Here is a 53,988-nt window from a genome sequence, read left to right on the forward strand (position 1 = left end):
GTCCATCCTGCTCTGGTTTAGATCCCAGATTGTGCATTTTCACATTTTCCCGTCCTACTCAGGGAACCAAACGCGCGGCCATGCGTTTGGTTCCCAAGAAAATGTATGAGGGAGTTAAAGAATGAGCAATGACGCCAGCGCCAATCCTTCCGATCTTGTCGCTTTGCATTTGCCCAGCCTGCGCCGCTATGCACGGGCACTGACGGGCAATCAAACCAGCGGTGATCAATATGCACTGGCCGCTTTGGAAACAGTTTTGACGGAACCTGCACTGATCGCAGCCGCAAGTGATGCCAAGGTCGCGTTGTTCAACGTGTTTCATATGGTCTGGGCCAGTTCTGGCGCACCCGTGGGTCAGGCAGACACCCGGCTGTCTGCGGCAGCGCAGGCGCATATGGCCGATCTGACCCCGAACAGCCGCGAGGCCCTGCTGCTGCATTTCATCGAAGGCTTCGGCTTGGATGAAATCGCTGCAATCATGCAGGTTGACCAAGAAGAAGCGCAGGGGCTGATCGCACTTGCGCTGCGCGAGATGACCGGCACTGTCAGCGGTCGGGTGATGGTGATCGAAGATGAAGCCATCATCGCGATGGATATCATCGGTATCGTCGAGGCGATGGGCCACCAGATCACCGGCGTGGCCCGCACCCGCAAAGAGGCGGTAGAGCTCGCCAAGGCCGATATGCCCGATCTGATCCTCGCCGATATCCATCTGGCCGATGCCTCTTCCGGCATTGATGCGGTGAACGACATTCTGGGTGGCTTTGATCAGCTTCCGGTGATCTTCATCACCGCCTTCCCCGAACGCCTGCTGACCGGCGAGCGGCCAGAACCCGCCTTCCTGATCAACAAACCCTATACCGAAGAACAAGTGCGCTCTGCGGTCAGTCAGGCGATGTTCTTCGCCTCGACCGAAACTCTGATGGTGAAAGAAAACGCCTGATCTTAAAACCTGATCGCAAAGGCCGCCGCGCAGCAGCGTGGCGGCCTTTTGCTTGGCGTCGGCTTAGCTGATCGGCCCCAACAGCACATTGCGGTTCATCTTGAACGACCGCCCCTCGACCAGCACGCCATAGCCAAGCCCTGCGGCCCAAGCCAGCAGCGGCTCGTTGTTCTTGTGATCGACCTCAAGGAAAATCGGTGGGCGCGAGGCTGCGATGGTTTGCTCAAAGCCGCGCAGCACCTCCAGCTCCATGCCCTCGACATCGACCTTCAGAAAATCAATCCGCGCACCGCCCAGCAGCGCATCGCCCGAGGCCATGCTGATCTGTCCTTCCTCCGACGCCACCAGCCGCGTCGCGCCGAGGTTCTTCTCACGCGCCTCAAGGCTCATCGACGGCGCATCGCTGCGGTCCGACAGCCCGTAGCCCAGCGTCGACAGGTTCACCCGATCCAACACCCCGTTCAGGATCATGTTCGACAGGAACAACTCATACGCCACCGGGTTCGGCTCGAACGGGATGCTGACCGAGGCCCCCAGCAGCTTCAGCGCATAGATCGAATGGTTGCCAATGTTCGCCCCCGCATCGCAAAACACCCCGCCGCGCGGGAAATGCTGCGCGATCAGCTTCAACTCCTCCGGTTCATAAAACCGCCCTTTGGCATGGCGGGCCTGAATGCGGTCCTTGCGATCCGCCACGGTGAAGAAAATCGGCACGCCATCATACATCGCCCGTGTCACTCTGGTGCGGCGCGGGTTGGTAAAGATATCCGGGCTTGCGATCATCGCCAAAGCCGTCGCAGTCAGATGAGCGGGCGGGCGGGTCATGTCCATGCGGGTATCCATTCGGCTTTTGGCGGCTTCTGTTTTGGCCAGCATCACCCGCAGCGGCCCGGGGGTCAACGGCCCGCAACGCTGTGGCAGATTTGCTGTTCCCTTTCCCAGCCCTTTGCCCTATAGGCCAACGGTACATGCGTGTGAGCCCGCTCTAGGCAGAATCATCCCTTCACCACTGAGGGGGCCTTGGGGCTTTTGCGCGACAAAATTTAGTTGACCCCAAGGATACCATACCAATGGCAAACACTGCCCAGTCCAAAAAGCGCGCACGCCAAGCCGATGCCCGTCAAGACATCAACAAAGCCCGCCGCTCGCGCATTCGCACCTTCCTGCGCAAAGTTGAAGAAGCTCTGGCTTCCGGCAACCAAGACGCCGCCGCTCTGGCGCTGAAAAACGCACAGCCTGAACTGGCGCGTGGCGTTTCCAAAGGTGTCATGCACAAAAACACCGTGTCGCGCAAAATCTCGCGTCTGGCCTCGCGCGTCAAAGCTCTGGCAACCCCTGCAGCCTAAGACGCTCGGCTGCCAAGCCAAGCTGACCTTACGTCACGATAGGGCGCGCGCCGAAAGGCCGCGCCCTATCGCATTTCCGCACAGAAACCCCACCACAGAATCGGTCATCAGCGCTGTCCTGATTTTCAAAAACGCAAGCAACTTGCCGATTCCGACAGCAGATTTTTGAGGCTTTCGGCCCGCAGCGTTGCCGATTTGCACGAGCCGGGGGATTCGCGAAAGCAAACTCCTGTCAAGCAACAAGATCGGTTGCAGCGCCCCGCAGCGGCTTGCTAACTTGCCCAAGCGATTCACGTCGTCTGGGGGACACAACGCCGACAAAACCGGAAAATCAGGGGCGCCGCTGCCAAGCCATGCCCGCAATAATCTGATATTATCCTTTGTCGTCAGAGTGTTATAATGTTTGCGCCAATCTTTGGCCAACAGAGACATCACATACCGTCACCGGGTCTGCCGGCTGCGGTCGTCACAGTTTTGTCCCCGCCACCGGGCCGGGACACTCAAGCAGGTCTGGTGGTTTCACCGGTCTGATCAGAGTGTTTTTCCGGTGGAAACAGTCGTGCTGAACCGCGTGGGAACGTGGGACAACTAGAAAGCGCCATCGGGTCTCCGAAAGGCGCTTGGGGAAGACGAGACAATGACGCACGAGGCTTGGGGCAAGGTACGCGAGACGCTGGCAAAGCGGATCGGCAAAAACAATTTTACCAGTTGGATCGAGCCTTTGCGCTGGGCAGGTCTGGCCGATGGCGTCGCACGTTTTGAAGTGCCGACGACGTTTTTCGGCGACTGGGTATCGCGCAACTATTCCGACCATATCCTTGGCTTGCTGAACGCCGAAGGCCATGCCGCAGGCCGCACCGAGTTTTTCGTGCCGGTTCAGGCGCAGGCAGCCAACGCGCCTGCAGCCCCGCTCGCCGTCGATAAACCCGCCCGCGCAGGCAAGCCAAGCCGCGCGCGCTCGGATGAAGACCTGCCAGGGGCGACCCTGGACACCCGCTTTACCTTCGACAGCTTTGTCGTCGGCAAGCCCAACGAACTCGCCCATGCCGCCGCCCGCCGTGTCGCCGAAGGTGGCCCGGTCACCTTCAATCCGCTCTTCCTTTATGGCGGCGTCGGCTTGGGTAAAACCCACCTGATGCACGCCATTGCGCATGAATTGCAGTCCCGCCAGCCACACCTGCGCGTGCTGTATCTCTCGGCCGAGCAATTCATGTACCGCTTCGTGCAGGCCCTGCGCGACAAGCAGATCATGGATTTCAAAGAGCTGTTCCGCTCGGTTGACGTGCTGATGGTCGATGATGTGCAATTCATCGCGGGCAAGGATTCAACACAGGAAGAATTCTTCCACACCTTCAACGCGCTGATTGATCAAAACAAACAGATCGTGATTTCGGCAGACCGCGCGCCGGGCGAGATTAAAGATCTGGAAGACCGCATCAAATCCCGCCTGCAATGCGGCTTGGTGGTCGATCTGCACCCCACCGATTACGAACTCCGCTTGGGCATCCTGCAACAGAAGGCCGAGTATTACCGCCAACAATACAAAGGCTTGGCGATCTCAACCGGGGTGCTGGAATTCCTCGCGCACCGCATCACCACCAACGTCCGCGTGCTGGAAGGTGCCCTCACCCGCCTGTTCGCCTTCGCCTCACTGGTAGGCCGCGAAATCACGCTGGAATTGGCGCAAGATTGCCTCGCCGACATCCTGCGCGCCTCGGATCGCAAGCTGACCATCGAAGAGATCCAGCGCAAGGTCGCCGAGCATTACAACATCCGCCTGTCGGATATGATCGGCCCGAAACGCCTGCGCAACATCGCCCGGCCGCGCCAGGTCGCGATGTATTTCGCCAAGCAACTGACCTCGCGCAGCCTACCCGAAATTGGTCGCCGTTTTGGGGGCCGCGATCACACCACGATCATGCATGGCGTGCGCAAAATCGAAGAGCTGATGACCACCGATTCGCAGCTTTCCGACGATCTGCAACTGTTGCGGCGTCAGTTGCAGGCTTAAGGCGGTCCCGGCGGGCTTGACGGCCTGCGGAATCGCCCTCAAAGTCCCGAAAATGCTTGTGAACCGGCCAAAACCGGATAGTTTCGACGTCCCTGCATGGGGGCGCCACCAAGGGGAACGACATGAAGATCAGCATCGAACGCGCAACGCTTCTGAAGGCGCTGGCGCAGGCTCAATCGGTGGTGGAACGCCGCAACACGATTCCGATCCTCGCCAACGTGCTGATCGAGGCCGAGGGTGACACGGTATCCTTCCGCGCCACCGATCTGGATATCGAAGTGGTCGACCGCGCCCCTGCGATGGTGGAACGCGCCGGGGCCACCACGGTTTCCGCCGTCATGCTGCATGAGATCATCCGCAAGCTGCCCGATGGCGCTTTGGTGGCTTTGACCGAAGATGCCACCACCGGCCGCCTGACCATTGCCGCAGGCCGATCTACATTCAGCCTTGCCACCCTGCCGCGCGAAGATTTCCCGGTGATGGCAACGTCCGAGTATTCCTCGAACTTCGCCGCCCCTGCCCCGGTGCTGCGCCGCCTGTTCGACAAGGCGAAGTTTGCGATCTCGACCGAGGAAACCCGCTACTACCTGAACGGCGTCTACATGCATGTCTCGACCGGCGATGTCGGTGCCGTGCTGCGCTGCGTGGCGACCGACGGCCACCGTCTGGCCCGCATCGACGCGCCCTTGCCGGAAGGTGCGCAGGGCATGCCCGGCGTGATCGTGCCGCGCAAGACCGTGAACGAATTGAAGAAACTGCTGGACGACGATTCCGCAGTCATCGCGGTGTCGGTGTCAGAAACCAAAGTCCGCTTTGCGACGCCCCTGATCACCCTGACCTCCAAAGTCATCGACGGCACCTTCCCCGACTACACCCGCGTCATCCCCACCGGCAACACCCGCCGCTTGGAAGTCGACGCCACCGAATTCGCCAAAGCCGTCGACCGCGTGGCCACCGTGTCCTCCGAACGCTCGCGTGCGGTGAAACTCAGCCTCGACGAAGACCGCCTGATCCTCTCGGTCAACGCCCCGGATTCCGGCGCTGCCGAAGAAGAACTCGCCGTGGCCTATGCCGATGAACGGCTGGAAATTGGCTTCAACGCCAAATACCTGCTGGAAATCGCGTCGCAGGTAGACCGTGAAAACGCGGTGTTCCTGTTCAACTCCTCGGGCGATCCGACCCTGATGCGTGAGGGCAATGACATGTCGGCGGTCTATGTCGTCATGCCGATGCGGGTTTAACACGCGCTAGGGGGCTAGCCCCCAAACCCCCAGGATATTTCCGCCAAGATGAAAGGGATCAGCGTGAGCGGGCTTGCCATCACCGCGCTCAGCCTCTCGCATTTCCGCAGCCACAAAGCCGCGCGGCTGGCCTTTGATGGCCGCCCGGTGGCGATTGTCGGCCCGAATGGCGCGGGCAAGACCAATATCCTTGAAGCGGTCTCGCTGCTCTCCCCCGGTCGCGGTTTGCGACGGGCAGGTGCCGATGAAATCGCCCGCAAGCCCGAAGCCTTGGGTTGGAAAGTCACCGCCGATCTGCGCGGCTTTGGGGCTGATCATCAGGTGGAAACCTGGGCCGAAAGCGGCGACACGCGCTCTGTCCGCATCGACGGCAAAGCCACCACCCAATCCGCCTTGGGCCGCATCGCCCGCGTGCTCTGGCTGGTGCCCGCGATGGATCGGCTGTGGATTGAGGCTGCCGAGGGTCGCCGTCGCTTCCTTGACCGCATGACGCTGTCTTTCGCCCCCGACCATGCCGAAGCGGTGCTGGCCTATGAAAAAGCCATGCGCGACCGCAACCGTTTGCTGAAGGATCAGATCACCGATCCGCATTGGTATGGCGCTTTGGAGTCGCAAATGGCCAGCGCTGGCGCGCAGATCACCGCCAACCGCCAAGCCGCCCTGACCCGCCTGCGCCAAGCCCAGCAGGATGCCGAAACCGCCTTCCCCCGCGCCGATCTGACCCTGACGGGCGAGGATGCGGATGATCTCACCACAACCCTGTCGGAAAACCGTCGCCGCGATATGGCCGCTGGTCGCACGCTGGTAGGCCCACACCGCGCCGATATGTCTGCTGTTTACGCCGCCAAAGCCGTGCCCGCCGAGCAATGCTCCACCGGCGAGCAAAAGGCGCTGCTGATCAGCCTGATCCTCGCCAATGCCCGCGCGCTGGCTGCCGATCTGGGGGCAGCCCCCATCCTGCTGCTCGACGAGGTTGCGGCCCATCTCGACACCAACCGCCGTGCAGCACTTTACGACGAACTCTGCGCCTTGGGGGCGCAAGCCCTGATGACCGGCACCGAAGCCGCTTTGTTCGACAGCCTTGGTGCGCGGGCACAAAGCTTCACCATCACCGACCAAGACGGCGCGTCGCAGGTCAGCCCATGATCGAAATCACTCCTGAGGCCGCCCTCACCGCCACGGATGAGACCCAAATCGCCACCCTGCTGGCCCGTTGCTTCGACACCCCCTTCAGCAACCGCAGCTACTACCGCCAACGCCCGCATCTGCGGCTGATCCATCGCCAGCACGGCCAGATCATTGGCCATATCGGCCTGCTGTTGCACGGGATCCGGCTTGGCGGCACCCTGACCGAAATTGCGGGGCTGGTCGAAGTCGCCACTCACCCCGCCCATCGCGGCCAAGCCATCGCCAGCACTCTGCTGCGCGCCGCAATCACGCAAGCCCATGCCACCCAAGCCGAGTACCTGCTGCTGTTTGGCGAGGCAGCCCTTTACGCGGGCCACGGTTTCACCCGCCATACCAACATCTTGACCTACCTCGACATCACCGAAACCCGCACCCGCGATATCCTGACCGAACCCGCCCAAACCCTGATGGTGTTACCCCTGCGCGGCCAAATCTGGCCCACCAGCGCACCGCTGGACATGCTCGGCCCGCTCTTTTAAGCATCACGCAAAGAGAGGTTCCAAATGACGGTCAGCCTGTACGAGTTGATGCTTTACGCGGGCGGCATGGCGCTGCTGTGGGTTGTTCCCGGCCCGGTCTGGGTGGCACTGACTGCCCGCGCTTTGTCGGGCGGCTTTGCCAGCGCCTGGCCCCTCGCCATTGGTGTCGCCTTGGGCGATCTGATCTGGCCTATGGCGGCGATCTTTGGGCTGATCTGGATTCAATCAATCTACGGTGATTTCCTATTGCTGCTGCGCTGGGTCGCGGCAGCGGTCTTCATCGTCATGGGGATTTTGCTGATCCGCAAGCCCGCCGTGGCCCCCACGGCAGACGGCCGCATGACCAAGCCGGGGATGTGGGCGGGCTTTGCCGTGGGCCTCGCGGCGGTGATCGGCAACCCAAAAGCGATCCTGTTTTACATGGGCTGGTTGCCGGGCTTCTTTGATCTTTCCCGCGTCAAAGCCCCTGACATCGCCGCGATTCTGGCGATTTCAGCGCTAGTGCCGATGCTGGGCAACCTTGGCCTTGCGCTGTTTCTCGACCGCGCCCGCCGCCTGCTGTCCAGCCCGGAAAGCATCCGCAAACTCAACCTCGTCTCGGGCATTTTGCTGATCGGCGTCGGCCTGGTGATTGCAGCGTCAAACCGCTAAATCTTGTGCCCAAGGCGTGACATCCCCCCCCCGAGCCGCTATAAGTCGGGCACAATTTAAGGGGTGAAAACCACATGGCCGAAGAGCCGAAAAAGCCGGAATCCTACGGGGCCGATTCTATCAAAGTTCTCAAAGGCTTAGAAGCTGTTCGCAAGCGTCCGGGCATGTATATCGGCGACACCGACGATGGCTCGGGTCTGCACCATATGGTGTATGAAGTCGTCGACAACGGCATTGATGAAGCTTTGGCCGGACATGCCACTGCGGTGACGGTAAAAATCCACGCCGACAACTCGGTTTCGGTGCGCGATAACGGCCGCGGCATCCCGGTGGACATGCACAAGGAAGAGGGCGTTTCGGCGGCCGAGGTCATCATGACCCAGCTGCACGCTGGCGGCAAATTCAACAACACTGACGACAGCGGCAACGCCTACAAAGTCTCGGGCGGCTTGCATGGCGTTGGCGTTTCGGTGGTAAACGCGCTGTCGGAATGGCTGGAACTGACCGTCTGGCGCAACGACATCGAATACCGCGCCCGCTTTGAGCATGGCGAATGCGTGGTGCATGTCTACGAAGTAGGCCCCGCGCCGGGGATGCGCGGCACCGAAGTGCGCTTCCTCGCTGCCGCCAAAACCAACATCCCGGACGGCACGTTCTCGAACCTCGATTACAGCTTCAAAACGCTGGAACATCGGTTGCGCGAACTGGCCTTCCTGAACTCGGGCGTGCGCATCATCATCGAAGATGACCGCCCCGCCGAGCCTTTGCACACCGAACTTTACTATGACGGCGGCGTGAAGGAATTCGTCAAATACATCGACAGATCGAAGACCTCGATCATGTCCGAGCCGATCTACATGATTGGTGAGCGCAATGGCATCGTGGTCGAAGTCGCGATGTGGTGGAACGACAGCTACAATGAAATGGTGCTGCCCTTCACCAACAACATCCCGCAGCGCGATGGCGGCACGCATCTGGCGGGCTTCCGTGGGGCGCTGACCCGCACAATCAACGCCTATGCGCAATCCTCGGGTATCGCCAAGCGTGAGAAGATTGATTTCACCGGCGACGATGCCCGCGAGGGCCTGACCTGTGTGTTGTCGGTGAAAGTGCCGGATCCGAAATTCTCCAGCCAGACCAAAGACAAGCTGGTCTCGTCCGAGGTGCGCCCTGCGGTTGAAAACATGGTCAACGAAAAGCTGGCCGAGTGGTTTGAAGAAAACCCGCAGAACGCCAAGATCATCGTGGGCAAGATCATCGAGGCCGCGATGGCGCGTGAGGCGGTGCGCAAGGCCCGCGAACTCACTCGCCGCAAGACCGCGCTCGATGTGTCAAACCTGCCCGGCAAACTTGCTGATTGTCAGGAAAAAGACGCCTCCAAGGCCGAGATTTTCCTCGTCGAGGGCGATTCGGCTGGTGGTTCCGCGAAACAGGGCCGCTCACGCGCCAATCAGGCCGTGCTGCCTTTGCGCGGCAAGATCCTGAACGTCGAACGCGCGCGCTTTGACCGCATGCTCGGCTCTCAGGAAATCGGTACGCTGATCACCGCACTCGGCACCGGCATTGGCCGGGATGAGTTTGATATCAAGAAGTTGCGCTACCACAAGGTCGTCATCATGACCGACGCCGATGTTGATGGCGCGCATATCCGCACCTTGCTGCTGACCTTCTTCTTCCGGCAAATGCCGCAGCTGATCGAGGGCGGCTTTCTCTACATCGCGCAACCGCCGCTGTATAAAGTCGCGCGCGGCAAGTCCGAGGTCTATCTGAAAGATCAGGCCGCGCTTGAAGATTATCTGGTGGAAATGGGCATCGAAGGCGCGGTGCTGCGCCTGACCGATGGCTCTGAAATCGCGGGCAACGATCTGGCACGGGTCGTGGAAGGCGCGCGCCAGTTCCGCCGCATTCTGGATGCCTTCCCCACCCACTACCCGCGCGGCATTCTGGAACAGGCCGCTTTGGCCGGGGCGTTTGATCCGGCCAATCTTGGCGGCGATCTGCAAGGCGTGGCCGATATTGTCGCGAAGCGCCTGAACATGATCGCGCTGGAATATGAAAAAGGCTGGACCGGCCGCATCACCCAAGACCACGGCATTCGCCTGTCCCGTGTGCTGCGCGGCGTTGAAGAGCTGCGCACGCTCGACGGCGCGGTGCTCCGCTCGGGTGAGGCCCGCCGTCTCGCCGCGATCTCGCGCGACACCCGCGATCACTTCCGCGATCCGGCCCGTCTGACCCGCAAAGACCGCGAACAACTGGTGCATGGCCCGATTGATCTGCTGAAATCGGTGCTGGCCGAGGGCGAAAAAGGCCTTACGCTGCAACGCTATAAGGGCTTGGGCGAGATGAACCCGGAACAGCTGTGGGAAACCACTCTGGACCCAGAGGCTCGCACCCTGCTGCAAGTCAAGGTCGATGATCTGGCCGAAGCCGATGACATCTTCACCAAACTTATGGGCGATGTCGTGGAACCCCGGCGTGAATTCATTCAGGCCAACGCACTGAACGTCGAACATCTCGACGCCTGACCAAAATCGGCTGCCGTGTCGCAAAGACGCGGCAGCCGTCCCGTGTGGCTTACACACTCCATCCGCTCAATCGCGGCCTTCATCCTTGATCGCCAGCAGATTGCCGCAAGCCTTGCAATGCACCGCGTCTCGATCGTGGCGGCTAAACCCGCAATGGGTGCACGTGTAATCCACTTTCGCAGGCCGCAACACCACTTGCACCAACCGCAAGAACAGCGACACGCCAAAGATCATGATCGCAATCGAGATCAACTTGCCGAATGGCCCCACCAGCGTCACATCGCCAAAGCCGGTGGTCGTCAGGGTCGCGATGGTGAAATAGGCCGCATCCACATAGTTCTGGATCCCTGGGTTGATGCCGCGCTGAGTTTCAAACACCAATGCCGTGGTAAAGAAGATAAAGCAGGTCAGATTGATCGCGGCCTTAATCGTGCTTTCACGGTCGCGGAAGAACTGAACATCGTTGCGCAACTGCTTCAAGATCTGATGCGATTGCAACAGCCGCAGCATCCGCACAACCCGCATGAAGGCCAGCCCCTCGCCGGTCAGCGGCATGATCAGCGAGATCACCACAAGCACGTCAATCACATTGAAAAAGCGCAACATCTCGCGCAATGGGCGCTTGCTCAGCCACAGCCGCGCGACAAGATCTGCCAAAATGATCACGCCAAACAGCGCATCGACCAGTTTGACATACAGCCCATAATCGAAAAACGACGAGGCAATCAGAAACACAATCGTGGTCAGATCGAAGGCCAGCAACATATAGCGAAACCGTATCGCCACCACTGAACGCCCAAAGTAAAGCTCTCTCAGTCGCGCTCTTGCCCGTATCTCGGTCATTGCCCCCGGTGCTGCCTCTCCAAATCGTGCTGCCCCTGCAAACCGTGCTGCCTGTCCAAAATGGTGACCCCGGCGTGATTCGAACACGCGGCCTACGGTTTAGGAAACCGTCGCTCTATCCGGCTGAGCTACGGAGTCACGCGACCCTACATGCGAAAAATCCTGCGCAGATGCAACAGGATTGGCACAGGTAAAGGGAGGGGAATTAAGGGGGAGTGACTTTTGGCCCACCACTCCCCCTCGGGTCCGTCGCGTCTGGGTTGAGAGCTTGCAGGACGCGCCGAATATCGTCGGCACGAATGCCGTTACCGCTAACATATCGCAGCCATGATCACAGAACAAGCATTTTCTTGCGCGCATCCCCCGCCCAAAGACCGCTTCACCCAAGAATAGGAACGGGGGCTTGGACATATGCGGAATTGGCGATAACAAGGTAGAAACCATTTCACAGGCCATTCCCTTGAGCAAACCCCCGATCACCGAACCGCGCCGCACCCTGACCCTTCGCGATGTGTCCGAGGCCTCAGGCGTCAGCGAAATGACGGTCAGCCGGGTGCTGCGCAATCGCGGCGATGTGTCGGACAGCACGCGCGAACGCGTGTTAGAAGCCGCTCGCCGTCTGGGCTATGTGCCGAACAAGATCGCAGGCGCCTTGGCCAGCCAGCGCGTCAATCTGGTCGCGGTGATCATCCCCTCGCTGTCGAACATGGTGTTCCCCGAAGTGATGACGGGCATTTCCGATATATTGGACGATACCGGCCTGCAACCCGTTGTTGGCGTTACCAATTATTCGCCAGACCGCGAAGAATCCGTGCTGTATGAGATGCTGTCATGGCGTCCCTCGGGCGTGATCATCGCAGGGCTAGAGCATACCGAAGCCGCGCAAGCCATGCTGGCGCAAGCCGGGATTCCGATTGTCGAAATCATGGATATCGATGGCAATCCGGTCGATTCAGCCGTCGGCATCTCGCACCGCCGCGCGGGTCGTCAGATGGCCGAGGCGATCATCGCCGCAGGCTATCGCAACATCGCCTTCCTTGGCACGATGATGCCCTACGATCACCGCGCCCGCAAACGGCTGGAAGGTTTTGAAGAGGCGCTCGCCAAGGCTGGCCTAAGCCTCGTGGACCGAGAGTTTTACTCCGGCGGCTCGGCCCTGCTGAAAGGTCGTGAGATGACCGAAGCCGTGCTGACCCGCAGCCCACAGGTCGATTTTCTGTATTATTCCAATGACATGATCGGCGCGGGTGGCTTGCTCTACTGCCTGCACAAAGGCATCGACGTGCCGGGGCAGGTCGGTCTGGCAGGCTTTAACGGTGTCGAATTGCTCGACGGCCTGCCGATCAAACTGGCGACTATGGACGCCTGCCGCTTGGAAATCGGCCGCGTCGCCGCCGAAATCATCTCAGGCAAACACTCCTCTGGCACCATCGGCGGCGAGGTGATCGAGCTGTTCCCCACCCTGCAAAAAGGCGACACGATTCGGGGGTAGGGCGCGATGTGAGCAAATCGCGACAGAGGGTCGCGCCCGACCTCGGGATGGCGCGCCAAGGCTGGTTCTAGGCGCTTTATGCCTCAACAACTCCCACCGAATTTCTGCTGGCACCGTTGCAAACGCGCCCTCCCAGCGGGAGGTCGGGCGCGGCCCGGCGGGCTTCGCCCTTGATTCCGGGCACAGAAGAGGCAAGCGGACGACCAGATTAGGTTTGCAACTAGTAGCTACCCTGAAAGAGAGCCTGTATGCGGACCTTAATGGGTACAGCCTGTTATCCTTTAGATACAGGCTAAGCCTTTTTGGCCGCCTCATCGGAAATCCGCTTCACAGCACCGAGCGCTTGAATAACGAAAGCCGCGCGCTGGTCCTTGTGTCTCGACATATCCATCGCCGCCCATATCAAACCGATAGAGATGACCGTATGTTGTTTTAGCTGCAATTCCAGAGCTTCAGCACTCATGGAGCGCGTCCCATGTTTGCCAGCATAAATAGCTCGGTTCCGGAACTCGGCTCGATCATTGATCGCTTCAACCATCCTTCTGTCGTCCGGAAAATTTGATAGGAACGCGTCGAGGGCTCGGTCTGGGGCTGTATCCTCACCGTCAGGATTATAGGATATAAGCCCTAGGTTTAGATGGTAGATTTTTGGTTCTTCGTCGCTGTCAATGCGTGCGAAGAGATCATCCTTCTCTTGGTGCAGAGTGAAACTCATTTTTGCACGTCCGGCATCGTCAGCAACCATGCGCGCAAATTCGACCACCACCGACTTGTGACGATGATCCTTTACATTGACGCAGTTGGCCACGTCCTTGTAGCCGTGCGCCTTCGCGGACCACACGAAAGCCGCGACCGCCTCCTCAACGGCATGGGTGGCACAGAAGAAGGATACCGTAGGAGCAATACCGGCTATTTTATCCGCGTTGATCAGATACACCCAAGCGTTCATAGAGCAGTACTTTGCGCGTCCAGATAACCGCTCACGCGCGTTTGCGCATATCCACTGTGCCGTTGCTGCGGACATGAGTTCACTGATGATGGTCATGGATTACCCCAAATACCGTTCTTATCCTGCAATAGAAAAGCTCAAAACTAATTCTTTCTTGTCTCAATACGTAACGAAGTGCAGGGTCCGCAATGGGCTCAAAACGACATCTCGATCCCAGCCCCCTAAGGATTGATCCACTCTCTGCCTCAAAACGTATCACTACCAAACCGCACCGGAGGCTCGCATGACACCGCAACGCCCGCTTGCAATTTGCACCGCTTTGGCCGCAGCCTTCATCCTGTCGCAAACCGGAGCACCCCAGATGGCCGAAGCAGCCGATCCCGCCCCCAGCTTTCAGTTCACTTCAATCGACGGCGGCAGCTACGATACCGCAAAATGGCGCGGCAAGCCGGTGCTGGTGGTCAACACCGCCTCGATGTGCGGCTACACCCCGCAATATGCCGATCTGCAGGCGCTGGCAGATCACTACGGCGACACAGCCGTGGTGCTGGCGGTGCCCTCGGATGACTTCAACCAAGAACTTGCCTCGGATACCGAGGTGAAAGATTTTTGCGAGTTGAACTACAATCTGACCTTGCCGATGACCACCATCGCCCATGTCGCGGCGGGTGAGGTGCATCCGTTTTACGCGTGGATCAGCGACACCACGGGCTTCGTGCCGGGTTGGAATTTCAACAAAGTGCTGATCGACCCCGATGGCAATTTCGTGCAGGGTTGGGGCTCCAACGCGCAGCCGATGGGCGCCGTGAAAGACGCGATGGATGCGGTTATGACCGCAGGGAAGTCCTAACAAGTCGTTAACGACATCCCTCTAACCCATTGAAATCATGCGATGGCATCCAGTGTCCACACGTGGACACTCACAGCCGCGCCGCCAATCGCGCGCCCTGATCAATCGCCCGCTTGGCATCCAATTCCGCCGCCACATCCGCCCCGCCGATCACATGGGCGGCAATCCCAGCCTCGGCCAAAAGGTCCGCCAACCCCCGCTCCGGCACCTGCCCGGCACACAGAACCACATGATCCACCGCCAGCATTTCCTCGACCCCATCCCGGGAAATCCGCAAGCCTCCCGCCTCGATCCCCAGATAGCTGACCCCGCCCCACATCTTCACGCCCTTCATCTGCAAGGCCGCGCGATGGATCCATCCGGTGGTTTTCCCCAGCCCGCGCCCCGGCTTCTCCGCCTTCCTCTGCAGCAACCAAACCTCTCGCGCAGGCGCATCCGGGTCCGGTTCCGCCAGCCCGCCCGCCGTCACCCCCGGATCACCCACCCCCCATTCCCGCCGCCATTCCGCGGGATGCTCCGTCACCGAATGCCCCCCCGCCACCAGAAACTCAGCCACATCAAACCCGATCCCCCCGGCCCCGATCACCGCAACCCGTCGTCCAACGGGCGCGCCCCGCAGCACCTCGATATACGACAGCCCCCGCTCCTGCCCCGCGATCCCCGGATCACGCGGGCTAACCCCCGTGGCCACCACCACCTCGTCAAAGCCGCGCAGATCGTCGACCCCAGCGGTTTGCCCCAACCGGGTCTCAATTCCAGCCGCAGCGACACTCGCCGCGAACCAATCCACCAGCCCGTTGAACTCCTCTTTCCCCGGCACCAACCGCGCCAGATTCAACTGCCCACCCAAGACTGCGGCCCGGTCAAACAAGGTCACCCGATGCCCCCGCTTGGCCGCGACCAGCGCCGTCATCAGCCCAGCAGGCCCCGCCCCCACGACAGCCACCCGCTTGGAAATCTCGGCCGGTTCGTAGGACAGCACGGTTTCATGACAGGCGCGCGGGTTGACCAGACAAGAGGTCAGCTTGCCGGAAAAGGTATGGTCCAAACACGCCTGATTGCAGGCGATACAGGGCGCGATCTGATCCGCCCGCCCCGCCGCAGCTTTGGCGACGAAATCCGGGTCGGCCAGAAAAGGCCGCGCCATCGACACCATATCGGCGGCCCCTTCGACCAGCAAAGCCTCGGCCACTTCCGGCGCATTGATGCGGTTCGACGTGATCACCGGGATCGAAACTTCGGGCCGCAGCCGGGCGGTCAGATGGGCGAAAGCAGCGCGGGGGACCGAAGTGGCGATGGTGGGCACGCGGGCCTCGTGCCAGCCGATGCCGGTGTTCAGGATGCTCGCCCCGGCAGCCTCAATCGCGCGGGCCAAAAGGACAACCTCGTCCCAGGTCGAGCCATTCGGGATCAGGTCGATCAGGCTGATCCGGTAGATCAGGATGAAATCGAGGCCAACAGCCTCGCGCACCCGACGGACCACCTCGACGGGCAGGCGCATGCGGTTCTCAAAACTGCCACCCCAGCGATCCTCGCGGTGGTTGGTGTGGGAGACGAGGAACTGGTTCAGGAAATACCCTTCCGACCCCATCACCTCGACCCCATCATAGCCCGCCTCGCGGGCGCGGGTCGCGGCGGTGACGATATCGGCGATTTGTTTCTCTATCCCTGCCTCGTCCAAAGCGTGCGGGGGAAACGGCGAGATCGGGGATTTCACCGCCGAGGCCGACACGCAGTCTTTCGAATAAGCGTACCGTCCCGCGTGCAGGATTTGCATGGCGATCAGGCCGCCGGCTGCGTGAACCCGGTCCGTCACGATGCGGTGGTTTGCGATATCTTGCGGGGTGAACAGCCCTGCCGCGCCCGGAAAAACGCCGCCTTCAGAGTTCGGGGCCATGCCGCCCGTCACCATCAATCCGACCCCGCCGCGCGCCCGTGTGGCGTAAAATTCCGCGACACGGTTCCAGTCGCCGGTCTCTTCCAGCCCGGTGTGCATCGAGCCCATCAGCACGCGGTTTTTCAGGGTGATATGGCCCAGATCAAGCGGGGCGAGCAGGTGGGGATAGGGCATCTTGGTCCTCCGGTTCGGCGCAGGATGTCTGGGTTTGGAGATTTTGTCACCCAAAACGCGGCGTCACTTTTGTGGCATGTCCACGCGTGGCCAGATTTCCGATCCATGTAAATCAAGGGCTTACACATAGCCCATTTACACTTTCTTCATAGCTTCGCGCATCACGCCACAATCCCATTGCAACCCCGGCAGCAGGGCGCAATCTTAGGCCACGCAGCCCGGAGGCCACTATGACCCAGATTGCCCGCATCACCAATCTTGTCGACGCCATGACGCTGGCCGAACAGGTCAGCCTGTTGTCGGGCGCGGATTTCTGGAGCCTTCCGGCGATCCCACGCCTGAACATCCCGAAACTGCGCGTCACCGATGGGCCGAATGGCGCGCGCGGCGGCGGCAGCTTGATTGGCGGGGTGAAATCTGCGGCGTTTCCGGTGGGAATCGCGCTGGGGGCAACATGGCACCCGGATTTGCTGCGCGAAATCGGCGGGGCCTTGGCGGATGAGGTGAAATCAAAAGGCGCGCATGTGCTGCTGGCGCCGACGGTGAACATCCAACGCAGCCAGACCAATGGCCGGAATTTTGAATGCTATTCGGAAGACCCGATTCTGACGGCAGAGCTTGCTGTGGGCTATATCACCGGGCTGCAAGCGCAGGGCGTGGCTGCGACGATCAAGCATTTTGTCGGCAATGAATCCGAGATCGAGCGCACCTTGATCTCGTCCGAAATTGATGAACGCACGCTGCGTGAGGTCTATCTGGTGCCGTTTGAAGCGGCGGTGAAGCGCGCGAACACCTGGGCGGTGATGAGCAGCTACAACCGCTTGGGCGGGATTTTCACCAGTGAACACGGCTGGCTTTTGAACACCGTGCTGCGCGACGATTGGGGCTTTGACGGGGTGGTGATGTCGGATTGGTTCGGCAGCCATTCAACGGCGGAAAGCGTCAATGCGGGTTTGGATCTGGAAATGCCGGGGCCTGCGCGGGATCGCGGCGCCAAGCTGATTGCGGCGGTCGAGGCGGGCGAGGTTTCGGCTGAGGTGGTGCGGGAACGCGCGCTGAACGTGCTGCGCTTGATGGCGCGGACAGGGGCGCTGGAAGATCATTCCGACTGGGCGGAGCACGCCGATGATCGGCCGGAACACCGGGCCTTGATCCGGCGTGCCGGGGCGGAAGCGGCGGTTTTGTTGAAGAATGACGGGGTGTTGCCGCTTGGCACTGGCAAGCTGGCGGTGATCGGGCCGAATGCCAAGGTGGCGCAGATCATGGGCGGCGGCTCGGCGCAGCTGAACGCGCATTACCGGGTGTCACCCTATGACGGGCTGATCGCTGCCGGGGTTGCGGTGGATTATGCCTATGGCTGTGACAACGGAAAATTCCAGCCGCTGTTGCCGGGGCCATTAAAAATGGAAATGTTTTTCAATCGTGCGCTGGAAGGCGAGCCGGTGGCGGTGGATGAGCTGCCAGAGGCGACCGGATTCTGGTTTGGCCAGTTGAAAGGCGGCGTCGATGCCGCGCATTTCTCGGCGCGGATTTCAACGCGGTTCACCGCCAACGCAACCGGAACTTGGCGGCTGGGCCTGCGCGCCGCGGGCTTGGCGCGGGTGTTTGTCGATGGCGTGCAACTGGTCGAGGCTTGGGAAAGCTGGACGCGGGGGACGACGTTTTTTGAGGAAGGCTGCGACGAGGTTCTGGCCGATCTGCCGATGGTGGCGGGGCAAAGCTATGACATCGTGATCGAGTTTGCCTCACGGGTTTCCGACAATCTGGGCTTTTCTGCGCTGGCGGTGGGTCTGGGCCTGCCCGCAGGCGACGGTGAAATCGCCGAGGCGGTCGCCGTGGCGCAAGCGGCGGATGTGGCGGTGCTGTTCGTCGGGCGCGATGCGTCCTGGGATACCGAGGGCGCCGATCTGCCGGACATCGCTTTGCCGGGGCGGCAGGCGGAACTGATCGCGGCGGTGGCGGCGGTTCAGCCGCGCACGGTGGTGGTGTTGCAAACCGGCGGTCCGGTCGAGATGCCTTGGCTGGAGGATGTCGCGGCGGTTTTGCAGGCGTGGTATCCGGGGCAAGAGGCGGGCAATGCGATTGCCGATGTGCTGTTGGGGGCCGAGCCCGGCGGGCGGTTGCCGCAGACCTTTCCGGCACGCTGGGCCGATGGCGTGACGCAGACGCAAGACCCCGAGATTTATCCGGGGCTGGCTGGCCGGGTGCGCTATGAGGAAGGCGTGTTCATCGGCTATCGCCATGCCGATCGCATGGGCGTGCCGCCGCTGTTTCCGTTTGGCTTCGGGCTGTCTTACACGCAGTTTGAACTGGCAGATCTGACGGTGGACGGCACAGAGATTGCGGTGACGGTGCGCAACGTCGGGGCAAGGGCGGGCAGCGCGGTGGTGCAGCTGTATGTGACCCCGGTGGCGGCTGCGGTGGCGCGGCCTATGCGCGAGCTGAAGGCTTTCGCCAAGGTGGCGCTGGCGGCGGGGGCCGAGCGGCGGGTGGTGCTGGGGCTGGCCCCGCGCGACTTTGCGTGGTTCTGCGTCGAGCGGCGGGCCTGGGTGGTGGAAGCCGGACGCTATGGCATCGAGCTGGGGCAATCCGCCGCCGATCTGCCGCTGAAGGCCGCAGTGCAGATGCAGGCGGCGGTGCTGCCAGTGTGATTTTGCGGCGCAGCGAGACGGGCAGAATGCTGCGATTTCGCTGCGCAGCAAGGGCGTTAAATCAATGTGTTAGATCACATCGCCGTTTCAAGGCAATGGCGGCGGAACGCGCGCTTCAACATGTCCAGCTCGGCGCGCAGCAGGTCAAGTTCGGCGCGGACATCGTCTTCCATCGCCACCCCGGTGATGATGGTGAAATGTGCCAGGGTTTGCCCGGTGCCCTGATTGCGGATCAGAAAGGTCTGCACGCCTTCACTGAGCAGTTCCGCCGGGATCGGCACCTGCACGGCAAACTCGCCGGGGCGGTCAGGGATAGCGGTGACGGTGACGCCGGTGACGGGCTGCTCCAGATGCAGCACGTCCAGCGCGGGGGCCGTGGCAACCCCGGTCAGCACGCCTTCCCAGATGCCAGCGCGGATGCGGGTTTTGGTGAGTGTGGTATCAGACATCAAAACCTCAGAGTTCGGCGCGCGGGCGGCGCGAAAAGGTCACATCGCGCAGGATGATCTGGTTCATCTCGGGGCCTTCGAAGATCAGGTCGATCCAGAGTTTTTCCACCCGCTTTTCGTTGATCTTGGAATAGGCGAGGTCAAATTCGACCATCACCTCTTCTTCATTCAGCGGCAGTTCACGGACGATCTGTTCGATGTTGGGGCCGTGTTTGATGTTCAGCCGGGCGAAGATTTCCAGCGGCTTTTCCATCTCGACGATCACATCCATGCGGATGATGTGATTTTGCTTCAGGCCGCGCGCGGCGTCTTCCGGCAGATCGACCACCAGCGACAGGAAAGAGCCATCGAAGCGAAACACGTCCATGCGAAAGCCGAACGGCGCAATATCGGCCTCACGCGTGTTGCGGATCTGGCGCACGGTCAGTTCCGAGCGGCGGCAATCGTGAAAGATCGTGGCACCTTCGTAGATCGGCGATTTGCCGGGAACGCTGGCAAAACCCGGCACCGGGATCGAGCCCTTCCACAACTCGGGCCGCCAGACCCAATCGGTGCCAAGCGGTTTGCGGATGATGTTAGAGCCGATCACCGGCAGGGCAAGGCGATGATCGGCCGCATGGATCACCCGATCCAGATTGCGGCGCAGGGCGCGGGCGCGGGCGCGCATACCACGCAAGCCGTCAAGATCGGTGCCAGGTGCCGCATCGGCCGCCTCGCCCCAGCGGCGCAAGGCGCGCTTGTGCAACAACCGATCGAGCAACCCTGTCATCCGCCCAGCCATGAAGCCTTCCCGCACTTTCCTTGAGCTTTCCACTGTTGAATATATGGAAACTATACTGTTATCGCTGCAAAAATCTTAATACTCCACCCCAAAGGCTGGCAATCGCCAAGAACTGTCGCGATCTTTGACGGATGCCAGGTTATGTGGGCGCTTTGTTGGCGGCGCGCAGCGCGTCCAGGGCTTTTTCAAGCAGGATGCGGCCCTCGGCTGGGTCAAGCCGCAGTTCTTCGGTGCCGGTTGCGGACAGCGTGACCAGTCGGCCTTTCACCCCGATCACCGCGCGCCAATATTCGCCGACATTGCGGTCTTGCAGGTGCAGCAGGAACGCATCGCCCGAGCCCAAAGCCGCAATAATCCTGACATCCCCCGCGCGGCCCGAGCGTGCCAGCGTGGCGCGCCCCTGCGCCGAGGTGAAGAACGCGGCCAAAGCGGGGCCACCCGCTGTCATCACCCCCGCAGAGCCGCCCTGCCCGATGGAAACCGTGATCAGCGCGGGCTTGGCCGTCATGGCATCGCTGCAACGCCCCATCAGAATAACGGCGGTGTCACGGCTTTCCCGGCTGGCTTTGCCGTCGATGCAATAGCCCGGCGGTACGCCAACTTGCAGCGCGCCACCCAGCACGGGTGCTGTGCGCGACGAGGTAAAGCCGCTGCCAATCTGACAACCCGTCAGTGCTATCCCGAGGGCGATCAAAGCGGCAAGACGGGTCAGTTTTTGCATCGGTCAGGCTCCGGTTCGGCACCATGCGGGGATCAGGCTGCGGCAGGCTGGTGTTGGCAAAGCGATAAGGCCGGGTGCGCTTTGACACAAGGCGGATATGTGGCTAGCACAGGACAGGGAGATTTCACATCAAGGTGCCGACGGCATATGACCAGCATTCGTGACATCGCAAAGCTCGCCGGGGCCTCGGTGGCGACAGTGTCGCGCGTGATCAATCACAGCGGCTATGTCAGTGCGGCCACGCGGGCGCGGGTGGAACAAGCCATTGCGGCGCTGGATTTTACCCCCAGTGCCAATGCGCGGCGGATGCGCAGCGGCAGCAGCAAGATGGTCGGCGTGGTGCTGCCTGCGCTGGATGTGCCGTTCTTTGGCATCTTGGCGCATGTGGTCGAGCAAGAGCTGTTCCAGCGCGGGCTGCAAGCGCTGATCTGTTGCACCGATGAAAGTGCGGCTCAAGAAGCACGCTACATCTCTATGCTGCTGGCGCATAAGGTTGATGGCGTGCTGGCGGCAAGCGTGCTGGAAGACAGCACACAATATCAACGGCTGGTCGATGCCGGAGTTCCGATTGTGGCAATTGACCGGGCTTTGCCGGGTTTGGCGGCGCACAGCGTGACCGCAGACCATTTTACCGGCGGGCGGATGATGGCCGAGCATTTGCTCGACTTGGGGCATCGTCGCATCGCGGTGATTGGCGCACCGTCACACAGCACGCCCGTACAGGCGCGCGTGCAAGGCGCTGTAGAACGGCTGGCCGAGGCTGGTCTGAGCGCGCAAGTGGTGTTGGGGGGCGCGCATGACTTCGATTCCTGCCGCAGTCTGGCCGAGAGGATTTTGGCGCAGGGCAATGCAGAGGATCGCCCGACAGCGCTGATCGGCACCACCGATATCGCGGCGATAGGCGCTATTCATGCCGCGATTGGCATGGAGCTGTCTGTGCCCGACGATATCTCGGTGATCGGGTTTGATGACTTGCCGGAAGCCCGCTATGTCTTGCCAGCTTTGACCACGGTGGCGCAGCCCTTGCGCGAAATCGGCGTGCAAGCGGTGGCGCAGCTGTCCGCGCTGATGGCGGGCGAGCTGGTCGAACCTGCCGAATTGCCGCTGCGCCTGATGCTGCGCGATACCACGGCGCCGCCGCGTTAGGCGGGCTTCTGTGGTCGGATGTGAGCGTCGGCTTTGGCCATTCGCCCATATTTCGCGCCATATGCACATATTATAGGCATTACCGCGCGGGGCTGCGCAGTTTAGCGGCACTGCTGCGCCCTGCGCATTTTCGCCGACCCATGGCAGTGCTGTAGTCGGGGTCGAGGAGACTCCGATGCTTGCGACCCCGGCCACCCCAATGCAGCGCAGCCATGGTTCGGCTTTCGCCAGCTTTCGCTGTCTGGATGGTCGCGCGCGTCTGGTCGATCTGGCGCAAAGTGGTTCGGCCAAGGCGATGCTGCCGAAGGTGGCGGGCGTGCCAGAGGTGGTGTTTCTGAACACCTCGGGCGGGCTGACCGATGGTGATGTCTTGTCGTATCGGCTGGATCTGGCGGCGGGCTGTCGGGTGACGGCCACAACGCAAACCGCCGAGCGGGTCTATGCCAGTCGGGGTGCTGCGGCGCGGGCGGTGGTGCAGATGCAGATCGGCGCGGGCGGCCATCTCGATTGGTTGCCGCAAGAGACAATTTTGTTTGATGCCAGCCACTTGGCGCGCGACACGCAGGTCGATCTGGCGGCGGATGCCTCTTGTTTGCTGTCGGAAACCGTCATTCTGGGCCGTCATGCGATGGGCGAGGTTTTGACCGATGCACGGCTGACCGATGCACGGATGGTGCGGCGCATGGGGCGTCCGGTCTGGGCAGAAACCATGCGGATTGACGGGTCAGTTTTGGCGGATGCCTCTGCCGCGCTGCTGGGCCAAGCGCGCGGCTTTGCGGTGATCGCGCTGATCGCACGGGGAGCAGAGGATGCTTTGCCCCGGCTGCGGGCTGCCCTGACTGTGGCGGGGTGTGAGGCCGCCGCCTCAGCCTTTGACGGCAAATGTATCGCCCGGATTGTGGCCCGTGATGGCTGGCCATTGAAGCAACAAATAGCCCAAGCGCTGGCGGCTTTGCGGACCGGACCGCTGCCCCGCGTTTGGCAACTGTAGGAGACACGGATGAACCTGACCCCGCGAGAGCGTGAGAAACTGCTGATCTCGGTCGCAGCCATGGTGGCGCGTGGGCGACTTGCCCGTGGCGTCAAGCTGAACCACCCCGAGGCGGTGGCGCTGATCACCGATTTCGTCGTCGAAGGCGCACGCGATGGCCGCACCGTGGCCGATCTGATGCAGGCCGGCGCGCATGTGATTTCCGCCGATCAATGCATGGATGGCATCCCGACGATGATCCATTCCGTGCAGGTCGAGGCAACCTTTCCCGATGGCACCAAGCTGGTGACCGTCCACCACCCTATTCGCTAAGAGGTTCATATGAAACGTATTCTGACTGCGCTGCCGATGCTTCTTGCCCCCTCTGTCGCCTTGGCGCATCCGGGGCATGGTTATGGTCTTGAGGCCGGATTTCTGCACCCCTTCACCGGAACCGATCACCTGTTGGCGATGATCGGAGTCGGCCTTTGGGCGGCAATCTTGGGCGGGCGGGCGCGATGGGCGCTGCCTGCGGGCTTCCTTGGCGCGATGGCTTTGGGCGGTGCGTTGGCGATGAACCTTGGTCTGGGTGCCGCAGCGCAAGCGGTGGAACCTGCGATCATCGCCTCGGTGATCCTGCTGGGCGCTGTCGTGGCACTCGCCCTGCGCGCGCCTTTGGCTGCGGCGCTGCCGCTGGTCGGCCTGTTCGGGCTGGCACATGGCGCAGCGCATGGGGTCGAGATGGTCGGCAACGGGTTGGTCTTTGGTGCCGCGATGCTGACCGCCACCGCCTTGCTGCACGGCGCGGGTCTGGCCTTGGGTCTGGCGTTGAACGGGCGGATTGCCCGTGCTTTGGGTGGTGCGACTGCAGTGGCGGGCCTCGCGCTCGCCTTCGCGTAAGGGGGCTTTGATGATCCCCGGAGAAGTGTTCCCCGCCGAAGGCACGATTGAACTCAACGCAGGCCAGCCGAGTATCACCCTGATGGTCGCCAACACCGGCGACCGGCCCGTGCAGGTGGGCAGCCACTACCACTTCGCCGAAACCAACCCCGGCCTGAGTTTCGACCGCACCGCCGCCCGTGGCATGCGCCTCGACATTGCCGCAGGCACCGCCGTGCGCTTTGAACCCGGCCAATCCCGCGAGGTTCGCCTGACCCCCTACGGCGGCCTCCGCCGGGTGTTCGGCTTTAACGCCGCCGTGATGGGAGACCTATAATGGCCACACGCATCGCCCGCGCCGATTACGCTGCCATGTATGGCCCGACCACCGGGGATCGTATCCGGCTGGGGGACACCGATCTGATCATCGAGGTTGAGCGCGATCTGACCACCTATGGCGAAGAGGTCAAATTCGGCGGCGGCAAGGTGATCCGCGACGGCATGGGGCAAAGCCAGATCCCACGGGCTGGCGGTGCGGTGGATACCGTGATCACCAATGCGCTGATCCTTGATCATTCCGGCATCTACAAAGCCGACGTCGGCCTGCGCGATGGGTTGATCCACAAGATTGGCAAGGCGGGCAACCCGGATACCCAATCGGGCGTCGATATCATCATCGGCCCCTCCACCGAAGTGATCGCCGGAGAGGGCCGCATCCTGACCCCCGGCGGCATGGATGCGCATATCCATTTCATCTGCCCGCAGCAGGCCGAGGATGCGCTACACTCCGGCGTCACCACGCTGTTCGGCGGTGGCACTGGCCCCGCACATGGCACTTTGGCGACCACCTGCACCCCCGGCCCTTGGCATATCGGGCGGATGCTGATGGCGCTGGATTCCATCCCGATGAACTTTGGCATTTCCGGCAAGGGCAATGCCAGCCAACCCGCGGGTCTGGTGGAAATGGTCAAGGCGGGCGCGTCTGCGCTGAAGCTGCACGAGGACTGGGGCACCACGCCCGCCGCCATTGATTGCTGCCTGTCGGTGGCCGACGATATGGACGTGCAGGTGATGATCCACACCGACACGCTGAACGAATCCGGCTTTGTCGAGAACACCTTAGCGGCGATCAAGGGCCGCACCATCCACGCCTTTCATACCGAGGGCGCGGGCGGCGGCCATGCCCCCGATATCCTGCGCGTGGTCGGTCATGCCAACATCATCCCATCGTCCACCAACCCGACGATGCCCTACACCCGCAACACGGTGGAGGAGCATCTCGACATGCTGATGGTGTGCCATCACCTTGATAAATCCATCCCCGAGGATGTCGCCTTCGCCGAATCCCGCATCCGGCGTGAGACGATTGCGGCGGAAGATATCCTGCACGACATGGGCGCGCTGTCGATCCTGTCGTCGGACAGTCAAGCGATGGGCCGGATTGGCGAGGTGATCATCCGCACCTGGCAAACCGCGCATAAGATGAAAGTCCAGCGCGGTCGACTGTCCGATGAAGCCGGGCAGAATGACAACATCCGCGCCCGCCGCTATGTCGCGAAGTACACCATCAACCCGGCGATTGCGCACGGGATTTCCGCCCATATCGGCAGCATCGCCGAGGGCAAACGCGCCGATCTGGTGCTGTGGAACCCGGCGTTCTTCGGCGCAAAGCCCGAGATGGTGCTGATGGGCGGCATGATCGCCGTGGCGCAGATGGGCGACCCGAACGGCTCGATCCCGGTGCAACCGATGTATTCCCGCCCGATGTTCGGCGCTTTGGGCCGCGCGATGCACGCGAGCACCGCCACTTTCGTCAGCCAAGCCGCTTTGGCCGATGATGTAGGCGGCAAACTGGGCTTGGGCAAAACCGTGCTTGCCGTGCAGAACACCCGCACCATCGGCAAGGCCGATATGATCCTGAACCACGCCCGCCCCGAGATCACCGTCAACCCGGAAACCTACGAAGTCCGCGCCGATGGCGAACTGCTCACCTGTGAACCCGCCACCGAACTGCCGCTGGCGCAGCGCTATTTCCTGTTCTGATGTCACAGCGCAGCCATGTGATTGCCGCAATGCAGCAATGTCCTTTCAGGCATTGTTTCGTGTCGGCTGTGCTGCCAAATAACATGCAGGGAGGAAACACATGGATCACATCCGAGGTTTCCAATGACACAGACACTCACGTTGAACGCATCGGCCCGCTCGCTTGGGCTAATTCTGGCAGCGCCCTTCGTAGGCTTTGCAAAACTGATGATGCTGTTGGCCGAAGCCCACACCCGCTTGCAACAAGTGGAACGTCTCAGCGCTACAAGCGACGCGCAGCTTGCCGCAGCCGGCAAAACCCGCGAAAGCGAAATGCGGCGCATCTTCGGGCTGCAGCTCTACCTCTAAGGGCTTTCCAAAAGCCATTCCAAACAGGCGGTGATCCGCCTGATGTTGCCGCGGCGCTGCGTTGCACGCCGCCGCTATGCGGATTAGGTTTCCGGCATTTCACCTTTGGGGAATTGCCATGAAACTTGCCGCTCTGATCGTATCGCTGCTGACGGCTTTGCCCGCCTATGCCGAGTGCGTTACCCCTGCCAGCCTTGCCAATGGCGTCAGCTTCACGCGCGAGGATGGCCGCCAAGGCATGATCCGCACCGAAGGCAAGCGCTTTTCCATTGATTACGCTGTAAATTCCAACACCGCTTGGCAGGATAAGCGCCAGTCGTGGCTGGGGATTTACGATGCCGAATGGGTCTGGGTGCCAACCGACACCTATCAGGCCGAGGGTGGCCCCGGCGGCAGCTACAGCTTCAGATTTGCCACCAAACCACCGATGCCTGCCGCCGGAACCACATGGGACACCACGGTGACCCAGCGCGGCGATCAAGCAGTGCGGTTCAAACTTGGCCCGGTTGCCATCTCGCAGCGCGACCGCACTAGCTACAGCGTCAACTATCGCTTCATGGCCGAAACCGCCGCGAAAATCTCTGGCTGCACCTATCGGGTGATGCCGGTTGAAGCGGTGTTCAAGAACAAAACCACCGACCTGACCCGGCGCTGGATCTACTTCCCTGACCTTGGTTTCGGTCTGGAAACCCAAGTGACCGACCGTCTCGGCACCACCAGCCGCGCGCTTGGTCTCACCTCCCTTACCCCGAAAGGTTAACCCATGCTGCCCGCCCGATCTTTGCTGCGAAATGCCTCTGCGGGCGCGATAGATCGGGTGATCTTGTCATATGACGAGCGGTTCTTGCGCCGCAAGCGGCTGACTTGCGAAAGCGGGGCCAGCTTCATGGTTGATCTGGCCGAGACGATTTCGGTGGAAGATGGCGATGCGTTTCTGCTCGATGATGGCCGCAAGGTCGCGGTGGTGGCGGCTGAGGAACCCGTGGTGCAGGTGACGGGCAATCTCGCCCGGCTGGCATGGCATATCGGCAACCGCCACACGCCGTGCCAAGTGGCCGAGGGTCATCTGGTGATCCGCCGCGATCCGGTGATTGAGGCGATGCTGAAGGGGCTGGGCGCGACCCTGACCCTGCAAATCGCCGCCTTCCGCCCCGAAGGTGGCGCTTACGGCCATGGCCGCACCATGGGTCACGATCACGGCCCCGCAGGCCATTTTGCGTTGAACTTTGGCGGTGCACATGGCTGACCCGACCGACCGCCTCCGCCTCGTGCAATGGCTTTCCCCGGCCTTCCCGATCGGCGCATTCGCCTATTCGCAAGGGCTAGAGGTGGCGATCAGCGACGGCGATATCCGCACGGCGGCGGACCTTGAAGCATGGATCGCCGCCATCCTGCGCCACGGCTCTGGTCGGATTGATGCGATCCTGTTGGCGCATGCCCGCAAGCCCGATGCTGATCTGGCGGGGCTGACCGACCTGATCCTCGCCCTCGCCCCCAGTGCGGAACGGGTGACGGAGCTGCAAGAACAAGGCCGCGCCTTCGCGTTGGCGATCAGCGCCATCACCGGCGCCGACCACCCCGCCCGTCCCTATCCCATCGCCGTAGGTGCCGCCACCGCCACCCTGAATGTCTCCACCACTGAAGTCCTCACCCTCTGGCTGCAAGGCCTAAGCGCACAACTGACCTCCGCCGCCGTGCGCTTCGTGCCATTGGGCCAGACTGACGGCCAAAAAACCCTCGCCCGCCTTGCCCCCCGCATCACCGCCTTGGCCGCCGCATATGCCGAAGCGCCGCTCTCGGCCCTACATTCCAGCGCCATCCGCGCCGACATCGCCGCGATGCGCCACGAGACCCTCCCCGTGCGGATATTCCGCACATGACTCACAAATCGGTGGATCTTCCGCACATAACCCTAGTATCTCAGGATTTTCCGCCCATGACCAACCCAAACGGCCCCTTGCGCGTCGGCATCGGCGGCCCCGTGGGCGCAGGCAAAACCACGCTGACCGAACATCTCTGCCGCGCTTTGGCCAAGCGCTGCTCGATGGCCGCGATCACCAATGACATCTACACCCGCGAGGATGCCGATTACCTGACCCGCGCCCAAGTCCTGCCAGCTGCCCGAATCCGCGGCGTGGAAACCGGCGGCTGCCCGCATACCGCGATCCGTGAGGATGCCAGCATCAACCTCGCCGCCATTGCTGATCTGCGCCAGAACTTCCCCGATCTTGACCTGATCCTGATCGAATCCGGCGGCGATAACCTCGCCGCCACCTTCTCGCCCGAACTTGCCGATATCACCATCTACGTCATCGACACCGCCGCAGGGCAGGATATCCCCCGCAAACGCGGTCCCGGCGTGACCCGCTCCGACCTGCTGGTCGTCAACAAAACCGACCTCGCGCCCTATGTTGGCGTCGATCTTGCCCTGCTGGAATCCGATACCAAGACCGCCCGCGCCCATCGCCCCTATGTGCTGGCACAGCTGCGCAACGGCAAAGGCATCGACGATGTGGTGGCGTTTCTGGAGCGTGAAGGCGGTTTGATCCTCAGCTAGCGCGCCCCGAGTTGCTCTTTCTCAAATACTCACCTTGCGCCGCTTCCCAAGCGACTAACGCCCCGGCACCATCCGCGCCAGCACGCCGTCCATCGCTTCATCCCAGGCAGCCAAAGCGCCGCGCTGATCCAACACGCCCACCAACTGTTCGGTAATCCCACCCGGAGTTGTCACCCCCACCGCGATCTCATCCAAGCCCGCATCAGCCTGCAACAAAACCTCGGCATTGCCCCGGAACGTCTCGGCCACCAAGGCCCGCGCCACCACCGCGTCTAATCCCTGCCGCTCATACCAACGCACCAGATGCCGCAACAGGAAGATCGACGCGCCCGACATTGCGCCAAACACCGCTGCGGTTTCGAACGCATTGCCATCGGCAAACCGATGCACCGGGCCGAGCAACGCCAGAAACGCCTCCCATTCCGCATCGCCGGGATACAGCAACGACGGTCCTGCCGAGAACGCATTGGCAAACCCCGGCATCATCGCACAAAACGCCTCAGCCGGCGCCACCGCCGCCGAAAGCTGATCCCAAGACGCCCCCGCCATCGCCGAACACACCGACTGCCCGTCGCGAAACTGCAAGCCCTGCAACACCGCAAGCCCCGTCGCCGCAGGCAGACACACCAGCACCATCTCGCACTGATCGATCACCGCCTGATTGCTTTCCGCCACAGCACAGCGATAGGTCTCCGCCAGCCGAGCGGCCTTGTCGCCTGATCGCGGGCTCAGCACAAACTCCACCCCAGCAGCGCCTTGCACCAGATATTCCGCCAGATGCCCAACGCCGAGGATGCCAATCTTCACGGCATTTCTTCCAGCACCTGCGCAATCGCCGTCCCCGTCGCGGCAATATCCGCCTCGGAATGCACCACCGACGACAGCGAATGCAAAGTGGCCGAGGGGTTCATATAGATGCCCTTATCCATCAGCCGCAGCGCGAAATCCCGAAACTTGGCGCGATCGACATGGCCGCAGAAATCGCGGTAATCCGTCACCGCCTCCAGATCGGTGAAAAAGATCTGGAACATCGAATTCACCCCCTGCACCACGATCTTGTGCCGGTTTGAATGCTTGGCGACCTTGCGCACCTCATCCGCCATCGCCTTACCCAAATTCTTGATGCGGCGAAACCCGGTCTGATCATCGGCGAGCATGGTCTGCAGCATCACCTTGGTGACATGCAAAGCCAGACGCCCGGCATTATGGGTGCCAAAGTGCAAGACCTTGCCCCATTCCAGCCCCGCCATCACATCCGCCCGCCCGCCGATCATCGCCATCGGCAACCCGCCGCCCAAGGCTTTGCCATAGGTGACAATATCCGGCGTCAGACCATACAACTCGGCACAGCCGCCCGCCGCCAGACGAAACCCCGTCACCGTCTCATCCAGATAAAACAGCGCGCCGTGTTGCTGGCATAGCTCTTGCATCCGCATCAGATATCCCGGCTTCGGCGGGATCACCCCCATGTTCGACATCACGCCTTCGGTGACCACACAGGCCGTCTCGCGGCCATGCAAAGCCATGACCCGCTCCAACGCCTCGACATCATTCCAGCGGCAGACAATCGTATCCGCCTGCGCCTCGGGTGGTATACCCGACGAATCGCAGATGCGGATCGGATCATTCGGATGCCCCAAAGCCGCCAGAGGCATCGGGTTGGTATTGAGCAAGATGTTATCCGCCCAACCGTGATAATGCCCCTCAAACTTGATGATCTTGCGCCGCCCGGTATGACCGCGCGCCAACCGAAACGCCGCCATGCAGGCCTCGGTGCCGGTATTGGCAAACCGCACCTTGTCGACATGCGGCAACAGGCCGACAAGGATCTCGGCCACCTCAACCTCCACCTCCAAGGCGGTGGCGAAATGACTGCCGCGCATGATTTCGCGGCTGACCACCTCGACAATCGCCGGATGCGCATGGCCCAGAGGCAGCGCGCCAAACGCCATCATCCAGTCAATATATTCCCGCCCATCGACGTCATACAGCCGCGCCCCGGCGCCGTGGCTCATATACCTTGGAGCCCCGCCAAAGGTCGCAGGCCCGCGAGAGGCCGAGGACACCCCCTCGACCAGCACCTTCATGCCGCGCTCAAACAAACTCTGCGATGTATTGGCCATCTGAAACCCTCCCCAGTTGCCAAACTATCGCGCGCAGCCGCGCCGCAAAGCAATGCCTGCACCGACATCGCCCGGCGCAAGCGTCGCATTTGAGTATTTTCAAAAGAGCAAATCCTTGAGCGCAGCACCTGAGAAAGCCGAGCAGAGGGTCAGGCAAGCAAGCGGCGGGTTGCGGTATTTGCTCTTTTGAAAATACTCAAACTCACCCGATGCCGCGCAAGTGCAAGCCTGTCATCTTGCGCCAACCAGTCGCAGCAGGGTTAATGAGAGATGAACGCGTCAGCTTAACACGCTGATTTCTAATAAGTTTATGTCCTGTCCACGCGTGGTCCCGTCACGGCATCACCTCAAACCGATCCACATCGACCATGCCGTGATCGGTGATTTTCAGATGCGGGATCACTGGCAGGCAGAGGAAGGCCAGTTGCAAGAACGGCTCCTCCAGCGTCACCCCCAACGAGGCCGCAGCCGCCCGGAGTGCGACCAGATCCGCTCGCACCTCTTCAAACGATTTCAAGCTCATCAACCCCGCCACAGGCAGCGCCAGTTCGGCCAGAACGCGGCCATTTTCCACCACCACAAAGCCGCCCTCAATCTGACCCAGCCGTTTCACCGCCAGCGCCATATCGTCGTAATCCGCCCCCACCACCGCGATATTGTGGTGATCGTGGCATACAGTCGATCCAATCGCGCCCCTAGCCAACCCGAAGCCCTTCACGAACCCAGTGGCCCTGTTCCCATTCACCCCATGCCGCTCGATCACCGCGATCTTCACTAGGTCGCGGGCGATATCGGGGCGCTTGTCGCCATCTTCGGGGGCGATCTCAAAGGTCAGATGCTCGGTGATGATCTTGCCCGGCAAAATCCCGATCACCGGGGTTTCCACCCGGTTGCCGCCGGTGCGGAAATGATGCGCCTCAATCTTCGGGGCCTTCACCGAATGCCGCGCCACTTCGGGGATCAGTTGCCGCGCCGCGAAAGCCGCATCGGTGATCTCTACCCCTCCGGTAAACACCCGCGCCACCCGGCAACTTTCCAGACTGTCGATCACCGCAATATCGGCCCGCTTCCCCGGCGCGATCAAGCCGCGATCTTTCAGCCCGAACGCCTCTGCGGCTGAGAGGCTTGCCGCGCGATAGACAGCCAGAGGAGGCGCACCCAAGGCAATCGCGGTGCGGATCAGGTAATCGAGATGGCCATGCTCGCCGATATCCAAAGGGTTGCGGTCGTCGGTGCAGAAGCACAGATACGGCGCGTGGCGTTCGGTCAGCAGGCCCACCAGCGCGTGCAGATCCTTCGAGACCGAGCCTTCGCGGATCAGCACCCGCATGCCCTTGCGCAGCTTTTCCAAGCCCTCGGCGTAAGAGGTCGCCTCATGTTCGGTCCTGATCCCCGCCGCGATATAGCCATTCAGATCATGGCCCCGCAGCAAGGGGGCGTGGCCGTCGATGTGGCGGTCTTGGAAGGCTTCCAGCTTGGCCATGCAGCCGGGGTCTTTGAACAAAACACCGGGGTAATTCATGAATTCCGCCAACCCGATCACCCGAGGATGATGCATCAGCGGCACCAGATCGGCAGCCTCCAGCCGCGCGCCCGTCGTCTCCATATGGGTCGAGGGCACGCAGGAGGACAGGTTGACGCGGATATCCATCAGGGTGCGGGCGGAGGCCTCAAGGAAGTAAGTGATCCCGGTCAGCCCGCAGACATTGGCAATCTCATGCGGGTCGCAGATTGCCGTCGTCACCCCGTGTGGCGATACACAGCGGTCAAACTCGAACGGCGTCACAAGGCTGGATTCGATGTGCAGATGGGTGTCGATGAACCCCGGCACCAGCACCTTGCCCGACACATCAATCTCAACCCGCCCGGCATATTCGCCGAACACCCCCACGATGCTATCGCCGCAGATCGCCACATCCGAGGCCACCAATTCGCCGCTGATCAGATCATAGACGAGGCCACCCTTCAGCACGATATCGGCGGGCGTAATCCCGCGCCCCTGATCAATTCGGTTGGATAGGGATGCTTTCGGCATGGTAATCTCCTTTTGAATAGGGAAGCTTATGCCACAGGCTTCGTCCAGTGCGGATTTGCCGGAAACTGCTTCAAAAACCGAGTGTGCCATGAACCAGCCCGCCCAGCCCCCCGCCCGCCCGCTGCGCGGCATCGCGTTGAAACTCGCTTCCGTGGTGGTGTTTATCGTGATGTCGGCGCTGATCAAGGTGACGGCCGAGCATGTGCCGCCGGGCCAGACGGTGTTTTTCCGGTCGTTCTTCGCGATACCGGTGATCGTGGTCTGGCTGGCGATGCGGCAGGAGCTGGCGACCGGGTTTCGCGCGCATAATCTGTTCGGGCATTTCTGGCGCGGCTTGATGGGGACGATGGCGATGGGGCTGGGCTTTGCCGGGCTGGCCTATCTGCCGCTGCCGGAAGTCACTGCGATTGGCTATGCCTCGCCCTTGCTGGTGGTGGTGTTCGCGGCGATGTTTCTGGGCGAGGATGTGCGGCTGTTCCGCATCGCCTCGGTCGCCTTGGGGCTGACCGGGGTGATGGTGGTGCTGTCGCCGCGCCTGACGATCCTGCAAGGCGATGAGGCGTCGCACCGCGAGGCGTTTGGCGCGATGCTCGTGCTGTGCGGTGCATTTTGTGCGGCTTTGGCGCAGGTGTTTGTGCGCAAATTGGTGCAGAATGAAAAGACCGCCGCCATCGTGTTTTACTTTTCGCTGACCTCGACTTTGCTGTCGCTGACCACGCTGCCGTTTGGCTGGGTGGTGCCGACGATGACCGAGACGGTGTTGCTGGTGTCGTGCGGGTTGCTGGGAGGGGTCGGGCAGATCTTGCTGACCTCAAGCTACCGCGAGGCGGATGCGTCGCTGGTCGCGCCGTTCGATTATGCCTCGATGCTGTTTGCGCTGCTGATCGGCTATTTTGCGTTTGACGAGGTGCCGACGCGGACGATGCTGATCGGGGCGGGGCTGGTGATCACGGCGGGGATTTTGATCATCTGGCGCGAACGCAAGCTGGGGTTGGAGCGTGCCAAGGGCCGCAAGGCGATGACGCCGCAGGGGTGAGGCCTTTGCTTCGAACCGAAAGAAAACGCTCCAGTGGAGTGTTTTCCGGTTTGTTGCTCATAAGGCTGGCGGCCGTTGAGCAAGCGGAGTGGGGCAGCAAACACTCGCTTGGTAATCTGGCAAGGCAAAAGGCGTTGCGATTAATTTCCGCTCAGCCCCAACGGATCGTCATATCAGCCGCCCGGCTGTTCTGCGTCACCCGCCGAATGTTGGGCAGGTCGTTGCTGTCGATCCACGCCCGCGCCTCGGCGGGAGTTTTGCCGTAATGCGCCCAGCGGGCTTGCAGGCGACGATCGAGTTCTGCTTCTGGCACGTCGATCCAGACGGTGAGGTCGAACAAAGGCGCGGCTTCGGGCCACGGCGCTTCGTTCAGCAAAAGGTAGTTGCCTTCGACCACCAGCAGGCGATCAGCGGCGGTCACAATGTCCGCCCCGGCACGCGAAATCTCTAAATCACGGTCGAACAGCGGGATCGCGACTTCATCCTCGATCCGCAGGCGCTTCAGCAAATGAAAGAAGCCCTGCGCATCAAACGTATCGGGTGCGCCTTTGCGCGCGCGCGCGCCTCGGGCGATCAGCACCGCGTCGTCATAGTGAAAGCCATCCATCGGCACGGCTTTGGCACCCTGCCCCAAGGCGCTTACCAATTCAGCGGCGAGCGTGGATTTCCCCGCACCGGGAGGGCCAGCAAGGGCGGTCAGAAACCGCCCCTGCTCTTGGGCTTTCGCCCGGATTACTGCGGCAAGCTCAACCGGTGTCATGCTTACCTACACCTGTTCCGTCACACCTTCGGGCAGTTTCGCCCCGGTCATGAAGGCCACCGCGTCAGACATCGAATAGTCCTTCGGGTTGATCTCACACAGCCGACGGCCCAGACGGTGAATGTGGATACGATCGGCCACCTCAAACACATGCGGCATGTTGTGGCTGATCAGGATGATCGGAATGCCGCGCGCGCGCACGTCGCGGATCAGTTCCAGCACCCGGCGGCTTTCCTTGACGCCCAAGGCTGCGGTCGGCTCGTCGAGGATGACCACTTTCGAGCCAAACGCCGCAGCCCGTGCCACCGCCACACCCTGACGTTGACCACCCGACAGTGTTTCCACCGCCTGATGGATGTTCTGAATGGTCATCAGCCCGAGTTCCGACAGCTTGTCGCGGGCGAACTTCTCCATCCGCGGGCGGTCCATCTGGCGCAGCACCGTGCCCATGAAGCCGGGCTTGCGCCATTCGCGGCCCAGAAACATGTTGTCGGCAATCGACAAGGCCGGTGACATCGCAAGGTTCTGATACACCGTCTCGATGCCTTCCGAGCGCGCATCTTCCGGGCCACGGAAGTTCACCGGGCGGCCATCAAGCTCGATCGTGCCGTGATCCGGCGTAACAGCCCCCGACAACGCCTTGATCAAGGTGGATTTGCCCGCACCGTTGTCGCCGATCACCGCGACAATCTCGCCCGCGTTCAGGTCGAAATCCGCGCCGTTCATCGCCACAACCGTGCCATAGCGCTTCATCAACCCGCGTGCGCGCAGAATAGGAGTTCCAGTCGTCATTGCGAAGCCCTCCGCAGCCATTGATCCAGTGCAACGGCGATGATCACAAGGCAACCCGCCGCGAACATCTGCCAGTAATCATCCACCCCGGCCAGCGACAGGCCGGTGTTGAACACGCCGACGATGAACGCCCCCAGCACCGAGCCGATGATCGAGCCGCGCCCGCCGAACAGCGAGGTGCCGCCAATCACCACAGCGGTGATAGAGCCAAGGTTCACCGTATCAAACGCGATGGGGGAAACCGACCCCACCCGGCCAATCGCGATCCAGGCCGCAAAACCGCAGATCAGACCGGCCACGGCATAGACCGAAATCAACGTGCCGCTGACCTTGATCCCCGACAGCATCGCCGCATCCGGGTCATCGCCAATCGCATGGACATGCCGACCCCAAGCAGTCTGGTTCAGCACATACCACAGCACCGCTGCCAGCAAAATCAAGGTGATACCGCCGTAGGAAATCGAGGCCCCGCCCATATTGAACCCCTTGCCGAACCACAGCAAAGCCGGAGCACTTTTCTCAATATCGACGTTGCGGATCGATTCAGACTGCGAATACCACAGCTTCAGCGCGTTGAAGATCGACAGCGTGCCAAGTGTCACGATGAACGGCGGCAGCTTGACCTTCGCCACCAGCACACCATTGATAAAGCCCATCAGCCCGCCAAAGAACAACCCGATCAGGATCGCCAAGCCCACCGGCAGCCCGGTGACCACCGCAAGGTTGCCCATGATCAGCGAGCTGACCACAAGGATCGCGCCGACCGACAAATCAATCCCCGCCGTCAGGATCACCAGCGTCTGCGCCAGCGCCACAAAGCCCGTCACGGTCACCTGCTTCAGCACCGTCGATAACGCGCCGATGCCCATGAAGCGCGGCGCGATGATGCTGAAACACACCACCGAGATGAACAGCACAAGCGCCGGGATCATCGTGGGGTAGTTGCGCAGATAGCCGCGCAACACGGGTATGAAAGATTTATCGTCCCGCTCAAAGGCCGCGACAGCCGTATCGGCTTTGGTCAGCGTCGCTTCATAGTCGGAAATGGTCTTGGTTGGTGCTTCATCTGTGCTCATCGCTTCGGCTTCCCCTCCGGTGATGATCCTCGAAACCATAGCGTCAGGTTTCGCTTAAGAAGAAGGGCGACTGTAAAGCCGCCCCTCTGTTAATCAAGCCACTTGGTCAAGCGGCTGCAGGCTTAGCCCCAGCAGAGCTCGGTGCCTTTGGTGCTGTCGATCGACTCGACGCCAGCAGCCGGCTTGTCGGTGACAAGGTTGACCCCGGTGTTGAAGAAGGTCAGCCCTTCGGTAACCGTCGGTTTGGTGCCGTCTTTGGCGAAGGCAGCGATGGCTTCAATGCCTTTCGATGCCATCAGCAGCGGGTATTGCTGCGAGGTGGCACCGATCACGCCGGATTTGACCGAAGCCACGCCGGGGCAGCCGCCGTCAACCGAAACGATGATCGCCTGGCCTTCTTTGCCTGCGTTCTTCAGGGCCTGGAAAGCCCCTTCAGCCGCCGGTTCGTTGATGGTGTAGACCACATTGATATCCGGGTCTTTGGCCAGCAGGGTTTCCATTGCGCGCAGACCACCTTCGGGGTTTGCATCCGACGATTCATGGCCGATCACGCGCGGGTCAGTTTCAGACCCCATCACGGTCAGATCCGGCACTTCGATGCCAAAACCTTTCAGGAAGCCGGTGTCGCGCTGCACATCAACCGAGATGTTGTCTTTGTTGATGTCCAGCATGGCGATCTTGGCGGTTGCAGCGCCGTCACCCAAGGTGGCAGCAGCCCATTGGCCGATCAGCAGGCCAGCCTGGAAGTTGTCGGTTGCAAAGGTCATGTCTTGCGCTTCGGCATCGGCCAGCGGCGTGTCGAGCGCGATCACCAAAATACCAGCGGCGCGAGCGTCTTTCAGAGCCGGACCAACCGAGTCGTTCGACGGCGTGATCAGGATACCTTTGGCACCGGCCGCGACGCAGTTCTCAATCGCGGTGATCTGCGGGGCCGCGTCGCCGTCTTTCTCACCAGCATAGGCTTGGAAATCCATGCCCGCATCGGTGGCAGCTTTCTCGGCGCCCTTTTTCATCATCACGAAGAAGGGGTTGGTGTTGTTTTTGGTGATCAGGCAAGCCAGATCGGCCGCCGAAGCAGAGCCCGCCATCAGCGCAATCGCAGCCGCGCCCAGCAGGGCTTTGGTGGTGAATTTCATTGGTCGTCCTCCCAAGGATTTCGGGGTTTATTCCCCTGTCGAAAGCATTTCGCCACAGTTTCTCCTGCCCGGCGATGGCGTTACATGGCCTGATTCCCTCACTTGCGTCAAGATAAATAAATCAGAGTGATTTATTATTGACAGCGCCGTCCCCACGCCGCAGTCTGCCGCTCAATTCGGGTGCAAACGCCCGCGGAATCGGCTGGGAGGCCTGCCATATCATGCTGATCGGAATCTCTCCGTTGCTGGGTCCAGACCTGCTGCATGCGCTGCGGGCGATGGGTCACGGCGATGAGATTGCCTTGGTAGATGGCAATTATCCGGCGGCCGAACATGCCCGCCGCCTGATCCGCGCCGATGGCATTCTGTTGATGCCGATGCTGCGCGCCGTGCTGAAGATCCTGCCGGTCGAGGCCGCTTTCCGCTCCAGCCTGAACAACGATCCAGCCCAACGCGGCGTCATTCATCACGGTCTGGATGATCTGTGCCACACCAGCGCGCAGCGCTTTACGCTCACCCCGCTGGACGGCGATCAGCTTTACCCGCGCATCCGGGCGGCCTATGCCATCATCGCAACGTCCGAAGCCGAACTTTTCGCCAATGTCATCCTGCGCAAAGCGGCGCTTCCCGCCTCTGTATCAGAATAGGTTCCAATATGCCCTCGGGCGCTGACATCCTTCCAGATCGACCAGGCGACGACCTCGGGTTGCGCGGCTCGAATCAATCGGGGATGCGGGATCACAATGAACGGCTGGTGCTGTCTTTGGTGCGCCAGCAGGGCGGGCTTGCAAAATCCGACATCGCACGCAAAACCGGGCTATCGGCGCAAACCGTCTCGGTGATCATGCGGGCGCTCGAGCAAGACGGGCTGTTGCTGCGCGGCGAGCCGGTGCGGGGCCGCATCGGTCAACCGTCGGTGCCAATGTTTCTCAATCCCGAAGGCGCGTTCTTTCTGGGGCTGAAGATCGGGCGGCGCTCGGCAGAACTGACGTTGATCGACTTCATGGGGAAAGTGCGCGCCACCAAACGGCAGATTTACCGCTATCCCTCGCCCAGCGCCGTGGTGGATTTCGTCGCACGCTCTTTGCCCGAGGTGATCGCCACCCTGACCGCGTCCGAACGCACCCGCATCAGCGGTATGGGCGTGGCGATGCCGTTTCAACTCTGGTCCTGGGTGCAGCTGATCGGCGCGCCGAAAGCCGATATGGAGGCATGGCGGCACGCCGATATCCAAGCCGAACTTGCCGCTGTGACGCAATTGCCCGTCTATGTGCAGAACGACGCCACCTCGGCCTGCGGGGCAGAGCTGGTGTTCGGCACGGGGGAACGCCCGAAGGATTTCCTCTATTTCTACTTCGGTTATTTTGTCGGCGGTGGCCTTGTGCTGAACGGTCAGCTGTTCCTGGGCCGCTCTGGCAATGCGGCAGGCGTCGGCCCGATGCCGGTGCCGGGGCGCGATGGCAAGATGGACCGTCTGATTTCCGCCGCTTCGATGTCTTCGCTGGCCACCGCGATGGAGGCTGCGGGCGAATCCTCGGATCATCTGTTCGAGCAGCATGAGCACTGGAACGTCTCGCCGCAGATCCTGTCCGACTGGCTGGATCAGGCCGCCTCTGGGCTGGCTTGGGCGGCGCTGACCGCCGCCTCATTGCTGGAGATCGAGGCGGTGATGATCGACGGCTGGATGCCCACCGAAATCCGCGCCGAAATCACCCGCCGCACCCATGCAGCGCTGCACGCATTGGACCTTGACGGTATCGACCCACCGGTGATCCGCGAAGGCAGCCTCGGCGCGCAAGCCCGCGCTTTGGGGGCCGCCGCGATCCCGTTGTCGCAACGCTATCTGATCGACCAGAACGCAGCGGGGCGTGAAGCGTAGATCACCCCGAACCCCGCCCAGTATCCTAAAATTTCTCTTAAATTTTCATCCTCTGCGCAGAAGTATCCCACGGGGGAAGGTCTGATGTGCTTTATGCACATCAGGCCTTGGGGGTGTGAAACCCCCAAGCGCGGCCCGCCCAAGACGCTGACCATAAAGATCCAGCGGCTTTCCTATCCGGTTTTGCCTTGATCCCGGCGGCAAAGTCCTTATCTTTGAACCAGATAGAGACGACCTTGGCTTTGGTCATCCTCTCTGCTCAAATATCCCACGGGGGAAGGCGGGATGTGCGCTTTGCACATCAGGCCGTGGGGGTGTGAAACCCCGATTCCCTGCAGTCCAGCAAACTGCGGTTTGCCATCCAGCGCCGGAAGGGCAAACCGATGTCTCTTGCCTTGATCGCCGCCCTGCCCTTCCTCGGCGCCCTCACCCCCGCGCTCAGCCAGCGGTTCGGGCGCGGCGCGGCCACGCTGACGGTCGCCCTGTTCACCGCCACAGCCTTGGCGCTGATCCTGCAACATCTGCCCGCGATCATGGCAGGCGACACGCTGACCACCCAGATCAACTGGCTGCCCGAGCTTGGCCTCAACGCCAATTTTCGCCTCGACGGCCTCAGCCTGCTGTTCGCCCTGCTGATCCTTGGTATCGGCCTGTTGATCCAAGCCTACGCCTGCTTCTACCTCGATCGATCCGAGCCCTACGCCCGCTTCCTGACCTACCTGATGCTGTTCCAAGGTGCGATGCTGGGGATTGTACTGTCCGACAACATCCTGCTTTTGCTGGTGTTCTGGGAGTTGACCTCGCTGTCGTCTTTCCTGCTAATCGGGTTCTGGAGCCACCTGCCACAAGCCCGCCAAGGTGCCCGCATGGCCCTAGCCACCACCGGCGCGGGCGGTTTGGCGATGATCGCGGGCATGATGATCTTGGGCCACATCGTCGGCAGCTATGATCTGTCGACCATCCTGACCCAAACCGCCGCGATCCAGGCCAGTCCGCTTTACCTGCCCGCGCTGATCTTGATCCTGCTGGGCGCGTTCACCAAATCCGCGCAGTTTCCGTTCCATTTCTGGCTGCCGCACGCGATGGCCGCCCCCACCCCGGTGTCGGCCTATCTGCATTCCGCCACGATGGTGAAAGCCGGGCTGTTCCTGATGGCCCGGCTGTGGCCCGTTCTCTCCGGCACGCCGGAATGGTTCTGGATCGTCACCTCCGCGGGTCTGATCACCATGGCCTTCGCCGCCAAAGTGGCGCTGTTCAAGGATGATCTGAAGGCGATCCTTGCCTATTCCACCGTCAGTCATCTTGGCCTGATCACCTTCCTGCTTGGCCTTGGCACCAAAGCCGCCGCCACCGCTGCAATCTTTCACATCATCTGCCACGCCACCTTTAAAGCCGCGCTGTTCATGCTGGCAGGCATTGTCGACCACGCCACCCACACCCGCGACATCCGGGCTTTGGGCGGTTTGCGCCGTGCCATGCCGATCACCTTCGGCCTTGCCACAATCGCCACCCTGTCGATGGCAGGTATTCCGCCGCTGAACGGGTTTTTGTCAAAAGAGATGATGCTGGAAGAAGCCGCCCATACAGCGCCTTGGGTGATCCCGGTGCTGGCGACCCTCGCTGCCCTGCTGTCAGTGGCCTATTCGCTGCGGTTCCTCAGCTTCACCTTCCTTGGCCCCGCCCCCAGCTACAGCCACACCCCGCATGACCCCGGCCTCGGCCTGTGGCTGCCGCCCGCCCTGCTTGCCGCGCTTGTTGTGGCCATTGGTCTGGCCCCGATGCCGATGGCCGGCTGGTTGGTTGATGCCGCCGCCTCTGCCACCACGGGCGAGCCCATCCACGCCCATATCGCGCTTTGGCATGGCCTGCAAAGTCCTGCCCTCTGGATGTCGCTGGCAGCCTTTGGTGGTGGCCTTGCCAGCCTTGGCCTTTATCCCCGCCTGCGCCGGATTTGGGATGCCAGCCCCAAACCAGAAGCCAAACCGATCTTCGATGCCACGCTTGGCGCGCTAATCCAGACCGCTGACAGCCTGACCGCAAAGCTGCACAACGGCAGCATGGCGCGCGCTTTCAGTCTGGCGGTGCTCACCATCCTTGCGCTGGGGCTTTACGCCTATCAAACCGCTGAAAGCCTTCCCGGCAGCCGCGCCCTTACCCCGATCGCGCTTGCCCCCGCCACAGGCTTCGCCCTGCTGATCACCGCCGCGCTTGCCGCCACCCTGCTGCACCGCAAGCGCTTGCTGGCGCTGCTGCTGGTTGGCATCATCGGCCTGATCCTGTCGGCGGGCTTCGCCTATCTCTCGGCCCCGGATCTTGCCCTGACCCAGATCACGGTAGAGGTCGTCACCGTCGCGCTGATGCTGCTGGCGCTGAACTTCCTGCCGAAAACCACCCCGCACGAGACGTCAGGCTTGCGCAAATTCCGCGATGCCGCCCTTGCCATCGCCGCAGGCACCGCCACCGCTGCCCTCGCCTATGCGCTGATGCTGCGCGAGGCGATCTTCCCACCGATCTCGGCCTTCCACCTTGCGCAATCTCTGCCCGGAGCCGGGGGCCACAACGCCGTCAACACCATCATCGTCGATTTCCGCGGCTATGATACCTATGGCGAGATCATCGTGCTGGGCATCGCCGCCCTGCTGATCTTCGCTTTGACCGAAAGCCTGCTTGGCACGAAATGGGCGATCCACCCCAGCCAGACCGCAGGCGATGCCGGTGATCCGCATCCGCTCATGCTGCAAGTCGCCACACGGCTGATCCTGCCGATGGCGATGCTGGTCGGCACCTATCTGTTCCTGCGCGGCCATAATGAACCCGGCGGCGGTTTTGTGTCGGGCCTCGTTTTCGCCATCGGATTCGTCATGCAATATATCGCCTCTGGTCAGGAATGGGCCGCAGCCCGCAGCCGCATCCCCTATCATGCCATGATCGGCGCGGGGGTGTTGGTGGCCAGCGCCACCGGGGTCGGGTCTTTCCTTGCCGGTCGCCCGTTCCTGACCTCGAATTACACCCATGTGCATCTGCCGCTGTTGCAGGATTTCGAACTCGCTACCGCCGCGCTTTTTGATCTAGGCGTGTTCCTCTGTGTGCTGGGCGCGGTGATGCTGGCGCTGGATGCGCTCGCCCGTCTGGCAAAACCACAACCGGCAAAGGACGCACTCTGATGGAGATCGCACCCTGATGGAGATCCTAGTCGCCATTGCCATCGGCACCCTGACCGCCTGCGGGCTTTATCTGATGCTGCGCGCCCGCACCTTTCCGGTGATCCTTGGCCTGTCGCTGCTGTCCTATGCCGTCAACCTGTTCCTGTTCATCTCGGGGCGGATCAAGCTGAACGCCGCCCCGATCCTGACAGATGCCACCGCCTATACCGATCCGCTGCCGCAAGCCTTGGTGCTGACCGCCATCGTGATTTCCTTCGGCATGACGGCGGTGCTGGTGATCATGGCGCTGGGGGCTTACCTGACCGCAGGCCATGACCGCGTAGATACCGATGCCGACCCGGAGGATCAGCCATGAGCCAGCTGCTGATCCTGCCGATCATCCTGCCTGCCATCCTTGCAGGCGGCATCATTGTCTTCGCCCGCGATGCGCTGAACCTGCAACGCGCGATCTCGATCCTTGGCACCATCGCGCTGTTGGCGCTGGCCATCACCCTGATCCAAGCCCCCACCCAAGCCTATTTCCTCGGTAACTGGCCCGCCCCATTCGGCATCACACTGGTGCTCGACAACCTGTCAGCGCTGATGCTGCTGCTGACCGCAGCGCTGGCGCTGATCATCCTGATCCACACGATCCGCACCGGATGGGATGTCAAAGGCCGGCATTTCCACGCGCTGTATCTCTTTCAACTGATGGGCCTGAACGGCGCTTTCCTGACCGGCGACGCCTTCAACCTGTTCGTGTTTTTCGAGGTGCTGCTGATCGCCTCCTATGGCCTGATGGTGCATGGCGGCGGGCAAGCCCGCATCCGGGCGGGCGTGCAATATGTCGCGTTCAATCTACTGGGATCAACTTTGTTCCTGTTCGCGCTGGCGACGATCTACAGCACCACAGGCACGCTCAACATGGCCGATCTTGCGCTGAAACTGCCCGAGATTCCGGTGGGTGACACCGCGCTGATCCGCGTCGCCGCCGTGCTTTTGATGCTGGTGTTCGCCGTCAAAGCCGCCCTTGTGCCGCTGCAATTCTGGCTGCCCGGCACCTACGCCAACGCCCCCGGCCCGGTTGCCGCGCTGTTCGCGGTGATGACCAAAGTCGGAGCCTATGCGCTGATCCGGTTTGGCACGCTGATCTTCCCCACCGACCTGCCCGCCACCGCCACTCTGATCGCGCAGCTGCTCTACCCCGCAGCACTTGCGACCATCGCTGTCGGCGCGATCGGCACCCTTGGCACCCGGACCCTACCCCGCCAGATCGCCTTCGCCGCCATCGGCTCGATGGGCACCCTGCTGCTGGCGGTCGCGGCCTTCACCCCTGAAGCTACCTCAGCCGCACTTTACTACACTGTCCACTCCACCCTCGCGACCGCTGCGCTGTTCCTGATCGCAGACCTTGCCCGCAACCGCCGAGACGGGCTGACCGCCGCGCTCTACATGGCTACCGCGATTGCGATGGCCGGGATGCCGCCGCTGTCGGGCTTTGTCGGCAAGCTGCTGATCCTCGATGCGCTGCGGGGGGATGCGATCGCATGGACGGCCATCCTGCTGGCCTCCCTGCTCACCATGATCGGCTTTGCCCGCGCGGGGTCTGATCTGTTCTGGAAAGCCCCCAGCCCCGAAGCCCCTGCCGAAAGCAAAGCCGCCATCTTGCTGTGCCTTGCCGCGCTGGCGGCCCTCACCCTTGCCGCAGGTCCAATCACCGATTGGCTGTCCCTGACGGCCCAAGCGCTTCATAACCCGGCCGCCTATATCGCCGCCAATCAGCTTGGGGGCTCATGATGCGCCGCCTGTTCCCCCACCCGATGCTTTCGGCCACGCTGTTTCTGGCGTGGCTTTTGTTGGCAGGCAGCATCGCGCTGAACTCCTTGTTGATGGCCGGGTTCCTTGCCGTACTGATCCCGCGGGTCACGCGGGCCTTTTGGCCTGGCCGCCCCAAGATCCGCCACCCGCTGCGCCTTGTCAGCTATGTCGCCCTGGTGGTCTGGGATGTGATCCTCGCCAATATCCAGGTCGCCCGCATCATCCTGTTCATGCCCGCCGACCAGATCAAATCGGCGTGGATCACCGTTCCGGTCGATCTGCCCTGCCCCGAGGCCATCGCCTTGCTGGCAGGCACAATCACCCTGACCCCCGGCACGCTGACCGCCGAATTCTCGTCTGATAACAAGGCCCTGCTGATCCACGCTTTGCACGCCCCCGATCCCGACGCCACCCGAGATGAGATCAAATCCCGCTATGAGGCCCGGTTGCAAAGGATTTTCCGCTGATGCTGACCTATGCGCTTACCTTCGCCATCACCTGCTTTGCACTGGCGCTGGTGCTGAACCTGTGGCGGCTGGCCACAGCCCCCACCATGCCCGACCGCATCCTGACCGTCGACACCATGGTGATCAATGTCATCGCCCTGATCGTGCTCTATGGCGTGCAAGCCGGATCCAGCCTCAGCTTTGACGCCGCCTTGCTGTTGGCGATGACCGGCTTCATCTCGACCATCGCCTTCTGCAAATTCCTGCTGCGCGGGGGCATCATCGAATGAACTTTGCTGTCGAAATCCTGATTTCCGCGCTGCTGATCATCGGCGGCATTTTTGGCCTGATTGGCAGCTTTGGCCTGTTGAAACTGCGTGACGCGATGCAGCGGTTGCATGCGCCCACCAAGGCCACCACGGTCGGGGTCGGGGCCTCGCTGATCGCGGCGGCCATCACAACGGCGTGGCAAACCGGGGCGGCCAGCTGGCAGGGCATCATGGTTGCGGTGTTCCTGTTCCTGACAGCGCCGCTCTCGGGTCTGATGCTGGCCAAGGCGCATCGCCACCTCGGCCGCCCTGAACTGCCGCCCACAGGCACCGAAGCCCCTTGGGCGGGTGAGACACCCCCCAAGCCTTAACCCCCCAGATTTAACCCATCGGTCAAATCTTGCCGAACCAGCGCAACTGCCCCCTTGCCACCCCGGCCTTCCCCGCGCACTCTGCCGACAACCCTTTAGGTGAGGCCGCGATGCAAACCCTGACCGAGACCAAAACTCAACTGCCGACGCTGACCCATACCCGCAATCCCGGCATGGCGCTGGATCTGGATTGGGTGGCGGGCGTGCAAGCCAACACTTCGGCGATTGAACGGCGCGCGAACACCTTGGGCGGCAGACGTTCGGTTAAAAAAGATTTTCAAGCGGCGTGGCTTTTGAAAGCCATCAGCCTGATCGACCTGACAACGCTGTCTGGCGATGACACCGAAGGCCGCGTCAAACGCCTGTGTGCGAAGGCCCGCCAGCCCGTCGCCCCGTGGATGCTCGACAAGCTGGGGCTTGAGGGTCTGACCACCGGGGCGGTCTGCGTTTATCACGAGATGGTCGAAACTGCCGTGCGCGCGCTCGAAGGCACCAACATTCCCGTCGCCGCTGTCTCTACCGGGTTTCCAGCTGGCCTGTCGCCCTACCATTTGCGCATCGCTGAAATCGGTGAAAGCGTGAAGGCGGGTGCGAAAGAAATCGACATCGTCATCTCGCGCCGCCATGTGCTGACCGGAAACTGGCAAGCACTTTACGATGAAATGTCCGAAATGCGCGCCGCCTGCGGCGAGGCCCATGTCAAAGCCATCCTTGCCACCGGCGAGCTGCAAACCCTGCGCAACGTCGCCCGCGCCAGCCTTGTCTGCATGATGGCCGGGGCCGATTTCATCAAAACCTCGACCGGCAAAGAAGCCGTCAACGCCACCCTGCCCGTCACCCTGACGATGATCCGCTGCATCCGCGAGTATCAGGATCGCACCGGCATCAAAGTCGGCTACAAGCCCGCAGGCGGCATCGCCAAAGCCAAAGACGCGCTGCTGTATCTGGCGCTAATGAAAGACGAACTTGGCCACCCATGGCTGCAACCCGACCTGTTCCGCTTTGGCGCATCGTCCTTACTCGGCGATATTGAGCGCCAGTTGGAGCACCACCTGACAGGCCAATACTCGGCGTCCAACCGCCATGCGATGGGGTAAACCCATGCGCGCCCTCACAATTTCACATTGGTCCAAATACTCAGACCGGAATCCTAGAATTCCGGTTAGCCGGAGGCGCATGTCAGCCCCAACCGCCCTCGCCCAAAGCCTGCCGCCCCGCCAAAGGACAAAGCCATGACCAACCCCACCGTCCGCGAGATCTTCGACAGCATGGCATATGGCCCCGCCCCCGAAAGCAATGCCGAGGTGCTGGCTTGGCTTTCCAAACACAAGGCCTTCGGTCACTGGATCGACGGCGCCTTCACCAAACCCGGCGCGACCTTCGAGTCGAAGAACCCCGCCACCGACAAGCCACTGGCCCTGATCACCCAAGGCAGCGCCGCTGATGTCGATGCCGCCGTCAAAGCCGCCCGCAGCGCGCAACCGAAATGGGCCAAGCTTCCTGGCCATGCCCGCGCGAAAGTGCTCTACGCCCTCGCGCGCCTCGTGCAGAAACATTCCCGCCTGCTGGCCGTGCTGGAAACCATGGACAACGGCAAACCGATCCGCGAGTCGCGCGACATCGACATTCCCCTCGTCGCCCGCCACTTCTACTACCACGCCGGCCTCGCGCAACTGATCGACACCGAACTGCCGGGGCAAGAGCCTTTGGGTGTCTGCGGAGCCGTCATCCCGTGGAACTTCCCGCTGCTGATGCTGGCGTGGAAGGTCGCGCCCGCGCTGGCCGCAGGCAATACCGTGGTGCTGAAACCCGCCGAATATACCCCCCTCACAGCCCTGCTATTCGCTGAACTCAGCCGCGAAGCGGGCCTGCCGAAAGGTGTGCTGAACATCGTGACCGGCGATGGCGACACCGGGGCCGCGGTTGTGAACCACGCAGGCGTGAACAAGATCGCCTTCACCGGGTCCACCGCCGTAGGCCGCAAAATTCGCGAAGCCACCGCAGGTTCTGGCAAAGCCCTGACCTTGGAATTGGGCGGCAAATCCCCCTACATCGTGTTCGACGACGCCGATATTGACTCTGCCATCGAAGGCCTCGTCGACGCGATCTGGTTCAACCAAGGCCAAGTCTGCTGCGCCGGATCGCGCCTGCTGATTCAAGAAGGCATCGCCGACCGCTTCTATGAGAAGCTGAAACGCCGGATGGACGGCCTCCGCCTTGGCGACCCCTTGGACAAATGCATCGACGTCGGCGCGATTGTCGATCCGGTGCAACTGGCCACGATCAAAGGCCTCGTTGAAACCAACCAAGACGGCGAAACCTATCACGCCGCTTGCGACGTCCCCGAGGGTTGCTTCTACCCGCCGACCCTGATCACTGGCCTGTCTGCCGCCTCTACGTTGATGCAGGAAGAAATCTTCGGCCCGGTGCTGGTCGCGATGACCTTCCGCACCCCGTCCGAGGCGGTCGAACTGGCCAACAACACCAAATACGGTCTCGCCGCGACGATCTGGAGCGAAAACATCAACCTCGCGCTCGATGTGGCCCCCAAGATCAAGGCGGGCGTGGTCTGGGTCAATGCCACCAACCTGTTCGACGCCGCAGCCGGTTTCGGCGGCGTGCGTGAAAGCGGCTTCGGCCGCGAAGGCGGATGGGAGGGGCTGATTGCCTATCTCAAACCCACCCACACCACCAAACCGCTTAGCCCAGTAAAACCCTTCGAGCCCCCCGCCGTCATCGAAGCCTCCAGCATCGACCGCACCGCCAAACTCTACATCGCGGGCAAGCAAGCCCGCCCCGATGGCGGCTATTCGCAACCGATCTGGTCGCCGAAAGGCAAGCTTTTGGGCCACGCTGGCCTCGGCAACCGCAAAGACATCCGCAACGCGGTCGAAGCCGCCCATGCCGCGAAAGCTTGGGCCAAAACCACCGCCCACACCCGCGCGCAGATCCTTTACTACATCGCCGAAAACCTCTCGGCCCGCGCAGCCGAATTCGCAAACCGCCTGCGCGATCTGACCGGAAAATCCGGCGAAGCCGAGGTTGAAGCCGCCATCGCCCGACTGTTCAGCTATGCCGCTTGGGCCGATAAGTTCGACGGTGCGGTGAAATCGGTGCCCCTGCGCGGCGTCGCCTTGGCGATGAACGAGCCCTGCGGCGTGATCGGCGCGCTCTGCCCCGATGATGCGCCGCTGCTCGGTCTGATCTCAATCATGGCCCCCGCCATCGCGATGGGCAACACCTGCATCCTTGTGCCGTCCGAACCGTTCCCGCTCGCCGCCACTGATTTCTACCAAGTGCTCGACACCTCTGACCTGCCCGCAGGCGTGGTCAATATCGTCACCGGCAGCCATGCTGAACTCGCCAAACCCCTCGCGGGCCACCGCGATATTGATGCGGTGTGGAGCTTCTCGTCCACCAATCTCTCGACGCTGATCGAGAAAGAATCCGCCGGAAACATCAAGCGCACCTGGGTCAACAACGGCCAATCCCGCGACTGGATCACCGAGATTGACGCCCGCACGTTCCTGCGCGCCGCCACCGAGGTAAAAACCATCTGGGTGCCCTTCGGCGAGTGATTGCAGCAGAATCCGAGCCTAAACTCCCGGATTCGCCCCAAATTGTTCACGATGGGCGAAAAATTCCCCCTGATCAGGTGCAAAAACCTGTGGCATACTTGCCGTGTCTTGCGGCAGCCGCAGGCACGCAATCACGCCGAAATGGCGGAAACAGACAAGGGACACATAATGATCAACGAGTTCAAAACCTTCATCATGAAGGGCAATGTGATGGACCTCGCCGTGGGTATCATCATCGGCGCCGCCTTCACCGCCATCGTCAGCAGCCTTGTCGGCGATCTGATCAATCCGATCATCGGCCTGATCCTCGGCGGCGTGAACTTCTCGGACATGTTCATTGACCTCTCCGGCACCAACCCGCCGACCATGGCCGCCGCGAAAGAATCCGGCGCTGCGGTCTTCGCTTATGGCGCCTTCATCACCGCCGTGATCAACTTCCTGATCATCGCCTTCGTGGTGTTCATGCTGGTGAAATCCATGAACAAACTGATGCCGAAAAAGGTCGAAGCGCCTGCCGCACCGGCTGGCCCGACCGAGCTGGACGTGCTGAAAGAAATCCTCGTCGCCGTCAAAAAGTAACACGCGCGGCAAACGCCCATGCAAAAGGCCCCCGCGCACAGCAGGGGCCTTTTCATTGCAGCATCAGCCAAGCAAACCCGGCAGAGCGTTTGGGGCGGGCTCGATGCCCGCCGCGAACGCCCCTGGTTTCAGATCGACAGCGCGTCCAGCCCCGAGATCGTCGGCAGCCCCAAAGCCACACCCACCGCCGTATAGGTCAGCTTGCCCGCATGCACGTTCAGGCCAGCCAGCAGATGCTTGTCCTCGGCACAAGCGCGCTTCCAGCCCTTGTTCGCCAAAGCCAGCATGAACGGCATCGTCGCATTGCCCAAAGCCAGCGTCGAGGTTCGCGCCACCGCCCCCGGCATGTTGGCCACGCAGTAATGCATGATGCCATCAACCTCATAGATCGGGTCTTGGTGCGTGGTGGCCCGGCTGGTTTCAAAACACCCGCCCTGATCAATTGCCACATCGACCAAAGCCGCGCCCGGCTTCAACTCGGCCAGTTGCGCCCGCGAAATCAGCTTTGGAGCAGCCGCACCGGGGATCAAGACCGCGCCGATGATCAGATCGGCCTGCCGCGCCAGCTCAATCGTCGTTGCCGCATCGGCATAACCGCATTTGAACTGGCCACCGAACACATCATCCAGATAGCGCAGCCGGTTCACCGACCGATCCAGCACCGTCACATCCGCGCCCATGCCCGCGCTGATTTTCGCCGCATGGGTGCCCACCACCCCGCCGCCGATCACCAGAACCTTCGCAGGCAACACGCCCGGCACACCGCCCATCAACACGCCGCGCCCGCCGTTGGCCTTCTGCAAGGTCCAAGCGCCAACCTGCGGTGCCAACCGCCCCGCCACTTCCGACATCGGTGCCAGCAGCGGCAAACCGCCGCGATCATCCGTCACCGTCTCATAAGCGATGCAGGTCGCACCCGATGCCAGCAGATCCCGCGTCTGATCCGGGTCCGGGGCCAGATGCAGATAAGTGAACAACACCTGCCCCGGCCGCAACATCGCCCGCTCCACCGCCTGCGGTTCTTTCACCTTCACGATCATATCGGCGGCTGCAAACACCTCTGCCGCCGTGCCAATAATCGCCGCCCCCGCTGCGATGTAATCGCCGTCAGCAAAGCCAGCGCCCACGCCAGCTCCGGTTTCAATCATCACGGCATGACCCGCGAGCACCGCTTCGCGCGCGGCGTTCGGCGTCATGCCGACACGAAATTCTTGCGGTTTGATTTCCTTCGGACATCCGATTTTCATAAGCTCTCTCCCTGATGGACTCCTCGTCCCTGAGACCCAGCTTGAACCCGAACCGTTGCAATTGTTTTGAAACTTTAATGACAGCGCGCGGCCTTCTTGATAGATTCTGCGAAGAACTGCCGCCGATAGAAAGATTTCCACCATGGCCACCGAACTGGACGCCACCGACCGCCGCATCCTGGGTGTGCTGCAAAAAGACGGCCGCATCACCAACGCCGATCTGTCGGAACGGGTAAACCTGTCGCCCTCGGCCTGCCACCGCCGCGTGCAACTGCTAGAGGAAGCCGGTTATATCGACGGCTATGTCGCGCTGTTGAACACCCGCCGTATGGGCAAACCGACCACGGTGTTTGTCGAAATCACCCTGCAAAGCCAAGCCGAAGACCTGCTCGACGCTTTTGAACGCGAAGTCGCCCGCGTGCCCGACATCCTCGAATGTCACCTGATGGCGGGCACCGCCGATTATCTGATCAAGATCATGGCCGAAGATACCGAGGATTTCGCCCGCATCCACCGCCAGCACCTCAGCCGCCTGCCCGGTGTGCGCCAGATGCAATCCAGCTTCGCGTTGCGCACGGTGGTCAAAACCACCGCGCTGGCAGTCTAAGCGGGCACCTCGTCCGCCCAAACCGTGAATTTCTGCAGCACATGCGGGCCAAACGAATGGATCAGCGGCACATCCGCCGCATCCCGGCCATACGCCACCTCAACCCGGCCAATCCGCGGCACATTGTTGCGCGGATCAAAGGTATGCCAGCCGCCATCCAGATAAACCTGCATCCAGGCCGCGAAATCCATCGGCCCGGTGACAGGCACGCCAATATCCGGGATATAACCGTTCACATAGCGCGTCGGGATGTTCATACAGCGGCACAGCGTAATCGCCAGATGCGCGAAATCGCGGCACACCCCGGTGCCCTCTTGCCAGCCCTCATAGGCCGTCCGCGTCACCCGCGCGTTCATATAGTCAAACCGGATATGCCGATGCACATAATCGCAAATCGCCTGCACCTGGGCATGGCCGGGGGCGATATGGCCAAACATATCCCAGGCAATCTGGCTCAGACGATCCGTCTCGCAATAGCGGCTGCCCAGCAGATAGATCAAAACCTCATCCGGCAGTTCCGCCAGCGGCGTTGGCCGCAACCACGGCTGCACAGGGTCGGGCATGCCGCTGACTTCAATCGTGCAATCGCTGCGCAGACTGAACAGCCCCGGCTGCGCCACCATCCGCCGACAGGTATTGCCGAACAGATCGCGATACAGCGTCGTCGGCACCGCAGGCGTCGTCACCATCGCGGACTGCACGCGCAACGACTCACGCAATTCATCGCGCACCGACATCATGCAGATCATCGGTGTTTCCCCAGCACAGGACACGGTGATGTCGTAGCCAAACCTCATAAGCATAGACAGCCCTTTCGCCTTTGATCATCTGAGATAGAACGCCGCCGCAGGCTTTCGGTTGCAGCATCCCGGCGAATAGGCCGTGCCACGGGTGAATAAGCCACGGACGCCCGCATTTCGGGCACTACGCGCGCAGAACAGGCAAAAGAAAAACCCCCGGCCTTGTGGGTCGGGGGTCAATCGGGGTGGGGATCGCTCCCCCAGTGTCGCTAACGTATACGCAACTGGCCTAGGGCTGCGGCGGCGTCCTGCTCAATTTTCGTCGCGCTCGCTGTAATCGGCGATCAGGCGGAGCTTGATGCTGTCGCTCGGTTCGAGCAGCAATTGCGCGCGCGCCAGCCAGCGGTCGCGGTCGTTGATGTCGGGTTCGCCCGCCGTCGCATTTTCGATAAAGCCGTCGCGCTGTTGCCAGACGCCGTCGACGCGTACCGCGGCCTTTTCGCCCAGCGGCGCGTTGACCATGCCGTCGACCCGCCAATAATCATAATTGCCGTAGCTGACCGACCCCTTGGCGCCAAACCCGCTGGGGTCCGGCCCCTTGGTGACGATGTTGATCAGCCCGGCGGTCGAGTTGCGACCGAACAACGTGCCTTGCGGGCCGCGTAGCACTTCGACGCGCTCGATATCGCCCAGCTCGGACAGGCCGACCCCGGTGCGGCTGCGATACACCCCGTCGATGAACAGCCCGACCGACGATTCCAGCCCGGGGTTTTCACCCACCGTGCCGATGCCGCGGATGCGCGCCGAAAAATTGACCTCGCTCGTCGCGCCCGACACCAGCAGCGACGGCGCGACCTGTCCCAGCGCGCGCACGTCGGTCGCGCCGGTCTTTTCCAGCGTCTCGCCGGTGACCGCGGAGACCGCGATCGGGACGTCGGACAGCGCCTCGCTGCGCCGCGTCGCGGTCACGATGATCGTCTCGTCGTTTTGCTGGGCGCCCGGATCCTGCGCCGTGACAGGCACGGCCCACAGGGCGAGGACAATCGGCAGGCCCGCGGCGCAGCTACGCAGCAGGCGGATATGGCGCGAACGGTCTTTCATGGTCATGAGCCCTCCTCCACAGGTGTTTTTCGCGGGAGAGCGTCACGATATTCTATTTGAGCGGCAGCCTATCATGACCGGGCCGCGCCAAGCCAGCGCAAGCCCTTTCCACAGCATA

At 61.8% G+C, this 53,988-nt stretch carries 53 protein-coding genes and 1 tRNA gene; 35 read left to right on the top strand and 19 right to left on the bottom strand.

All coding sequences use genetic code 11. From position 1 onward, the window contains the following. Window positions 1–121: 121 nt before the first annotated feature. The gene (locus tag U1A24_RS04595; protein WP_322320798.1) at window positions 122–943 is read left to right on the top strand and encodes a response regulator; all 822 of its coding nucleotides are present in this window, start codon (window positions 122–124) and stop codon (window positions 941–943) included. A 63-nt stretch (window positions 944–1,006) separates the two neighbouring features. Here the strand turns inward: U1A24_RS04595 and U1A24_RS04600 are convergent, their stop codons facing one another. Further along, window positions 1,007–1,786: an FkbM family methyltransferase gene (locus U1A24_RS04600; RefSeq protein ID WP_322320799.1), complete on the bottom strand. Its 780-nt coding sequence runs from the start codon at window positions 1,784–1,786 to the stop codon at window positions 1,007–1,009. A gap of 227 nt (window positions 1,787–2,013) precedes the next feature. Between U1A24_RS04600 and rpsT the strand changes: the two genes are divergently transcribed. Further along, complete coding sequence (gene rpsT / locus U1A24_RS04605) at window positions 2,014–2,289, top strand: 30S ribosomal protein S20 (protein WP_054008238.1); 276 nt, start codon at window positions 2,014–2,016, stop codon at window positions 2,287–2,289. A gap of 33 nt (window positions 2,290–2,322) precedes the next feature. Here rpsT and U1A24_RS04610 read toward each other — a convergent pair whose 3' ends face one another. Further along, complete coding sequence (locus tag U1A24_RS04610; protein WP_322320800.1) at window positions 2,323–2,721, bottom strand: hypothetical protein; 399 nt, start codon at window positions 2,719–2,721, stop codon at window positions 2,323–2,325. Window positions 2,722–2,926: 205 nt separating this feature from the next. Between U1A24_RS04610 and dnaA the strand changes: the two genes are divergently transcribed. The 6 genes from dnaA to gyrB all read left to right on the top strand — a co-directional run bounded on the left by dnaA (window position 2,927) and on the right by gyrB (window position 10,384). After that, window positions 2,927–4,300, top strand: a complete 1,374-nt coding sequence (gene dnaA, locus U1A24_RS04615; protein WP_322320801.1) for a chromosomal replication initiator protein DnaA — start codon at window positions 2,927–2,929, stop codon at window positions 4,298–4,300. Window positions 4,301–4,422: 122 nt separating this feature from the next. After that, window positions 4,423–5,541, top strand: coding sequence for a DNA polymerase III subunit beta (dnaN, locus tag U1A24_RS04620; protein WP_322320802.1), 1,119 nt, complete (start codon window positions 4,423–4,425; stop codon window positions 5,539–5,541). Window positions 5,542–5,589: 48 nt separating this feature from the next. Further along, the gene (gene recF / locus U1A24_RS04625; protein ID WP_416173457.1) at window positions 5,590–6,687 is read left to right on the top strand and encodes a DNA replication/repair protein RecF; all 1,098 of its coding nucleotides are present in this window, start codon (window positions 5,590–5,592) and stop codon (window positions 6,685–6,687) included. Beyond that, complete coding sequence (locus tag U1A24_RS04630) at window positions 6,684–7,208, top strand: GNAT family N-acetyltransferase (RefSeq protein WP_322320804.1); 525 nt, start codon at window positions 6,684–6,686, stop codon at window positions 7,206–7,208. Before recF ends, U1A24_RS04630 begins: the two co-directional genes overlap by 4 nt. 24 nt (window positions 7,209–7,232) lie before the next feature. Next, window positions 7,233–7,859, top strand: coding sequence for a LysE family translocator (locus tag U1A24_RS04635; RefSeq protein WP_322320805.1), 627 nt, complete (start codon window positions 7,233–7,235; stop codon window positions 7,857–7,859). Between the two features lie 74 nt (window positions 7,860–7,933). Continuing rightward, a complete protein-coding gene (gyrB, locus tag U1A24_RS04640; RefSeq protein ID WP_322320806.1) occupies window positions 7,934–10,384 on the top strand; it encodes a DNA topoisomerase (ATP-hydrolyzing) subunit B in 2,451 nt (816 codons plus the stop codon). A 66-nt stretch (window positions 10,385–10,450) separates the two neighbouring features. Here gyrB and U1A24_RS04645 read toward each other — a convergent pair whose 3' ends face one another. Both U1A24_RS04645 and U1A24_RS04650 read right to left on the bottom strand, forming a co-directional pair. After that, entirely contained in the window at window positions 10,451–11,170 is a 720-nt protein-coding gene (locus tag U1A24_RS04645) for an ion channel (protein WP_322320807.1), read from the bottom strand. 118 nt (window positions 11,171–11,288) lie between these two features. Next, a tRNA-Arg gene (locus U1A24_RS04650) sits at window positions 11,289–11,365 on the bottom strand. Between the two features lie 322 nt (window positions 11,366–11,687). On the opposite strand from U1A24_RS04650, the gene U1A24_RS04655 reads away from it, so the two are divergent. Further along, window positions 11,688–12,719: a LacI family DNA-binding transcriptional regulator gene (locus U1A24_RS04655; protein WP_322320808.1), complete on the top strand. Its 1,032-nt coding sequence runs from the start codon at window positions 11,688–11,690 to the stop codon at window positions 12,717–12,719. 292 nt (window positions 12,720–13,011) lie between these two features. Here the strand turns inward: U1A24_RS04655 and U1A24_RS04660 are convergent, their stop codons facing one another. Then, entirely contained in the window at window positions 13,012–13,764 is a 753-nt protein-coding gene (locus U1A24_RS04660) for a hypothetical protein (RefSeq protein ID WP_322320809.1), read from the bottom strand. A gap of 187 nt (window positions 13,765–13,951) precedes the next feature. On the opposite strand from U1A24_RS04660, the gene U1A24_RS04665 reads away from it, so the two are divergent. Next, window positions 13,952–14,518 carry a glutathione peroxidase gene (locus U1A24_RS04665; RefSeq protein WP_322320810.1) on the top strand — a complete coding sequence of 189 codons (567 nt, stop codon included), beginning with the start codon at window positions 13,952–13,954 and terminating at the stop codon, window positions 14,516–14,518. A 70-nt stretch (window positions 14,519–14,588) separates the two neighbouring features. Here U1A24_RS04665 and U1A24_RS04670 read toward each other — a convergent pair whose 3' ends face one another. Next, complete coding sequence (locus tag U1A24_RS04670; RefSeq protein WP_322320811.1) at window positions 14,589–16,589, bottom strand: NADPH-dependent 2,4-dienoyl-CoA reductase; 2,001 nt, start codon at window positions 16,587–16,589, stop codon at window positions 14,589–14,591. A 230-nt stretch (window positions 16,590–16,819) separates the two neighbouring features. On the opposite strand from U1A24_RS04670, the gene U1A24_RS04675 reads away from it, so the two are divergent. Continuing rightward, window positions 16,820–19,240 carry a glycoside hydrolase family 3 protein gene (locus tag U1A24_RS04675; protein ID WP_322320812.1) on the top strand — a complete coding sequence of 807 codons (2,421 nt, stop codon included), beginning with the start codon at window positions 16,820–16,822 and terminating at the stop codon, window positions 19,238–19,240. Window positions 19,241–19,314: 74 nt separating this feature from the next. Here U1A24_RS04675 and U1A24_RS04680 read toward each other — a convergent pair whose 3' ends face one another. The 3 genes from U1A24_RS04680 to U1A24_RS04690 all read right to left on the bottom strand — a co-directional run bounded on the left by U1A24_RS04680 (window position 19,315) and on the right by U1A24_RS04690 (window position 21,191). Beyond that, window positions 19,315–19,689: a hypothetical protein gene (locus U1A24_RS04680; protein ID WP_322320813.1), complete on the bottom strand. Its 375-nt coding sequence runs from the start codon at window positions 19,687–19,689 to the stop codon at window positions 19,315–19,317. 7 nt (window positions 19,690–19,696) lie between these two features. Then, window positions 19,697–20,458, bottom strand: coding sequence for a DUF6478 family protein (locus U1A24_RS04685; protein ID WP_322320814.1), 762 nt, complete (start codon window positions 20,456–20,458; stop codon window positions 19,697–19,699). 151 nt (window positions 20,459–20,609) lie between these two features. Further along, a complete protein-coding gene (locus U1A24_RS04690; protein WP_322320815.1) occupies window positions 20,610–21,191 on the bottom strand; it encodes a hypothetical protein in 582 nt (193 codons plus the stop codon). A gap of 147 nt (window positions 21,192–21,338) precedes the next feature. Between U1A24_RS04690 and U1A24_RS04695 the strand changes: the two genes are divergently transcribed. The 11 genes from U1A24_RS04695 (at window position 21,339) to ureG (ending at window position 29,134) form a co-directional block, all read left to right on the top strand. Next, the gene (locus U1A24_RS04695) at window positions 21,339–22,337 is read left to right on the top strand and encodes a LacI family DNA-binding transcriptional regulator (protein ID WP_322320816.1); all 999 of its coding nucleotides are present in this window, start codon (window positions 21,339–21,341) and stop codon (window positions 22,335–22,337) included. 175 nt (window positions 22,338–22,512) lie between these two features. After that, complete coding sequence (locus U1A24_RS04700; protein WP_322320817.1) at window positions 22,513–23,328, top strand: urease accessory protein UreD; 816 nt, start codon at window positions 22,513–22,515, stop codon at window positions 23,326–23,328. A 9-nt stretch (window positions 23,329–23,337) separates the two neighbouring features. After that, complete coding sequence (locus U1A24_RS04705; protein ID WP_322320818.1) at window positions 23,338–23,640, top strand: urease subunit gamma; 303 nt, start codon at window positions 23,338–23,340, stop codon at window positions 23,638–23,640. A gap of 9 nt (window positions 23,641–23,649) precedes the next feature. Beyond that, complete coding sequence (locus tag U1A24_RS04710; protein WP_322320819.1) at window positions 23,650–24,207, top strand: HupE/UreJ family protein; 558 nt, start codon at window positions 23,650–23,652, stop codon at window positions 24,205–24,207. Between the two features lie 10 nt (window positions 24,208–24,217). Next, window positions 24,218–24,523, top strand: a complete 306-nt coding sequence (locus U1A24_RS04715) for an urease subunit beta (RefSeq protein WP_322320820.1) — start codon at window positions 24,218–24,220, stop codon at window positions 24,521–24,523. After that, window positions 24,523–26,229 (top strand): urease subunit alpha, encoded by a 1,707-nt coding sequence (gene ureC / locus U1A24_RS04720; RefSeq protein WP_322320821.1) that lies wholly within the window; start codon window positions 24,523–24,525, stop codon window positions 26,227–26,229. The genes U1A24_RS04715 and ureC overlap by 1 nt, the downstream gene beginning before the upstream one ends. A gap of 123 nt (window positions 26,230–26,352) precedes the next feature. Beyond that, on the top strand, window positions 26,353–26,577 hold the full coding sequence (locus tag U1A24_RS04725; RefSeq protein ID WP_322320822.1) for a hypothetical protein: 225 nt from the start codon (window positions 26,353–26,355) through the stop codon (window positions 26,575–26,577). A gap of 118 nt (window positions 26,578–26,695) precedes the next feature. After that, entirely contained in the window at window positions 26,696–27,337 is a 642-nt protein-coding gene (locus U1A24_RS04730; protein ID WP_322320823.1) for a hypothetical protein, read from the top strand. A gap of 3 nt (window positions 27,338–27,340) precedes the next feature. Further along, window positions 27,341–27,823, top strand: a complete 483-nt coding sequence (locus U1A24_RS04735) for an urease accessory protein UreE (protein WP_322320824.1) — start codon at window positions 27,341–27,343, stop codon at window positions 27,821–27,823. Further along, the gene (locus U1A24_RS04740) at window positions 27,816–28,457 is read left to right on the top strand and encodes an urease accessory protein UreF (protein WP_322320825.1); all 642 of its coding nucleotides are present in this window, start codon (window positions 27,816–27,818) and stop codon (window positions 28,455–28,457) included. The genes U1A24_RS04735 and U1A24_RS04740 overlap by 8 nt, the downstream gene beginning before the upstream one ends. A gap of 56 nt (window positions 28,458–28,513) precedes the next feature. Beyond that, window positions 28,514–29,134, top strand: a complete 621-nt coding sequence (gene ureG / locus U1A24_RS04745) for an urease accessory protein UreG (protein WP_322320826.1) — start codon at window positions 28,514–28,516, stop codon at window positions 29,132–29,134. A 54-nt stretch (window positions 29,135–29,188) separates the two neighbouring features. Here the strand turns inward: ureG and U1A24_RS04750 are convergent, their stop codons facing one another. The 3 genes from U1A24_RS04750 to ade all read right to left on the bottom strand — a co-directional run bounded on the left by U1A24_RS04750 (window position 29,189) and on the right by ade (window position 33,292). Further along, entirely contained in the window at window positions 29,189–29,941 is a 753-nt protein-coding gene (locus U1A24_RS04750; protein WP_322320827.1) for a pyrroline-5-carboxylate reductase dimerization domain-containing protein, read from the bottom strand. Further along, on the bottom strand, window positions 29,938–31,257 hold the full coding sequence (locus U1A24_RS04755) for an aspartate aminotransferase family protein (RefSeq protein WP_322320828.1): 1,320 nt from the start codon (window positions 31,255–31,257) through the stop codon (window positions 29,938–29,940). Before U1A24_RS04755 ends, U1A24_RS04750 begins: the two co-directional genes overlap by 4 nt. A gap of 334 nt (window positions 31,258–31,591) precedes the next feature. After that, window positions 31,592–33,292: an adenine deaminase gene (gene ade / locus U1A24_RS04760; RefSeq protein WP_322320829.1), complete on the bottom strand. Its 1,701-nt coding sequence runs from the start codon at window positions 33,290–33,292 to the stop codon at window positions 31,592–31,594. Between the two features lie 88 nt (window positions 33,293–33,380). Here ade and U1A24_RS04765 point away from each other — a divergent pair, with 88 nt between their 5' ends. After that, window positions 33,381–34,328, top strand: a complete 948-nt coding sequence (locus U1A24_RS04765; protein ID WP_322320830.1) for a DMT family transporter — start codon at window positions 33,381–33,383, stop codon at window positions 34,326–34,328. Between the two features lie 151 nt (window positions 34,329–34,479). Here the strand turns inward: U1A24_RS04765 and U1A24_RS04770 are convergent, their stop codons facing one another. The 4 genes from U1A24_RS04770 to U1A24_RS04785 all read right to left on the bottom strand — a co-directional run bounded on the left by U1A24_RS04770 (window position 34,480) and on the right by U1A24_RS04785 (window position 38,092). Then, complete coding sequence (locus U1A24_RS04770; protein WP_322320831.1) at window positions 34,480–35,088, bottom strand: nucleoside triphosphate hydrolase; 609 nt, start codon at window positions 35,086–35,088, stop codon at window positions 34,480–34,482. A gap of 6 nt (window positions 35,089–35,094) precedes the next feature. Beyond that, entirely contained in the window at window positions 35,095–35,880 is a 786-nt protein-coding gene (locus tag U1A24_RS04775) for an ATP-binding cassette domain-containing protein (RefSeq protein ID WP_322320832.1), read from the bottom strand. Continuing rightward, on the bottom strand, window positions 35,877–36,956 hold the full coding sequence (locus tag U1A24_RS04780) for an ABC transporter permease (RefSeq protein WP_322320833.1): 1,080 nt from the start codon (window positions 36,954–36,956) through the stop codon (window positions 35,877–35,879). Before U1A24_RS04780 ends, U1A24_RS04775 begins: the two co-directional genes overlap by 4 nt. A 122-nt stretch (window positions 36,957–37,078) precedes the next feature. Next, window positions 37,079–38,092 (bottom strand): substrate-binding domain-containing protein, encoded by a 1,014-nt coding sequence (locus U1A24_RS04785; protein ID WP_322320834.1) that lies wholly within the window; start codon window positions 38,090–38,092, stop codon window positions 37,079–37,081. A gap of 221 nt (window positions 38,093–38,313) precedes the next feature. Here U1A24_RS04785 and U1A24_RS04790 point away from each other — a divergent pair, with 221 nt between their 5' ends. The 11 genes from U1A24_RS04790 (at window position 38,314) to mscL (ending at window position 50,175) form a co-directional block, all read left to right on the top strand. Next, the gene (locus U1A24_RS04790; protein ID WP_322320835.1) at window positions 38,314–38,739 is read left to right on the top strand and encodes an RbsD/FucU family protein; all 426 of its coding nucleotides are present in this window, start codon (window positions 38,314–38,316) and stop codon (window positions 38,737–38,739) included. An 8-nt stretch (window positions 38,740–38,747) separates the two neighbouring features. Beyond that, window positions 38,748–39,971: an ROK family transcriptional regulator gene (locus U1A24_RS04795; protein WP_416173458.1), complete on the top strand. Its 1,224-nt coding sequence runs from the start codon at window positions 38,748–38,750 to the stop codon at window positions 39,969–39,971. A 383-nt stretch (window positions 39,972–40,354) separates the two neighbouring features. After that, window positions 40,355–43,135: a monovalent cation/H+ antiporter subunit A gene (locus U1A24_RS04800; protein ID WP_322320837.1), complete on the top strand. Its 2,781-nt coding sequence runs from the start codon at window positions 40,355–40,357 to the stop codon at window positions 43,133–43,135. Window positions 43,136–43,151: 16 nt separating this feature from the next. After that, window positions 43,152–43,490 (top strand): Na+/H+ antiporter subunit C, encoded by a 339-nt coding sequence (locus U1A24_RS04805; RefSeq protein WP_322320838.1) that lies wholly within the window; start codon window positions 43,152–43,154, stop codon window positions 43,488–43,490. Further along, the gene (locus tag U1A24_RS04810) at window positions 43,487–44,911 is read left to right on the top strand and encodes a monovalent cation/H+ antiporter subunit D (protein WP_322320839.1); all 1,425 of its coding nucleotides are present in this window, start codon (window positions 43,487–43,489) and stop codon (window positions 44,909–44,911) included. The genes U1A24_RS04805 and U1A24_RS04810 overlap by 4 nt, the downstream gene beginning before the upstream one ends. Then, window positions 44,908–45,399, top strand: a complete 492-nt coding sequence (locus tag U1A24_RS04815) for a Na+/H+ antiporter subunit E (protein ID WP_322320840.1) — start codon at window positions 44,908–44,910, stop codon at window positions 45,397–45,399. The genes U1A24_RS04810 and U1A24_RS04815 overlap by 4 nt, the downstream gene beginning before the upstream one ends. Continuing rightward, complete coding sequence (locus tag U1A24_RS04820; RefSeq protein WP_322320841.1) at window positions 45,399–45,668, top strand: K+/H+ antiporter subunit F; 270 nt, start codon at window positions 45,399–45,401, stop codon at window positions 45,666–45,668. The genes U1A24_RS04815 and U1A24_RS04820 overlap by 1 nt, the downstream gene beginning before the upstream one ends. Beyond that, window positions 45,665–46,018, top strand: coding sequence for a Na+/H+ antiporter subunit G (locus U1A24_RS04825; protein ID WP_322320842.1), 354 nt, complete (start codon window positions 45,665–45,667; stop codon window positions 46,016–46,018). The genes U1A24_RS04820 and U1A24_RS04825 overlap by 4 nt, the downstream gene beginning before the upstream one ends. Before the next feature lie 110 nt (window positions 46,019–46,128). Continuing rightward, window positions 46,129–47,115 carry a deoxyribose-phosphate aldolase gene (gene deoC / locus U1A24_RS04830; RefSeq protein WP_322320843.1) on the top strand — a complete coding sequence of 329 codons (987 nt, stop codon included), beginning with the start codon at window positions 46,129–46,131 and terminating at the stop codon, window positions 47,113–47,115. A 135-nt stretch (window positions 47,116–47,250) separates the two neighbouring features. Then, complete coding sequence (locus U1A24_RS04835) at window positions 47,251–49,596, top strand: aldehyde dehydrogenase family protein (RefSeq protein ID WP_322320844.1); 2,346 nt, start codon at window positions 47,251–47,253, stop codon at window positions 49,594–49,596. A gap of 168 nt (window positions 49,597–49,764) precedes the next feature. Further along, window positions 49,765–50,175 (top strand): large conductance mechanosensitive channel protein MscL, encoded by a 411-nt coding sequence (gene mscL / locus U1A24_RS04840; protein ID WP_322320845.1) that lies wholly within the window; start codon window positions 49,765–49,767, stop codon window positions 50,173–50,175. Between the two features lie 128 nt (window positions 50,176–50,303). Here the strand turns inward: mscL and ald are convergent, their stop codons facing one another. Next, on the bottom strand, window positions 50,304–51,422 hold the full coding sequence (gene ald, locus U1A24_RS04845) for an alanine dehydrogenase (RefSeq protein WP_322320846.1): 1,119 nt from the start codon (window positions 51,420–51,422) through the stop codon (window positions 50,304–50,306). A gap of 142 nt (window positions 51,423–51,564) precedes the next feature. Here ald and U1A24_RS04850 point away from each other — a divergent pair, with 142 nt between their 5' ends. Continuing rightward, a complete protein-coding gene (locus tag U1A24_RS04850) occupies window positions 51,565–52,029 on the top strand; it encodes an Lrp/AsnC family transcriptional regulator (RefSeq protein ID WP_322320847.1) in 465 nt (154 codons plus the stop codon). Here U1A24_RS04850 and U1A24_RS04855 read toward each other — a convergent pair. Next, on the bottom strand, window positions 52,026–52,832 hold the full coding sequence (locus U1A24_RS04855; protein ID WP_322320848.1) for a transglutaminase family protein: 807 nt from the start codon (window positions 52,830–52,832) through the stop codon (window positions 52,026–52,028). The genes U1A24_RS04850 and U1A24_RS04855 overlap by 4 nt on opposite strands. A 249-nt stretch (window positions 52,833–53,081) precedes the next feature. Beyond that, a complete protein-coding gene (locus U1A24_RS04860) occupies window positions 53,082–53,876 on the bottom strand; it encodes a TonB-dependent receptor (protein ID WP_322320849.1) in 795 nt (264 codons plus the stop codon). Between the last annotated feature and the right edge of the window lie 112 nt (window positions 53,877–53,988).

Source organism: Cypionkella sp. (genome assembly GCF_034376685.1).
Taxonomy (GTDB): Bacteria; Pseudomonadota; Alphaproteobacteria; order Rhodobacterales; family Rhodobacteraceae; genus Cypionkella.

Bases quoted from the DNA above. Each gene is read 5' to 3' on its own strand.
- U1A24_RS04595 (WP_322320798.1), top strand. From the start codon at position 122: ATGAGCAATGACGCCAGCGCCAATCCTTCCGATCTTGTCGCTTTGCAT.
- U1A24_RS04600 (WP_322320799.1), bottom strand. From the start codon at position 1,786: ATGGATACCCGCATGGACATGACCCGCCCGCCCGCTCATCTGACTGCG.
- rpsT (WP_054008238.1), top strand. From the start codon at position 2,014: ATGGCAAACACTGCCCAGTCCAAAAAGCGCGCACGCCAAGCCGATGCC.
- U1A24_RS04610 (WP_322320800.1), bottom strand. From the start codon at position 2,721: ATGTCTCTGTTGGCCAAAGATTGGCGCAAACATTATAACACTCTGACG.
- dnaA (WP_322320801.1), top strand. From the start codon at position 2,927: ATGACGCACGAGGCTTGGGGCAAGGTACGCGAGACGCTGGCAAAGCGG.
- dnaN (WP_322320802.1), top strand. From the start codon at position 4,423: ATGAAGATCAGCATCGAACGCGCAACGCTTCTGAAGGCGCTGGCGCAG.
- recF (WP_416173457.1), top strand. From the start codon at position 5,590: ATGAAAGGGATCAGCGTGAGCGGGCTTGCCATCACCGCGCTCAGCCTC.
- U1A24_RS04630 (WP_322320804.1), top strand. From the start codon at position 6,684: ATGATCGAAATCACTCCTGAGGCCGCCCTCACCGCCACGGATGAGACC.
- U1A24_RS04635 (WP_322320805.1), top strand. From the start codon at position 7,233: ATGACGGTCAGCCTGTACGAGTTGATGCTTTACGCGGGCGGCATGGCG.
- gyrB (WP_322320806.1), top strand. From the start codon at position 7,934: ATGGCCGAAGAGCCGAAAAAGCCGGAATCCTACGGGGCCGATTCTATC.
- U1A24_RS04660 (WP_322320809.1), bottom strand. From the start codon at position 13,764: ATGACCATCATCAGTGAACTCATGTCCGCAGCAACGGCACAGTGGATA.
- U1A24_RS04665 (WP_322320810.1), top strand. From the start codon at position 13,952: ATGACACCGCAACGCCCGCTTGCAATTTGCACCGCTTTGGCCGCAGCC.
- U1A24_RS04670 (WP_322320811.1), bottom strand. From the start codon at position 16,589: ATGCCCTATCCCCACCTGCTCGCCCCGCTTGATCTGGGCCATATCACC.
- U1A24_RS04675 (WP_322320812.1), top strand. From the start codon at position 16,820: ATGACCCAGATTGCCCGCATCACCAATCTTGTCGACGCCATGACGCTG.
- U1A24_RS04680 (WP_322320813.1), bottom strand. From the start codon at position 19,689: ATGTCTGATACCACACTCACCAAAACCCGCATCCGCGCTGGCATCTGG.
- U1A24_RS04685 (WP_322320814.1), bottom strand. From the start codon at position 20,458: ATGACAGGGTTGCTCGATCGGTTGTTGCACAAGCGCGCCTTGCGCCGC.
- U1A24_RS04690 (WP_322320815.1), bottom strand. From the start codon at position 21,191: ATGCAAAAACTGACCCGTCTTGCCGCTTTGATCGCCCTCGGGATAGCA.
- U1A24_RS04695 (WP_322320816.1), top strand. From the start codon at position 21,339: ATGACCAGCATTCGTGACATCGCAAAGCTCGCCGGGGCCTCGGTGGCG.
- U1A24_RS04700 (WP_322320817.1), top strand. From the start codon at position 22,513: ATGCTTGCGACCCCGGCCACCCCAATGCAGCGCAGCCATGGTTCGGCT.
- U1A24_RS04705 (WP_322320818.1), top strand. From the start codon at position 23,338: ATGAACCTGACCCCGCGAGAGCGTGAGAAACTGCTGATCTCGGTCGCA.
- U1A24_RS04710 (WP_322320819.1), top strand. From the start codon at position 23,650: ATGAAACGTATTCTGACTGCGCTGCCGATGCTTCTTGCCCCCTCTGTC.
- U1A24_RS04715 (WP_322320820.1), top strand. From the start codon at position 24,218: ATGATCCCCGGAGAAGTGTTCCCCGCCGAAGGCACGATTGAACTCAAC.
- ureC (WP_322320821.1), top strand. From the start codon at position 24,523: ATGGCCACACGCATCGCCCGCGCCGATTACGCTGCCATGTATGGCCCG.
- U1A24_RS04725 (WP_322320822.1), top strand. From the start codon at position 26,353: ATGACACAGACACTCACGTTGAACGCATCGGCCCGCTCGCTTGGGCTA.
- U1A24_RS04730 (WP_322320823.1), top strand. From the start codon at position 26,696: ATGAAACTTGCCGCTCTGATCGTATCGCTGCTGACGGCTTTGCCCGCC.
- U1A24_RS04735 (WP_322320824.1), top strand. From the start codon at position 27,341: ATGCTGCCCGCCCGATCTTTGCTGCGAAATGCCTCTGCGGGCGCGATA.
- U1A24_RS04740 (WP_322320825.1), top strand. From the start codon at position 27,816: ATGGCTGACCCGACCGACCGCCTCCGCCTCGTGCAATGGCTTTCCCCG.
- ureG (WP_322320826.1), top strand. From the start codon at position 28,514: ATGACCAACCCAAACGGCCCCTTGCGCGTCGGCATCGGCGGCCCCGTG.
- U1A24_RS04755 (WP_322320828.1), bottom strand. From the start codon at position 31,257: ATGGCCAATACATCGCAGAGTTTGTTTGAGCGCGGCATGAAGGTGCTG.
- ade (WP_322320829.1), bottom strand. From the start codon at position 33,292: ATGCCGAAAGCATCCCTATCCAACCGAATTGATCAGGGGCGCGGGATT.
- U1A24_RS04765 (WP_322320830.1), top strand. From the start codon at position 33,381: ATGAACCAGCCCGCCCAGCCCCCCGCCCGCCCGCTGCGCGGCATCGCG.
- U1A24_RS04770 (WP_322320831.1), bottom strand. From the start codon at position 35,088: ATGACACCGGTTGAGCTTGCCGCAGTAATCCGGGCGAAAGCCCAAGAG.
- U1A24_RS04775 (WP_322320832.1), bottom strand. From the start codon at position 35,880: ATGACGACTGGAACTCCTATTCTGCGCGCACGCGGGTTGATGAAGCGC.
- U1A24_RS04780 (WP_322320833.1), bottom strand. From the start codon at position 36,956: ATGAGCACAGATGAAGCACCAACCAAGACCATTTCCGACTATGAAGCG.
- U1A24_RS04785 (WP_322320834.1), bottom strand. From the start codon at position 38,092: ATGAAATTCACCACCAAAGCCCTGCTGGGCGCGGCTGCGATTGCGCTG.
- U1A24_RS04790 (WP_322320835.1), top strand. From the start codon at position 38,314: ATGCTGATCGGAATCTCTCCGTTGCTGGGTCCAGACCTGCTGCATGCG.
- U1A24_RS04795 (WP_416173458.1), top strand. From the start codon at position 38,748: ATGCCCTCGGGCGCTGACATCCTTCCAGATCGACCAGGCGACGACCTC.
- U1A24_RS04800 (WP_322320837.1), top strand. From the start codon at position 40,355: ATGTCTCTTGCCTTGATCGCCGCCCTGCCCTTCCTCGGCGCCCTCACC.
- U1A24_RS04805 (WP_322320838.1), top strand. From the start codon at position 43,152: ATGGAGATCCTAGTCGCCATTGCCATCGGCACCCTGACCGCCTGCGGG.
- U1A24_RS04810 (WP_322320839.1), top strand. From the start codon at position 43,487: ATGAGCCAGCTGCTGATCCTGCCGATCATCCTGCCTGCCATCCTTGCA.
- U1A24_RS04815 (WP_322320840.1), top strand. From the start codon at position 44,908: ATGATGCGCCGCCTGTTCCCCCACCCGATGCTTTCGGCCACGCTGTTT.
- U1A24_RS04820 (WP_322320841.1), top strand. From the start codon at position 45,399: ATGCTGACCTATGCGCTTACCTTCGCCATCACCTGCTTTGCACTGGCG.
- U1A24_RS04825 (WP_322320842.1), top strand. From the start codon at position 45,665: ATGAACTTTGCTGTCGAAATCCTGATTTCCGCGCTGCTGATCATCGGC.
- deoC (WP_322320843.1), top strand. From the start codon at position 46,129: ATGCAAACCCTGACCGAGACCAAAACTCAACTGCCGACGCTGACCCAT.
- U1A24_RS04835 (WP_322320844.1), top strand. From the start codon at position 47,251: ATGACCAACCCCACCGTCCGCGAGATCTTCGACAGCATGGCATATGGC.
- mscL (WP_322320845.1), top strand. From the start codon at position 49,765: ATGATCAACGAGTTCAAAACCTTCATCATGAAGGGCAATGTGATGGAC.
- ald (WP_322320846.1), bottom strand. From the start codon at position 51,422: ATGAAAATCGGATGTCCGAAGGAAATCAAACCGCAAGAATTTCGTGTC.
- U1A24_RS04850 (WP_322320847.1), top strand. From the start codon at position 51,565: ATGGCCACCGAACTGGACGCCACCGACCGCCGCATCCTGGGTGTGCTG.
- U1A24_RS04855 (WP_322320848.1), bottom strand. From the start codon at position 52,832: ATGCTTATGAGGTTTGGCTACGACATCACCGTGTCCTGTGCTGGGGAA.
- U1A24_RS04860 (WP_322320849.1), bottom strand. From the start codon at position 53,876: ATGACCATGAAAGACCGTTCGCGCCATATCCGCCTGCTGCGTAGCTGC.